The organism is Nocardia sp. NPDC052566, from assembly GCF_044547285.1.
In the GTDB taxonomy this organism is placed as follows: Bacteria; Actinomycetota; Actinomycetes; order Mycobacteriales; family Mycobacteriaceae; genus Nocardia.
In genome coordinates this window covers 399996-456591 of the sequence record NZ_JBIUAF010000003.1, presented here as the reverse complement: position 1 = coordinate 456591, position 56596 = coordinate 399996, and the positions used below count along the sequence as shown (strand labels likewise).

Genomic DNA, 56596 nt, shown 5'->3' with positions numbered 1-56596 from the left:
ACGAATACTGGGTGGCCACCACCGCGGTGTCGCCGCCGTACATCAGCTCGACCGATGCCACGCTGGTCGAGTCGACCCAGCCGGTGCCCGTCGTGGTCACCACCACCAGCGCCTTGCGTTCGAAGGCGTGCGTGCGCTCCAGTTCGGCGACCGCCAGATCGGCCTGCGCGGCAGGGTCTTTCGCCGACTCCAGCCCGGCGTACACCCGAATCGGTTCGCGGGCGGGCTTTCCCGTCACCCTGGCGATATCGGCGGCGGTGGGCACGAAGGAAACGAACCAGCGACCCTCCGAACCGAGGGTGTCCCACTTCGCCAGCGATTCGGGGCTGCCGGACCGTTCGGGCAGCATCGGCTGGGTGGCATTGGGCGAGGTGTGACCGTTGCGCACGCTGAACGCCGAATTGGCCACCGCGAAGAAGCTTTTGACCAGCACACCGTTGAACAGCAGCACGGCGAGCACGGTGACCACCAGCACGCCGCTCCACCAGGCGAGGCGCACCGGCATTCTGGTGCGCCGGATGAACTCGGCGGCGACCAGGCGGATCAGCCAGCGCACCCGCCGGAAGATGGCGATCGCGATCCAGCCGACGAGCAGGCTCAGCCCACCGGTGCGCAGATAGCCGGAGGTCGTGATGGGCGCCATCCCCATGAGCGCGGTGATCTCGCGCTGCCAGCGGGCCGACTGCACCAGCGTGAACACCGCGATGACGACACAGGCCGCCATGGTCGTCACCTTCAGCGCGCCGGGCAGCCAATCCGGTTGCCCGGTGCGCAGATCGGTGATCGCGGCGGGCAGCCGCGGCCGAATCCATTTGCGGTACGACCACTCGAGCAGCGCGCCGATGCCGTAGCCGATCGCGGCGTTGATCCCGCTGACCAACCCCTGGAACAGCCAATCACGCGGCAGCAGTGAGGGTGTCAGCGACAGGACGAAGGCGAGCGTCCCGACGATCAGGCCGGGATAGTTCGGATGGACGAAGCGTTCCACATAACGTAGCCGAGCCAGGTCCATCCGAACCTCCGTGTCGTCAGACCGCGTGTGCTCCGAACAGCTTGGGCAGGGTGCCCTCGAACGCCTCGCGCAGTTCGGTCAGCGGCACCGAGAACTGGCCCTGCACCTCGACCGAATCCGAACCCTGGTCAACCACGCCGATACGCACCCACGGCAATTCGCGCGCGCTGCACATCTTGGTGAAGCGGGTCTCCTCCGAGCGCGGCACCGCGACGAGCACGCGGCCCGCCGACTCGGAGAACAGCGCGACGAACGGGTCGGCGCCCTCGGGAAGCAGGATGCGGCAACCGGTTTCGCCGGCGAGCGCGGCCTCGACCACGGTCTGCGCCAGGCCACCCTCCGAAAGGTCGTGCGCCGCACTGATCATGCCGTCGCGCGACCCGGCGACGAGCACCTCGGCGAGCAGCTGCTCACGGGCGAAGTCGACCTTCGGCGGCACGCCGCCGAGGTGGTCGTGCGCGACCTGGGACCAGATGGAGCCGCCGAATTCGTCGGCGGTGTCGCCGAGCAGGATCAGCGTCTCGCCCGGCTCCAGGCCGAGGCCGGTCGGGATGCGGCGGTGCACATCGTCGATGACGCCGAGTACGCCGACCACCGGGGTGGGCAGGATGGCGTCCTGGCCGGTCTGGTTGTAGAAGCTGACGTTGCCGCCGGTGACCGGAATACCAAGGGCGACACAGCCGTCCGCCAGACCGCGCACGGCCTGCTGGAACTGCCACATCACGCCGGGATCCTCCGGGGAACCGAAGTTGAGGCAGTTGGTGACGGCCTTGGGCGTCGCGCCGGTGGTGGCCACGTTGCGGAAGGCCTCGGCCAGCGCGAGCTGCGCGCCGGTGTACGGGTCCAGCTTGGTGTAGCGGCCGGAGGCATCGGTGGCCAGCGCGATACCGCGGCCGGTCTCCTCGTCGATCCGGATGACGCCCGCGTCCGCGTGCTCGGCCAGCACGGTGTTGCCGCGCACGTAGCGGTCGTACTGCTCGGTGATCCACCTGCGGCTGCACAGCTGCGGGCTGGCGATCATCTGCAGCAGCGTCGCGTGCAGCTCGTCGGCGGTCTTCGGCCGCGGCAGCGTGTCCGGGGTATCGGCGATCAGCGCGTCCTGGAAATCGGGGCGCTGCACCGGGCGCTCGTACACCGGGCCCTGGTGGGCGACGGTGCGCGGCGGCACGTCGACGACGGTCTCGCCGTGCCAGCTGATGACCAGCCGGTCACCGTCGGTGACCTCGCCGATCACCGTGGCGAGCACATCCCACCTGTGGCAGACGGCCATGAACGCGTCCACGTTCTCCGGCGTGACCACCGCGCACATGCGCTCCTGCGATTCGCTGGAGAGCACCTCGGCCGGTGTCATGCCCTTGGCGCGCAGCGGCACCTTGGTCAGGTCGATGTGCATGCCGCCGTCGCCCGCGGCCGCGAGTTCGGAGGTGGCGCAGGACAGCCCGGCGCCGCCGAGGTCCTGGATGCCGACGACAAGCTTGGCGGCGTACAGCTCGAGACAGCACTCGATGAGCACCTTCTCGGTGAACGGGTCGCCGACCTGGACGCTCGGCAGTTTCTTGCGGCCGGTGCCCGACTCGTCGCCGGAGAAGGTGTCCGAGGCGAGCACGGACACGCCGCCGATGCCGTCGAGGCCGGTGCGCGCACCGAACAGGATGATCTTGTTGCCGGTGCCGGAGGCGAAGGCGAGGTGCAGGTCCTCGACCCGCATCACACCGGCGCACAGCGCGTTCACCAGCGGGTTGCCCTGGTAGGAGGCGTCGAAGACGGTCTCGCCGCCGATATTCGGCAGGCCGAGCGAGTTGCCGTAGCCGCCGACGCCGCGCACCACGCCGTCGACGACGCGGCGGGTGTCGGCCGCGTCCGCCGCACCGAAGCGCAGCTGGTCCATCACCGCGATCGGGCGCGCGCCCATCGCCATGATGTCGCGCACGATGCCGCCGACGCCGGTGGCCGCGCCCTGGTAGGGCTCGACGTAGGAGGGATGGTTGTGGCTTTCCACCTTGAAGGTGACCGCCCAGCCGTCGCCGACGTCGACGACGCCCGCGTTCTCGCCGATGCCCGCGAGCATGGAGGCGCGCATCTCGTCGGTGGTCGTCTCACCGAAGTAGCGCAGATGCACCTTCGAGGACTTGTACGAGCAGTGCTCGCTCCACATCACCGAGTACATCGCCAACTCGGCGTCGGTCGGCCTGCGGCCCAGAATTTCCTTGATGCGCGCGTATTCGTCGTCCTTCAGACCTAGCTCTTTGTAGGGCTGCGGCACATCGGGGGTTGCTGCGGCTGCGCTGACGGTGTCGACCTGCGGAGTCACGGAGTACCAGGGTCCTTTCGGGCCGGGAGCGCGAAGCTGGGGATTCGTAACGGAGTTTAGCCGTGACCGCTCGGCGCGCCGGTTCCGGGCTTTACTGGTGCGCGCGATCACATAGCAGAAGGCGCGAGCCACCGCACGTTCTTCGACAACCCACCCGATACTCTGTGCCCGTGACGGAACGAGCGGGGGTAGCTGATTCAGCTGAGCAGTCGGTCACCCCGGCGACCAAGCGGCAACTGCGCTGGCTGTTCGCCGCGCTCGCCCTGTTCGCCGTATCGGTGCTCGTCTCACTGTTCGTGCACTGGTGGGGCGGCTACATCGACCTGCAGGTCTACCGCAACGGGGCCCGGGTCTGGCTCGACGACGGCGAGCTGTACGGGCCGATGCCGCCGGTCTTCGGCATCGGCCTGCCGTTCACCTACCCGCCGCTGGCCGCGCTGTTCTTCGCACCGCTCGCGCTGATGCCGCTGGAGCTGGCCGAGGTGCTCGTGGTGATCACCTCCGTGCTGAGCCTCGGCATCACGCTGTGGCTGGTGCTGGCCAGGATCCGGCCCGGGCTGGACCGGATGACGATGCTGCCGTTGGTGATCACCGCGGTCGCGCTGACCCAGGTGTTCGAGCCGCTGCGCCAGACCTTCGGCTTCGGCCAGATCAACCTGGTGCTGATGGCCGCGATCACCATGGATTGCCTTGTCCGCAAACCGTTCTGGCCGCGCGGCATGCTGATCGGCATCGCGGTGTCGGTGAAGCTGATCCCGGCCGGGTATCTGCTCTACTTCCTGCTGCGCAAGGACTGGAAGGCCGCAGGCACGCTGGTGGTCTCCGCGATCGCCGCGGTCGGGCTCGGATTCCTGCTGTTCCCCAGCGATTCGGTCGAATACTGGTTCCACACGCTGGCCGACACCGGCCGGATCGGGCCGCCGTATTTCGCGGGCAATCAGTCGATCAAGGGCATGGCGTTCCGGCTCGGCGTCGCCGATCAGACGGCGACACTGATCTGGATCGCGCTGTCGCTCGTCGCGGTCGCGCTCGCCGCGATCTGGATGCGCAGGCTCATCGCCGCCGGCGCGACCGTCGCCGCGCTGCTGGTGAATGCCGCGGCGGTACTGCTGGTTTCGCCGGTGTCGTGGTCACACCACTGGGTGTGGATCGCGCCCGTTGCGGTGCTCGCGGCCGACGCGATCGCCCGCGGCAAACGCAGTCGGCCGTTCCTCGCGACGGTCGCCGCGTTCACCGTGCTGTTCCTGATCGGACCGCACTGGCTGCTGCCACACAGCAACGACCGCGAGCTCGACTGGGCGTGGTGGCAGCAGCTCATCGGCAGCAGCTATGTGATCGCGACCCTCGCGGTGTTCGTATTCGCCGTCACCACATACCGGCCGGTGACCGCGGGCGTCAGGAACGCGGCCAGCGCCGCCGCGTAGGCGGTGATGTCGGCGGCGCCCATGATCTCCCGGGCCGAATGCATGGCCAGCTGGGCGGCGCCGACGTCGACGGTGGTCATGCCGGTGCGCGCGGCGGTCATCGGGCCGATGGTCGAACCGCACGGCAGATCCGCCCGGTGCACGTAGCGCTGCAACGTGACATCCGCTTGCGCGCAAGCCAGCGCGAACGCGCCCGCACCGACGGCATCGGTGGCGTAGCGCAGATTCTGGTTGACCTTCAGCACCGGTCCACCGTTCACCTCGATCCGGTGCGCAGGCTCATGCCGATCCTGGTAGTTCGGGTGCGTCGCGTGCGCCATATCGCCCGAGGCGCAGACGGATCCGGCCAGCGCGGCCAGATATTCGGCGCGACCGCCGCCGCGGGCGAGCACGATCCGTTCCAGCACGGCGGGCAGCAGATCCGACATAGCGCCGCGATCGGACTGGCTGCCGACCTCCTCGTGATCGAAGATCGCCAGCACCGGAATGGCCGCACCGGGTTCGGCGACCGCCGCGAGGAAGGCGCGCATCCCCGCGTAGCAGGTGCCCTGGTTGTCCAGCCGCGGCGCGCTGACCAGATCGCGGTCGCGCCCGACCAGCCTGCTCGGCGTCAGGTCGTGTGCCATCAGCTCCCAGCCGAGCACCGCGTCCGGATCGACGCCCGCGTGCTCGGCGACGAAGTCGAGGAACGAGCGCGGCTCGGATCCGAGGCCCCACACCGCGTTGAGATGGCGCTGCGGGTCGAGCGCGACGCCGCGGCGATCGTCGGACAGGTGGATCGCCAGCTGCGGCACCCGCAGGATCGGCTCATCGATGCGGACGAGCCGCTCGGCGACCGCGTTGCCGTCGCGCACGCTGAGCCGCCCGGAGACGCCGAGGTCGCGGTCGAGCCACGAGTTCAGCCATGCGCCGCCGTACGGCTCGAGCCCGACCAGCTGCCAGCCCGCGCCCGCCAGATCGGGATGCTGTTTGACGCGCAGGTTCGGGCTGTCGCTGTGCGCGCCGATCACCCGGAACGGCGCGGAGCCGAGCGACTCGGGGCTCGACCACGCGATGAGCGAACCGCCGCGGATCACGTAATGGCGGCCGCCACCGTCGGTTTGGTGCTGACGGGTGGCGCCGCCGCCCCAGGCGTACTGCCTGGCCGCATCGCTGAGCGGCCACGGCGCCGCCTCGGGGAGGCGGGTGAAACCGTGGCCCTCGAGCTCACGCGCGACCGTCCGGCAGACATGGAACGGCGACGGCGAGGAATCGATGAAGTCGCACAGCCCAACGGCGGTGGCGGCAGTGGTGGAAACGGGCATATGGGAATCCTAGGTGCGTGAGGTGGCACAACCCGGAAAAGACCGCACAGTTTGTTTTCAGTGGCGCGCCGCCGGGCCGGGAACGGCCCTCGCGACGCAATACGTGCCGGCCCGGCGGTACCGCAAGCCCATTGTCGAATATTCGGCCAGCACAACGCGATCCACGCTATCCACGGCCCGGTTCGGCACCATCGTTTCGCAGTCCATCTTCGCTCCCGACGTCGCGTTGTTCAGTTCGCCCCAAGAGTGATCGCCAGCGGCGCCGAACTAATTCTATTTGGAAACATAACCGACGCAGTCTGATTCCACTCCGCCGCACCGGGCGAACGGGACTTACCGGGCGAGTACCGGAACTAGTCGGGCGCGGAAACGAGCTCGAGCAAGCGCATCAGCTCGGAGTAGCGGCGCGCGCCCATCCGCGACCGCAGCTCATGCTCGGCGCGCGTCTCCTCGGCGCGCACCGAGGCGACCAGGTCGACGCCGAGACGGCTCAGCCCGATCAGGATCCGGCGGCGGTCGTCCTCGGCGGCGATGCGGAAGATCAGGCCGCGCTCGGCTAGGAAGTCGGCATGCCGAGTCGCCGACGAGGGCGGGAGCTGGGACTTCGCCGCCAGCTCGCTCATGGTGACGCCGGTCTCCGCCGACAGATTCGACAGCATCGACCACTGGTCGGCGGTGAGCTGCCTGGCACAGAGAGCGGCATCGAGGTGACGCAGCCAACCGCGCTCGGCGGCACGCAGCGCACCATGCAGCGTGGAATATCCGCTTACAATGGTCGTCGTCATTATTTCCCGCCTGCCCCTGAATTTCGCTCGAACGAGAAGAAGAGTACCGAATGTCCGCGTTCGGCGAGAGCCCTGATGGCACAATCGAGATCCTCAACATAGTTCCGATGCAGGGTCCCGGTGGGATCGTGGCGCCTTCCTGCGATGCTGCGATATCGCTCGCGGTGGACGAAATCAACCGTGGCACAGGAATACTCGGTCGCGAAATTCGTACTACGAATATCGACGGCGGGCGAGATCCCCTGGAAGTCGCGCTGGAGGTCGACGCCTTCCTCGCCACCGGAATGGTGGACGCGATCACCGGATGGCACACCTCGGCGGTCCGGCTCGCGGTGGCCAAGGCCAACGACAGCCGGGTGCCCTACCTGTTCGCGACCGGGCACGAGGGGCTGACCAACGAGCTACCCGGCGTGCTGATGCTCGGCGAGCACCCGGCCGGGCAGACGCTGCCCGCGGTGCACTGGCTGCAGCGCGAGCTCGGCGTGCGGCGCTGGGCGATCATCGGCAACGACTACATCTGGCCGCGCGAATCGGCCAAGGCGGTACGCAACAGCCTCATCGATCCGTCCGCGATCGTGCTGGAGCGGTTCGTACCGCTCGGCGCACCGGACTTCGGCGGCTTCCTCGCTGAACCCGCGCTCGATCTGGCCGAGGGCGTCATCATCCTGATGGTCGGCGCCGACGTCTCCCGGTTCAACCGGCAGTTCGCCGCGACCGGCCGCGCGGCCGCACAGATCAGGATCAGCCCGGCCGCCGACGAAAACGTGCTGCTCGCCGGCGGCGCAGGCGCCAACCACAACTTCTACGTGGCATCCAGCTTCTTCATCGACGAGCGCACCAGCGACGGCCGCGACCGCATGCGGCGCTACCGCCGGCTGCACGGCAACTTCGCCCCCGCGCTCACCAGCTTCAGCAACGCCACCTACGAGGCCATCCACACCCTGCGCGCCATCGCCGAGACGACGGGCTCACTGCGCGTCCCCGAGGTCCTGTCCACCCTCGACCAGGGCGTCCTCCTCGAAACACCGGGCGGTACAAGGGGATTCCGCGGCAACCAAGCGGTCCAGCACGGCTACATAGCCCTGGCCAACGGCGTCGACTTCGACATCATCGCCCAGATCACCTAGCCGAACGCCGCCGCGTTGCGCGCGCACCAGGCGGCGAACCCGCGCGGATCACGGCCGGTCAATCCGGCGACGGTATCGGTACGCAGGCCGACGGTATCGGCGCGCATCGCGGTGAACGACTCGACGATGGCGTCCGCGAGCGGCCCCGGCGCGCCGTGCGGGAACCGAGCGCGCACCGCCTCCTCCGGCGTCGCGGTCTCACGCACGGCGATCGGGCGTCCGAGCACCCCGGCCAGCACCGCGACCTGCTCGGGAATCGTGTAGGCGGTATCGCCCGTGAGGGTGTACGCCCGCCCTTCGTGCCCGTCCTCGGTCAGTGCGAGCGCGGCGACGGCGGCGATATCGCGGGGATCGATCGGCGCGAACCGTCCACGACCGGTCGGATTGAGCACGTAGCCGCCCTCGCGAATGGTGCCAACCCATTCGAGCGCGTTGGTCATGAAGCCGCCCGGGCGCAGGAAGGTCGCTGGAATACCCGAGGCGCGCACCAGTTCCTCGCGCTCGTGATGCCAGCGGCCCATGGCGGGCATCGGATCGCCGAGCACATGCGCCGAGGACAGGTGCACGATCCGGCGCACCCCCGCCGCCACCGCCGCGTCGACCGCATGCCGCACCGGCGCGGTGGCGATACCGGGCGTCAGCAGGAACACGGCCCTGACATCGGCGAAAGCCTGTGACAGCGTTGCGGGTTCGGCCAGGTCGGCGACGACGCGCGGCACCCGCTCCGGCAGCACGCGCGCACGCGACGGATCGCGCACCAGCACCCGGAACTCCACCTCCTGCGCGTCGAGCAGCCGCACGAGTTCCCCACCGATGTTCCCGGTAGCCCCGGTCACCAAGAGCATGACTTCTCCCGATATCGTTTGCCGTCTAGCGATCTCCCGGAACGTTAGCCACGAAATGATTAGCCGTCAATCGACTTGAAGGAAGCGCGATGTCGGAGTTCCTCGATCTGCACGGCCGGACCAACAAGGCCGTACGCGCTGTCGCCGACGCGGCGGTCCGGCGGCACGGCCTGCACCTCGGCCAGGACCACCTGCTCGCGGCGCTGTGGGAGCACGACGGGCGCACCCCGGGCGAGATCGCGGCGGCACTGTCGGTCACCACGCCGACGGTGGTGAAGATGGCGACCAGAATGGCCGAGGCCGGCCTGCTCGAACGCCGTCGCGACGACAAGGACAACCGGCTCGTTCGACTCTGGCTCAGCGATACCGGCCGCCGCCTGCGCCGCCCGATCCAGTCCGAACGTCAGGCGCTGGAGCAGCGCCTGACCGCCGATCTCACCCCGACCGAGCGCAGGCACCTGCTCGCCGCGCTCACCAAAATCCATCGCGCGGCGACCGAAATACTGGCGGGCACAGCGGATTCCGATGACGACTGAAACGACCCGACACCGGAAACGACTCCGCCCTCCCGGCGCTACCGGAAGGGCGGAGTGCGATGGAGCTACAGACTCAGGCGGAGACGAGCGAGTCGAGCACCGAAAGGAATAGGCCCATGCCGTCGTCGGACGGGCCGGTGAGCGCCTCGGTGGCGTGCTCGGGATGCGGCATCAGGCCGACGACGCGGCCGTTGGCGGAGGCGATGCCCGCGATGCCGCGCTGGGAGCCGTTGGGGTTCTCGCCCGCGTAGCGGAACACCACGCGGCCTTCGCCTTCCAGCTCGTCGAGCACGGCGGCCGAGGCCTGGTAGCGGCCCTCGCCGGACTTCAGCGGGATCAGGATCTGCGCACCGGGCTCGTAGCGGGAGGTCCACGCGGTGGACACCGACTCGACCTGCAGCCACTCGTCGCGGCAGATGAAGTGCAGGCCCTCGTTGCGGGTCAGTGCGCCGGGCAGCAGGCCCGCCTCGCACAGCACCTGGAAACCGTTGCAGATACCGAGCACCGGCAGACCCTGGCCCGCGGCGCGCACGACCTCGCCCATCACCGGGGCGAATCGGGCGATGGCGCCCGCGCGCAGGTAGTCGCCATAGGAGAAGCCGCCCGGCACGACGACCGCGTCGACCTTCTTGATATCGGCGTCGGCATGCCACAGACTGACCGCCTCGGCGCCCGCCCGCCGCACCGCGCGCGCGGCGTCGACGTCATCGAGCGTGCCGGGGAAGGTGATTACACCGATGCGCGCCGTCATGGGAGCCGGACTACCTTCCACTCCTCGATCACGGTGTTGGCCAGCAGCGCCTCGGCGATCTGCTCGAGCTCCGCGTCGCCGACGCTGTCATCGACATCGAGCTCGAATCGCTTGCCCTGCCGCACATCCGCGACCCCGGCGAATCCCAGGCGCGGGAGCGCACCGACAATGGCCTGCCCCTGCGGATCCAGGATTTCGGCCTTCGGCATCACCTCGACCACGACTCGTGCCACGCGTTGCTCCTTAGCTGGTGGGGAATACGTCAGCAGCCTAGTTGTCCTGGTTGTCCGCTGAGCTGGCGGGGTAGGCTCGCGAACCCGTGCCGCGCCCCGCTCTGTGGCCCCGCTTACAGGACTCGCCAAATAGCATGGCGGGATGCGCATAGCCCACTTCGGCCACTCCTGCATCCTCGTCGAACTACAGGGCAAGAGGGTCCTGTTCGACCCGGGCACCTTCTCGCACGGCTTCGAGGGCCTCACCGGTCTCGACGCGATCGCGATCACCCACCAGCACCCCGACCACATCGATCCGAACCGCATCGAAGCGCTCATCGACGCGAATCCGGGTGCCAGGCTGCTGAGCGATCCGCAGACCGCACAGCAGCGCGGCGAGCCGTGGCAACCGGTGCACGCGGGCAACATCGTTCAACTCGGCGACCTCCAGATCACCGGTGGCGGCGGCAGGCACGCGGTGATCCACCCGGAGATTCCGGTGATCGATAACACCGTCTTCCAACTCGGCACCGCCGACGACCCGGCGCAGCTGGTGCACCCCGGCGATTCGCTGTGGGTGCCGCCGGTGCCGGTCGGCGTGCTCGCGATTCCGGCGGCGGCGCCGTGGATGCGGATCAGCGAGGCCGTCGACTATCTGCGCGCCGTCGGCCCGCGCACCGCCTTCCCGATCCACTACGGCATCATCGAGCCCGCCGGGCAGGGCATCTACTTCGGCAGGCTCGCCGAAATGGGCCCGGCCGGAACGGAATTCACCGTGATCGAGCCCGAGGACCAGCGCGAGCTGTGACTAGCGGGCGCGCTCGGCGTAGCTCGCCAGGAACAGCGCCTCGGCCAGCGCCAGGTGTTCGATCTCGCTCGGATCCACGCTCTCGTTGGGCGCGTGGATCAGGCATTTCGGTTCCTCGACGCCGATCAGCATGATCTCCGCGTCCGGGTAGGTGTCGGCGAGGACATTGCACAGCGGGATGGAGCCGCCCTGCCCCTGGGTGACCGGCGCTTTGCCGTAGGACGCGGCGAGTGCCTCCGCCATCGCGGTGCGCGCCGGGCCGTCGGATCCGGCGCGGAACGCAGCGCCGCCCTCACCCTCGAGTTCGACGGTGAGCTTGGCCTGCCACGGGACGTTCGCCTCGAGATGCGCGACAAGCGCTTTGTTCGCCTCATCCGGATCGATGCCGGGCGGGATGCGCAGGTTGAGCCGGGCCCTTGCCGAGGGCTGGATGGCCGCCGACGAACCGACCACCGGCGGCACATCGATGCCGAGGACCGTCAACGCCGGTCGCGCCCAGAGCATGTCGGCGATGGCACCGTCACCGGACAGCGCCACGCCTGGCAGCACGCCCGCGTCGGAACGGAAGCGCTGCTCCGGGTATTGCACACCGGGCCAGCTTTGATCGTTGGCCAGCCCGGTGACGGTGGTGTTGCCCTTGTCGTCGCGCAGCGTGGCGAGCAGGTGGATCAGCGCGGCGAGCGCGTCCGGCGCCGCACCGCCGTACATCCCGGAATGCAGTGGGCCCGCGAGTGTTTCGACGGTGACGACGACATTCACACCGCCGCGCAGGGTTTCGGTGAAGGTCGGCTCGCCGACCGCGAAGTTTCCGCAGTCGCCGATCACGATCGCGTCGGCGCGCAACAGATCAGGGTTGACCTCGACGAAGCGCTCCAGCCCGCCGGTGCCCTGCTCCTCGGAACCCTCGGCGACCATGATGACCCCGACCGGTAGGTCGGGCCCTAGGGCACGCAGCGCGGTCAGGTGCATGATGAGATTGCCCTTGCAGTCCGCGGCACCGCGGCCGTACCAGCGCCCATTGCGCTCGGTGAGCTCCCAGACCGGCGTGTGCCACGCGGCCTCGTTCAGCGGCGGCTGCACGTCGTAGTGGCAGTACAGCAGCACCGTCGGCGCACCGGGCGGCGCCGGGCGCGACGCGATGACGGCGCTGGTGCCATCCGGTGTCTCGTGCAGGCCCGCCTTGGTCAGCCCGGCCGCGGCGAACGCGTCGGCCACCCAGTGCGCGGCCTTCTCGCACTCCTGCGGCGGGAACAACCTGGCATCGGCCACCGACTTGAACGAAACCAGCTGGGCCAGATCAATTTTCGCCTGCGGCATCAACGCGGCCACCCGCTCGCGCAACGCGGCGGTGCGGGAATCGTCGGTCGTCATACCAGCGCCTCACTTCGTCGTGGATCGAACTTCACCCGGCGGCCGAGCCGCCGTCCGTTCCGAGGGTATCGGCTGGCCTCGGCGCCGGGCGGGTTCGACGAGTCAGTTCTGGGGTGCGGGTTGCGGATGGTCGGCCCACTTGGTGGTGCCGGGAGGTGCCTGCTGCGTCTCCATCAGTTCCATTCCCGCGACGATCAGCGTCGGGCCGCCCGCGACGATGGTGCCGATCAGGCCGCCGATGATGCCGCCCGGAATGCAGCCGACGAGCAGTCCGACCACACATCCGATGACGAAACCGATGGCCGAACCGACGAATCCGCCGATCTTCGTTGCCATTCCCAGCTTGCTGCTGAATTCGTCCTGGGCGCGCTGATCCTCGAGCGGCGAGGCGATCGGCTTGACCTCGCCGAGTCGGCTGACGCCGGACTGCTCCGGCGTGATCTCCAGAACGGTGTCGCCCTTCGTGGCCACCGCGCGCAGCGGCACGGGGGCCCCGCCTGCGCGATAGTCGAGCGGGAACGAGACCAGCGTGGCACCCGTGGTGTCCTTGACGCTCGCGTACTGCACCTTCGGCGCTTCCGGTGTCGCGCCCTCACGTTCGTCGAGCGAGAAGACCCCGCCCGCGAGCGAGACGACGACTGTCTTGTCCACCACCTTGAGCGAATACCGCAGGCCGGGATCGGCCGCGGGCTCGGCATGGACGGTGGCCGAGGCGACCGTCATCGCACCGACGGCCAGCAGGGCGGCCGCGGTTGTGCTGCGGAATCTCATACGCTTTCCCATCGACGATCGGGGTGACTGCGCACACCTTTCGCGAAAACTCCCGCAGCCCAGCCCCTCGTCAAAAACCGGGCTGCCGAGCGCGGCGAACAGCGCCACAGTCGATCGAAACGTGGTCAGCCTAGGAGAGCCCGACCGAGAAGCATAGGCAGCGAGCACGCCGGGCACGGTCTCCCGATTTCGTTTGAGCATCACTGAATTTCGTTGCTGTACAACAGAATTCGAATCGCTACGAGCCGACGGCGATGGCGGCGGGAGGGCGGCGGTTATCTGTTGATTGCACCGGCGATGACCGTTCGATGACGCATGCGCCGCCCGCAGGCCGCCTCGGCGTGGGCTCCCGCCACCCGCCGCACCCGTACCCGACACTGGGACCGTCCGTGGCACATTCAGCGCGAGCCGACCTTTCGAGAGGGCTTCCATGCCAGATCTGCCTGACCTGTTCGCCATGCCCGGCCTCAGCCGAGGTGCGCCGAAACAGGGCTTCCCGATCAAGGAGATGTCCCCGCCGGTCGCCTATCAGGTGGTGCACGACGAGTTGCTGCTCGACGGCGTCTCCAGGATCAACCTGGCCACCTTCTGCACCACCTGGATCGACGATCACGCGCGCAGGCTGATGGCCGAATCGCTGGACAAGAACATCGTCGACAAGGACGAATACCCGCAGACCGCCGAGCTGGAACGGCGCGCGGCGCGGATGGTGGCCGACCTGTGGCACGCCCCCAATCCGGCCACCGCGCCGGGCACCTCGACCATCGGCTCCAGCGAGGCCGCCATGCTCGGCGGGCTCGCCGCCAAATTCCGCTGGCGGCACAACGGCGGCACCGGGACGCCCAACTTCGTCTGCGGTCCGGTCCAGGTCTGCTGGGAGAAGTTCGCGCGGTACTTCGATGTCGAGATCCGCCAGATCCCGCTGCGCGGTGATCGGCTGACCATGCACCCCGATGACGTCGCCGCGCACTGCGACGAGCGAACCATCATGGTGGTGCCCACCTTCGGCCAGACCTTCACCGGCCTGTTCGAGGACGTCGCAGGCATCAGCAAGGCGCTCGATCAACTCCAGCACAGCAGCGGCCTCGATATCCCGATCCACGTGGACGCGGCGAGCGGGGGCTTCCTCGCCCCGTTCACCGCGCCCGAACTGGTGTGGGATTTCCGGCTGCCCCGGGTGAAGTCGATCAACGCCTCCGGCCACAAGACCGGGCTCGCGCCGCTCGGCTGCGGCTGGGCGATCTGGCGCGAGGCCGCGGACCTGCCCGCCTCGCTGATCTTCGACGTGGACTACCTCGGCGGCAGCATGGCCACCTTCAACCTGAACTTCTCCAGGCCGGGCGGACAGGCGATCACCCAGTACTACGACTTCATCCGCCTCGGCCGCACCGGATATCGCCGGGTGCAGTCCGAGATCTACCGTGTCGCACAGTATCTCGCGCGCAGGCTGGCCGATCTCGGACCGTTCGAGCTGATCAACGACGGCAACCCGCACCGCGGCATCACCGCGGTGAGCTGGCGCCTGCGCGAAGGACAGCGCTACAACCTGTACGACCTATCGGATCGGCTGCGCACCAGGGGCTGGCTGATCGCCGCCTACCCGCTGCCCGCCGATCGTGAGGACGAGACGATCATGCGCGCGGTGATCAGGCACGGGTTCACCGTCGACATGGCCGATCTGCTGCTCGCGGATATAGGCCGGTGCCTCGGCCAGCTCGACAAGCACGCGCTGACGCTCACCAAAGCCGAGGCCGGCGGCTTCACCCACGATGCGACACCGGCCGTGCCTGATTCGAAAATGCGCTAGCGCCAACGGTTTCCGCCGCGCGCCGCCGCCCGATCCACGCCATTCACGGGCGGCGGCGCCGACAGGCGGAACTAAGCGGCACGCGCGCCCGCGAACGGCTCCCAGCGATACACCTCGCTCGCCGCACCGTGGAACAGCGCGAGATCGACCGCGTCGAGCATCGCCTGCCGCGGACCCGACCGGCTCAGCTGCGCCGCCGAAATCGCAAGGCGCAGTACGCCACCGCGCCGCGCGGTGCGCGCCGCGCCCATCACCAGCGCCCGGCACCACCACGGTTCGGCGCGGAAACCCTCGCCGATGCCGTACACCCTGGCCTTGTGCGCCACATTGCGTTCCAGATCGAGGATCGAGGTGAGACCGAGCGCGACCCGGAAGCCGACCTGCGGCAGCGCCTCGATGGCGCCCGCCGAGGCATCCCAGCGCGGCGCCGCGAACAGCCGGGTGCGCAGCTCGGCCTGTTCGAGCACGCGGTCGGCGGCCATCAGGCGTAGTCGGGCCTCATGCCTCGGCAGCGTGGCGAATTCGGCCCTGCGGCGCTTGGTCGCCGCCTGGTCGTAGCCGTGCAGCACGATCGCGTCGCCGCGGGCCCTGCGCCCGCGCAGCCACGCCTGCGTCGCCGGATCGTCGGCGAGGCGGTATTTGCCCTTGAGCCTGGGCGCCACCAGCAGCGACAGCCGGACGTCGCGCCGATCCATCTCCGCGGCGAACTCGATCGCGGCATCGCGGGTGGTCTCCCGGATCCCGGATACGGAAACGATCAGCTCAGCGTTCATGAACCAACGGTGCCAGGCACAGATGTACTCGGCGTGCAGGTCACATGACCAGGCGACGAACACCCCGCCACGGGTTCCGCATCGAGGGGAGGCCGGTCACACCGGCCTCCCGATCGGGTGACTACGCGTCGGCCAGGCCGACCGTATCGAGCACCCAGGCGTATTCGAACGCCACTTCCTTCCACTTTTCGTAGCGCCCGCTGACCCCGCCGTGCCCGGCGCTCATCTCGGTCTTGAGCAGCAGCGGGCTGTCGCCGGTCTTGGTGGCGCGCAGCTCGGCGACCCACTTGGCCGGTTCGACGTAGAGCACCCTGGTGTCGTTGAGGCTGGTGATCGCCAGGATCGCCGGATAGTCCTTCGCCTCGACGTTCTCGTACGGCGAGTAGGACTTCATATAGGCGTAGACATCCTTGTCCGCCAACGGATTACCCCACTCGTCCCATTCGATGACGGTGAGCGGCAGCGACGGATCGAGGATCGAGGTGAGCGGGTCGACGAACGGCACGTTGGCCAGGATGCCCACGAACAACTCCGGCGCCAGGTTGGCCACCGCGCCCATCAGCAGGCCGCCGGCGCTGCCGCCCTCGGCGATGAGCCGATCCACCGAGGTGATCCCGGATTCGATGAGATGGGTTGCGCACGAGACGAAATCGGTGAAGGTGTTCTTCTTGGTGAGCGTCTTGCCGTGCTCGTACCAGAGCCTGCCCATCTCGCCGCCACCGCGCACGTGCGCCACCGCGAACACCATGCCGCGGTCGAGCAGCGAAAGCCGCGATACCGAAAAGGACGGGTCCATGCTCGCCTCGTAGGAGCCGTATCCGTAGAGCAGCAACGGTTTCGGCGCGGAGCCTGCGGAGCGCCCATCGGACACCAGCGGCGCCTGCGCCGCCGCGGCCTCCTTCTTCCACACCAGCGAGATGGGGATCCGGGTACCGTCCGCGGCGACCGCCCAATCGCGCTGCTGCACATAGTCGTTCGCGTCGTAGCCGCCGAGAACCGGCTGCTCCTTGCGCAACAGGAGCTCGCCGGTGGCGGGCACATAGTCGAACACCTGCATCGGCGTGATGAACGAGGTGAGCCCGATCCGCAGCGTCGGCTGCGCCCACTCCGGGTTCGCGCCCGCGCCGACCGAGAACAGCTCCAGATCGAATTCCAGCTCGCGGCGCTCGCCGTAGCCCGACTCGGTCAGCGGCCAGATGGCGACGCGGGTCAGCGCCTCGCGGCGGTAGCTGAGCACCAGGTGATCGGCGAACGCGTCCACGTCCTCCAGCCGCACGTCGTCGCGATGCCCGATCAGCAGCGTCATCCGCGACGGATCGTCGACCGGCGCCTCGGCGAGCACGAAGTTCTCCGCCTTCACCCCGTCGACCACGTCGTTGTGCAGGATCAGGAAGCGGTCCTCGCCGCCGATCACCGCGTGCTCGGCGGAGTATTCGACGCCCTCGCGCCGGGGCAGCAGGACGCGGAACTCGCCCTCGGGATCGGCCGAGTCGAGCACCCAGCCCTCGGTGGTGATCTTGGAGCCGACCCAGATCACCAGGTACTTCTCCGAGCGGGTCGCGCCGATGCTGACCCAGTAGCGCTCGTCGGGCTCGTGGAAGACCTGCACGTCGGCGTCCTTCGCGGTGCCGAGCCGGTGCCGCCACACGGTGTCGGGCCGCCAAGATTCATCGACCGTCTGATAGAAGACGTGCGTACCGTCCAGCGACCACGTCGCGCCGGGTGCGGTACCCGCGATCTCGTCGGCGAGCAGCTCACCGGTGCGCAGATCCTTGAAGCGCAGCACGTAGCGCTCATCGCCGACGGTGTCCACCGAGTAGGCGAGCAGGTTGCCGTCATGGCTGATCGAGAAGGCGCCGAGCGCGAAGAAGTCGGTGCCCTCGGCGAGCTGGTTGCTGTCGAGCAGCACCTGCTCGCCCGGGATCTCGACGCCGACCTCGAGCTTCGGCGGGGTCCACGCGTCGATGCCATCGGCGGCCGGGGCTGTATTCATGGCGGCGTCCACGGGACGCCCCGTGGTTACGCGAGCTGCCTCCTCCGCGCCCGTCGCTCCCGCCGCGACAGCACAGCGGCAGTGCACGCCGTACTGCTTGCCCTCGAAACTGCGTGAGTAGTACCAGTAGTCGCCCAGGCGGGTCGGCACCGAAAGATCGGTCTCCTGGGTGCGGGCCTTGATCTCGTCGAAGATCCGGTCCCGCAGCCCGTCCAGGTGCGCGGTCTGTGCCGCGGTGTAGGTGTTCTCCGCCGTCAAATAGGCGATGACCTCGGGATCCTCCTTGTCCCGCAGCCACTCGTACTTGTCGACGAAAACGTCGCCATGATGCACACGCTCGGTCGGCACCGTCTTGGCGATCGGGGCCGCCACCACACTCTCCACAGCCATGCGCTCCACCCTACTGTTCAGCTCCCTTACCCCCGCGGAGTCGCGTTGCGCCATGCCGCCCGGTGCCAAGCCCCCAATAGGTCGCGCCTCGGAAGTTCGGGCAGGCGAGGCGCTGCGCGACTCAATAACGCACGTGCGATCGCCGGTCAGGCGCCGATCGCCGGGGCGATGGTGGGCCACGAGGCGTGCAGGGTGTCCTGCCAATAGGACCAGGAGTGGGTTCCCACTGGGCTGTAATCGATTCGGGCCGGGATGCCGAGGCCGCGCAGGCGCTGTTCGAAGCCGAGCACGCAGGTGTTGACGCCGGTTTCGATCGGGCCGCCGAGGAAAATGTTCTCCGGCAGTTGGGGTTTGATCTCCGCCTCGTGCGGGCCAGGCACACCGCTGCCGGTGGACAGATAGATCGTCTTGCCGCGCAAGCGATCCGCCATCAGCGCCGGATCGTGTTCGGACCAAGCGGCACTGCCCGGCGCGCCCCACATGTTCAGCGGGTTGCCACCGCGGTTGGCGATGGAGAACATCACCGCGCCCTGCGCCAAACCCGTATCGGGACAAGCACTGTAGCCCGCGACCGCCCGATACAACCACGGCTTGCGTGCCGCGAGGATGAACGCGGCGTTGCCGCCCATCGAGAGTCCACCGATCGCGTTGACGCCGTTACCGTTGAAGTGCGCGTTGATGATCGGCGGCAGCTCCTCGGTCAGGAAGGTCTCCCATTTGTACCGGCCGAAGCGGGGATCGTCCTGCTGCCAATCCGTGTAGTAACTGGCCTGGCCACCTACCGGCAATACCACATTGACGTTCTCACCGGCGAAGAACTTCTCCGCGTCGGTGGCGTTGGTCCAGGTGCTCTGATTCATGCCGGGATCGAGCCCGTCCAGCAGGTAGTAGGCCGGGCGGGCGCCGCCGCCCGCCGGATGCAGCACCTGCACCTGCACGGTTCGCCCCATCGCGGGCGAGTCGATGAATACCGCCGACCTGGTCGGACTCTGCGCGTCGATCCGGACGACCTGGGCCGCATGGGCCGTCGCCGGGACGCTGAGCACCGGACCGAGCAGCGCAAACGTAAAGGCCAGCACTACAACAGCAACTCGCGTTCGCCGCATGTCCCCACCTCCATCACCGCATGCCAATGACATTCAAGGTAACTCACCCGTGAGCGATGTATCTGGGATTCAAGATCATAGCGCTTCTTCAGCAAACCGCCCAGTACGTAAAAGATTTCACGTCGGCGCCAACGGCAACAGTACCGCTCAGCGGTCGAGCGCACCCTTGATCGAAGAGGCCAAATAGTCCAGGTCAGCGCGCCGCGGACTGGTCGGACGACCACGCAGCCCGAACCCGTCACCGGCCGTCCGCGGGATCACATGCAGATGCACGTGGAACACTTCCTGCCCCGCGGTCACCCCGTCGGCCAGAAAAAAGTTCACCCCGTCACACCCCACCTCACTGGCCCGCAACGCCGCCGCCAACCGCTGCCCCACCTGAAACAACTTCCCCCCGACCGCAGGGTCCAACTCGGCAAGACTCCGCGCCGCCACCTTCGGCACCACCAGCACATGCCCCGGCGTCATCGGCCGAATATCCATGAACGCCAACACGTCCGCGTCGTCATACACCTTGCTCGCCGGCGCCCGCCCGGCCACGATATCCCCGAAAATCGAGTACGGATCCACACCGCACCCTAACCCGCGAAATTCACTGTCGCCGCCAACCCCGAGCGCTCATACTTCTCGACAGCCCCTGGCACTAGCTGAGGGAAGTGGGCCCGGGTCCTGGATGGACGTCCAGCATCCGGGTTTCGCGCAGCTCCCAGCACCACCGAGAGGACCGAGTCCGGCGGCTGGATGACCGTCCAGTAGCCGGATTTCGCGCTTCGGATACGGCACACGCGACACCCCAAAAAAACCATGCCACCCTCCGGCCGCCTCAGCTATCATCAGTATCAGCTCCTGGCACTAGCCGGGAGAAGTGGACCCGGCTCCTCTCCGGACGGTGAGCAGTCGGGTTTCGCGCTATCCGGAGCCCTTGTCGACGTGGAACACGTCACTCACAAGCGGAGCCACCGTTGTTCGCCAGGAACCGCCTGCACCATAGGCCCATGCGACCGCATCAGGCCACCACAACCCAGGCTCACAGTGCGGCGGCACATGCGCATACGGCAGGTCCACTGACGCTTTGCGGAGTACCGCCGCGATGCAGTGTCGATCCCTATGATCCAGACTTTGCCGCGACTCGATGACGAGCCGCTCAGCCTTCAGATCAATCAGATGGCTCACCAATCTGGCCATGCATTCGTCGCGAGCACGAACCTCGACCCCTGCACCGATGGCGATCGCCACACGAACATCACCGCATTGGGCCATTGCACCGAGGATGTGCCGACGCCGCTGATCTGGCTCCTTCGCGAAATGCCAGCGGCGCTGGCCCGGCAGACACAATCCACGTACGACCGCTCTCGCGCGCTGCAGGTGCGCCGCCGGAATCAGCGCGGCGCACAGCAGGTACCGATCCCGGCGGATCGACTCGTCCACGAACGCGTGAATGGCCACTCGCGGACAATACCTAGCGGCTATGACACGAACGAGTGAATTTGCGGCGAGATTGCTAGCGCGACTACAGGATTGGGGACGGGGTGTACCGCGCGGCGTCGGGGTACTGGTCGACCAGCTTCTGGACCTGGCCGACGACCGCGGTGACCTGATCCTCCGCGGCGCCGATGAAGGCGGACTTGTCGGCGAGGGCGGCGTCGAGGGCAGTGCGATCCAGGGGCATGCGGGGATCAGCGGCGAGACGGTCCAAAAGGTCTGGCTCCCTGCCCTGTTCGCGCATCGCCAGCGCGACGGCGACGGCGTGCTCCTTGATGACCTCGTGCGCGGTTTCGCGGCCGACGCCAGCGCGGACGGCGGCGATCAGCAGGCGGGTGGTGGCCAGGAACGGCAGGTAGCGGTCGAGTTCGCGGGCGATCACGGCCGGGTAGGCGCCGAATTCGGCGAGCACGGTGAGGAAGGTTTCCATCATGCCGTCGATGGCGAAGAAGGCGTCCGGCAGCGCGACGCGGCGCACCACCGAGCAGAACACGTCGCCCTCGTTCCATTGCGCGCCGGCCAATTCCGCGGCCATCGACGCGTAACCGCGCAGCACGACCTGCAGGCCGTTGACCCGCTCGCAGGAGCGGGTGTTCATCTTGTGCGGCATCGCCGAGCTGCCGACCTGTCCCGGTTGGAAGCCCTCGGTGACCAGCTCGTGCCCGGCCATCAGCCGGATGGTGTGTGCGAACGACGACGGACCGGCGCCGACCTGCACCAGCGCGGAGAGCACATCGTGGTCGAGCGAGCGCGGGTACACCTGGCCGACGCTGGTGAGCACCGTCGCGAAGCCGAGATGGCGCGCCACCTGCTGCTCCAGCGTCGCCAGCTTGGCCGCGTCGCCGTTGAGCAGGTCGAGCATGTCCTGGGCGGTACCCATCGGGCCCTTGATACCGCGCAGCGGATAGCGGTCGATGAGCTCACGCAGCCTGGTCAGCGCGATGAGCAGTTCGTCGGCGGCCGAGGCGAACCGCTTGCCCAGCGTGGTGGCCTGCGCTGCGACATTGTGCGAGCGGCCCGCCATCACCAGCGACTGGTACTCGGCGGCCCGCTCGGCCAGCCTGGCCGCGATCGCGACACCGTGCGCGTGCACATGCTCGAGCGAGAGCCGGATCTGCAGCTGCTCCACGTTCTCGGTGAGGTCGCGGCTCGTCATGCCCTTGTGCACGTGCTCGTGCCCGGCCAGCGCGTTGAACTCCTCGATGCGCGCCTTCACGTCGTGCCGGGTGACCCGCTCGCGCTCGGCGATCGAGGCCAGATCGACCTGGTCGATCACCCGTTCGTAGTCCGCGACCACACCGGCCGGGACGTCGATCCCGAGCTCGGACTGTGCCCGCAACACCTCCAGCCACAGCCGCCGCTCGAGCACGATCTTGTTCTCGGGCGACCACAGCCGCACCAACTCGGGGCTGGCATAACGGGTGGCAAGAACGTTAGGGACGAGGCTCACGACTGCGCCTCGCTGACGCTCGGCTCCGTCGTGCCCTCGGGCGCTGTGCCTATGGTTCCCTCGCTACGCTCGCTCACGTGTTGTCAGTCTAGTGCCCGGAACCGATCCACTTGCTGGGGCGTCGCGGGCGCGACGATATCGATGACCTCGAGCAACGCACCGCGCGCCATCCGCCGCGGTTCGGAGTCCATTTCGCTCAGCGCCGCGACCACCGCGCCGTCGACCACCGCGACCAGCCTGCGCAACTGTTCGGGCCGCACCATCCGGTCCGAGCGGCGCAGCACGTCGGCGAGTAGTTCGTCGAGCTGTGCCCGTAGTCGTAGCTGCACCTCGCGCAGCTCCGGGTGCCGAGCCGAGGCCACCGAACGTTCGTAGCGGGCGATGAGCTGTCCGCGCGCGCCCTCGTCGTGGCCGTCGGTTCCCACCAGCAGATCGAGCACCAGATCGACCGTGGCCTCCGCGCCTCGACGGCGGTGACTCACCTCCCCCACCCGGCGGCGCATCGCGTCCAATTCGACATTGCCGCTGAATTCGACCGCGCGCGCGATCAGATCTTCCAGGGATTCGAAGTAGTACGTGGTCGACGCCAGCGGCAAGTCGGCGCGGGTCGCCACCGACCGATGCCGCACCGCCTCGAATCCGCCTTCGAGTAGCAACTCGGCGGCAGCCGCTACCAGAGCCTGGCGACGCCGTTCGCCTTTCGGGGTCGTCGCGGTGATCACCGTGCCATCGTGCCAGTCGTCATCAGTTCATCCAGGGGAAATCAGAGAGGAAAAGCAGCCACCGTTGTTTTACCGCATCCGCGCGATCGTGTGGCCGAACTGTGCAAACTTGTTGCCGGACAGCAAGATCAATGCCCCAGATAGCGGGCTAGACGCAGCAGCGCCGCCTCGATGTCCTCGGTGGCTCCGGCAAACGAGAAGCGCACCGTGCGATGACCGTTGACGGTATCGAAGTCGAGGCCGGGCGCGAGCGCGACGCCGGTATGGGCGAGCACGTCGGCGCACCATTTGCGGGCGTCATCGGTGAGGTGGCCGATATCGGCGTAGGCGTAGAAGGCGCCGTCGGCCGGTGCGAGATCGGCGATGCCGAGCTTCGGCAAACCCTCGAGCAGCAGGCGTCGGTTCATCGCGTAGCGCCGGACATGGCCGTCGAGTTCGGTTTTCGCCTCCGCGCCGAACGCGTGCAGCGCCGCGTACTGCGAGATCGCGGGCGGGCATACGGTGAGGTTCGAGGCGAGCCGCTGCAGCGCGGAGCGCAGGCCGCTCGGCGCGAGCATCCAGCCGAGCCGCCAGCCGGTCATCGAGAAGTATTTGGAGACCGAGCCGATCACCACCGATTCGCGGGAGGTTTCCCACGCCGACGACGTGCCGCCGTCACCGGAGCCGTAGGTGATGCCGTGATAGATCTCGTCGGAGATCAGCAGCGTGCCGTGCGCGTCGCACCAGCGGGCCAGCGCGGCGAGTTCGGCGGGGGCGATCATGGTGCCGGTCGGGTTGGCCGGGCTGGCGACCACCAGGCCCGCGGGCGGCTCAGGCAGCGCCTCCAGCATGGCGACAGTGGGCTGGAACCTGGTTTCCGCACCGCAATCCAGCTCGACCACGCGGCAGCCGAGCGCGGTGAGGGTGTTGCGGTAGGCCGGATAGCCGGGGCGGGCCACCACCACGGTGTCGCCGGGGTCGAAGGCGGCCAGGAAGATGAGTGAGAACGCGCCGGACGAACCGGTGGTCACCACGACGTCATCGGGATCGACGGCGTATCCGTAGGTGTCGGTGTGGTGTTCGGCGATCGCCTCGCGGAGCGGGAGTATGCCGAAAGTTTCTGTGTAACCCAGCAATTCGGTGCCGATGGCCTCCGTGGTGGCCCGCAGCACCGGAGCGGGGGCCGGAGTCGACGGCTGGCCTGCGGCGAGTACCAGCACATCACCGTGCGTGCGGCCGCGTTCCGCTGCGGCTTTCCAGACATCCATCACGTAAAAAGGTGGAATGGTCGACCGACGAGATTCTCTGAACACCCGACCGACGGTAGAGCACGCGCTCTCGAGCGGTCGGGGTTATGGTCGGCACAATGCTTGACAAGGTTCGCCGAGCGTTCACCCCCGGCACCGGGCACACCCAGGCGCCCGGCGCCGCAGCCCCTGCCGCCCCCGACCGGAACCCCGGCGCCGACGACCTCGCGGCACCCCTCGGACGAGCCGCCGATCACGACAGCACTCCCGAATCAGCCCCCGCGCTCAACGGCGCATCGAACGGCAAAGATGTCCCCAACCCCGAAGCCTCATCCAACGGCAAGCGCGAGCGCGGCCGCGCCGACGCACCCGCCACCGAACCCGATGGCGGACCGCAACTTTCGACTGCGATAGCCTCCGCCACCCAGACCTCGGACACGGTCGGCGCCGCTACCGCATCCGACACTGAGCAGAACAGCTCATCCGTGGCCGCAGCAGCCTCCGGCACCGAGGTCACCACCGGCACTGAGGACACAGCCGCAACTGCGACGGCGGCCGCCGATTCCGCACTCGATCCGCGCGACGAACCGGACGCGGACCACGTGGCCGAATCCGATGCCGGAACGAAGGTGCGAACCGGCACAGCGTCCCGCCGCCGAGGTCTGGGTGCGTCGACCGACGACAACATCCCCGCAGCCGTACAGAACAGCTCGTCAGAGACGGTAGTGGCGCCCGGCCTCGATGCCACCGCCGAATCCGATGACGCACTGAAACTTCGGGTGGAAACGGCGCCTGCCGGCCATGGCGCGGGTGCGTCGAACGACGACAGCGCATCCGACGCTCAGCGAAACGGCTCGTCGGAGACCGGCACCGAAGCCGTTGTCGGGATCGATCCCGAGGCGACAGGTGCCGACACAGGAAGCAGTTCCGTCGGCGAGGCGGATCGCAGGATAAGCAGGGCCGGTCGGTGGGGTACTGCGATCATTAGGCCCGACTGGCGGGTCACGGGCGAGCAAGCTGTGGGGCCGCGGGCGCTGTTGGGGCGGTCGGTTTCCGGTGCGCGGGAGATATGGCAGCATCGGCCGACTCCCGAGGAGATCCGGGCCCTTCTGAAGAAGCGCCCAACGCCTGAGGAACTGCGTGAGATCGTACGGCGCAAGAGTCCGAGCCGGGATGAGGTGCAGGCGGTGCTGCGCAAGCATCGGGTGCTGATCGCGGCGTTCGTCGTCACCGCCGTTTTCGCGGGGGCGGATTCCTCGTTCAGCGGGCTGATCAGCGATCGCGAGCTCGGACCCGGTGAGGCGCAACGGATTCCGGTCGCCTATCCGTTGCAGGTGCAGGCGACGCCGCCCTCGGTGCGTCGGTATCTGAACGCGATCGCCAACGGCGAGCGGCTGCGCGAGCAGGAGGTGGTCGCGGCCGCCGCCAGAGCCACGCTGGAGCGCGCCAAGGCGGAGGCGGCCGCGGCGGTAGCCGGTGAATGGCAGCCGTGGATGGCCGGTTCGGCGCCGCTGGCGCCGGGCTCGATCCTGCCGGGCATCACCGGTTTCGTGCTGCCCGCCCGCGGCACCTTCACCTCCGGATTCGGTTCCCGCTGGGGCACTTTCCACAACGGCATCGATATCGCGGCGCCGATCGGCACCCCGATCTACGCCGTCGCCAACGGCACCGTCATCGACGCGGGCCCCGCACAGGGGTTCGGCCTCTGGGTCCGCATCCGCCACGACGACGGCAGCATCACCGTCTACGGCCACATGTACGACTTCTTCGTCTCCGTCGGCGAACGCGTCCCCGCGGGCATGCAGATCGCCCGCATGGGCAACCGCGGCGACTCCACCGGCCCCCACCTCCACTTCGAGGTCATCCAAAACGGCCAATACGTCGACCCCCAACAGTGGCTCGCCTTCCACGGCCTCGGCTTCGGCTGACCCGCCCCCTCCCCCGAGCGCGCCCGACCATATCGGCCGCCACCAGGCCGCAGGCACGACAGAGTTGCGTCGAGCGCAGTCAAATGGCCCTCCTACACGGCGTGTCGCACGGCCATTTGACTGCGCTCGACAACAGCGCGCACCACTCGGCCGCGCTCGAACACAGTGGGCGCCAGCGGAGTATACCGATACCGAGGGTTGTGGAGGCTGCGTCGAGCGCAGCCAGATGGCGGCCCGGTACGGCGTGTCACACGGCCATTTGACTGCGCGCGGCGGCGGGGGGTTAGACGGTGATGCGGTCTTCTACAGCGGCGAGGCCGATGTCGGTGCGGTAGTGGCTGCCGGGGAGTTTGATCGAGGCGATGCGGGCGTAGGCGTTGGTGCGCGCCTCGGCGAGGTCGGCGCCGACGCCGACGATGCTGAGGACGCGGCCGCCCGCGGAAAGCAGGGCGCCGTCCTCGCGCTGGGTGGTGCCTGCGTGCAGCACGACCGCGGAGTTGTCCGAGCCGTCGGTGGCGCCGGTGATCACATCGCCGATGCGCGGGCGGCCCGGGTAGTTCTCGGCGGCGACCACGACCGTGATGGCGGAGCCGTCGCGCCACCGCGGTGCCTCGGCCGCGGCCAGCGTGCCGGTGGCGGTGGCGTAGAGCAACGCGGCGAGCGGGCTTTCCAGTAGCGCGAGCACCGCCTGGGTCTCGGGATCGCCGAAGCGGCAATTGAATTCGACCACCGCGGGCCCGGCCGCACCGATCGCCAGCCCGGCGTAGAGCAGGCCGGAGAACGGACAGCCGCGCCGAACCATCTCGGCCGCAACGGGTTTCACCACATCGTCGACGATCGCGGTGACCGTCTCCGCAGGCAGCCACGGCAGCGGTGTGTAGGCGCCCATACCGCCGGTGTTCGGCCCGGTGTCGCCGTCGCCGACCCGCTTGTGGTCCTGCGCGGGCAGCAGCGGCACCACCGTCTCACCGTCGACCAGGCAGAACAGCGAAACTTCCGGCCCATCAAGGAACGATTCCAGCAGCACCGGATGTCCCTGCTCGAGCAGTTCGGCGCCGTGATCGCGCGCCGCGTGCCGGTCGGCGGTCACCACGACGCCCTTGCCCGCGGCGAGCCCGTCGTCCTTGACCACCCAGGTGGGGCCGAACCGGTCGAGCGCCGCGTCCAGTTCGGCCGGGTTGTCCACGATCTCGCTGTGCGCGGTGCGCACGTCCGCCGCGGTCATCACATCCTTGGCGAAGGCCTTCGAGCCCTCGATGCGCGCGGCCGCGGCCGACGGGCCGAAGCAGGCGATGCCCGCCGCCCGCACCGCGTCGGCGACGCCGAGCACCAGCGGCACCTCGGGTCCGATCACCACCAGGTCCGCTTCGAGATCGGTCGCCAGCGCGACCACCGCCTCGGCGGAGCACGGATCCACCGGCGCGGTCTTGGCGTGCTGAGCGATCCCCGCGTTGCCGGGGGCGGCGAAGAGCGCACTCACCGCCGGGTCCCGGCGTAGGGCCAGGACGAGGGCATGTTCACGGGCTCCGGAACCGATCACGAGTACGCGCACGGCAGACAGCTTAGGTGACCCCCCTAATCGCCTCACCACCTCCCGCAATTCCCGCCGACGAACGATTGCCAGAGGACAGCGACACCTGATTCCGCAAGGACATGCGCAACTCGGCAGGTACCGACAAACCAGACCCACCACACGCGCGCAGGCACTACAGGACAACGACAACTAATTTCGCAAGGACATGGGTAACTCGCCGGGTACCGGCGAACCTGGCCCACCACACGACCGCCGGTCGCCGACGAAATTCCCGCGGCACCCTGGTCTGGCCCGAATACACGGAGAGGCGGGCAAGCAGGCAGGCGGGCGAGCAAGCGATGATAGATGGGGAAGGTGCTTGCATCGGCCGCACGCACCACCGCGCGAAGGATGTGCTGACGATGGGTCTGATCGACGGACTGATGGGCAATGCCGGACGGATCGATTCCGGTAAGGCACAGGAGGAGTATCAGCGGCTCCTCGGGCAGGAAGAGCAGGTGTACGCCGCCTATCTGCTGGTCCGCGACGCCATCCTGTTCACCAACCGGCGGCTGATCCTCATCGATAAGCAGGGCATGACCGGACGCAAGGTGAGCTATCACAGCATTCCGTACCGGTCGATCACGCACTTCTCGGTGGAGACGGCGGGCACCTTCGACCTGGACGCGGAGCTGGCGATCTGGATCTCCGGCTCGCACGATCCGGTGCAGAAGCGGTTCAACCGGCAGGTCGATATCTACGAGGTGCAGGGCATCCTGTCGCATTTCGTCTCCATCTGAACCGCGAAAGCCCTACGCCGGGGCCGGGATTCGACCGCCGATCACCGGCAGGACGCGGGTGCGCAGCAGTTCGAGGAACTGCTCGGGCTGCCAGAACGCCGCGAAGTGGTTGGCGTCGGTGATCAGCGCGAACTCCTTGTGCGGCGCCTGCACCCGATCGAAGAAGCGGCGCGCGCGATCGACCGGCGTCAGGCTGTCGTGCTCACCTTGGAAGAGGAAGAACGGGATCTCGAATCGAGTGCCGTCGCGCTCGGCGTCGAAGCGCGCCGACTCCAGCCCGAGCGTCTCCGAGAACTTCATCCCCGCGCCCGCCGCCTTCAGATCGCGCAACCGGTGCTGCGGCGAGAACCACATGGACTTCAGCACGAGCTTCATCAGGATCTCGCGCAGCATGGGATCGGACTGCGCGGTCAGCTTCGCGTGCAGCCCCCAGTCCGCAGGGCTCCACTGGGTGACGTCGGTGCCGATCGCCGCCAAACGGTCTGCGTCCTTAGGCTTTCCACTGTCGCGCAGGCGGCGCACCGTCGCCGCGAACTTGTGCTCGTCGAGCGGGCCGGTGATGTTCTGGTCGGTGCCGACATACGCGGAGTAGCGCTCCGGGTAGGCGCGCGCCAGTTCGAGCCCGAGCACCGAACCGAACGAATTCGCGAGCAGCACCACCTTTTCCGTGCGCAGCGTGTGCCGCACGTGGTCGGTGACCTCGACGGCATCGGCGAGCACCCGATCGAATGTCAGCTCGCCCTGCTCGCCGCGGCCGAAAGTCTTTCCCGCGCCGCGCATATCCCACCGGACCACGGTGAAGTACCGCTCCCAGGCCCGAGTCCGGTTGGCGAAGAACGTATTCGACGCACCGGGACCGCCGTGCAGTTCGAGCAGCACCGGGTTGTTCCGGTCCTCGCCGCGGATCTCGATCCACTGATCGATGCCGCCGATCCGGACGAATCCCGCTTCGGCGATCCCATGGGGGGTATCGATCCGCAGTTCCCGCGCGGCGTCGCGACGGCGCAGCGCGCGGTGACCGAGCAGACCTGTGGGGGCGGCGGAAACCGCGGCGGTGGCGGCGAGAGCGATGGTGAGCATGTCGTCTTCCTAAACTGTGTCCACTGGAAACTGATATGTGTATATTAGACACAGTTTCGACCCGTGGTCAACCCGCGCACATCGACTAGCCTGCGAAACATGGCTTCCGTCTTCAGCGCGATCATCGCCGGCCAGCTCCCTGGCCGATTCGTTTGGGAGGACGACGAATTCGTCGCGTTCCTGACCATCGCCCCGGTCACGCCGGGACATACCCTCGTGGTCCCACGCAAAGAGATCGACCAGTGGCAGGACGTCGACCCCGGCCTCTTCGCCCGCCTCAACAGCGTCGCCCAGCACATCGGCCAGGCTGTGCGCACCGCCTTCGACGCCCCGCGCGCCGGCCTGCTGATCGCCGGCCTAGAGGTCCCCCACCTGCATGTCCACGTCTTCCCCGCCTACACCATGGGCGATTTCGACATCTCCGGCGCCGACACCGCCCCCACCCCCGAATCCCTCGACGAAGCCCAAGCCAAGATCAAGAAGGCCCTCCGCGACCTCGGCCACACCGCCAACGTCCCCGAGTAACAACGCAAAGAAGCCCTGTTCCTCGGATGAGGAACAGGGCTTCTTCGTTGGAGCCCCCTGTCAGGATTGAACTGACGACCTTCGCTTTACAAGAGCGGTGCTCTACCACTGAGCTAAGGAGGCGTGGAGCGGGGCAATCATAACCGGACACGCCCGCCGCGTGACACCGGGTTTCGGTGTCACACGGCGGCGGTCGATCATGGTGTCCCGGCGCAGTATCGGATACCGCGAATCAGGACTGGGCGCCCTGGCGGGCCGCATCGTCGGCAGCCATCGCGTCACGCAGGCTCTTCGGACGCATATCGGTCCAGTTCTTCTCCACGTACTCGACGCATGCGGCCCGGCTGTCCTCGCCGAACACGACGCGCCATCCGGCCGGGACCTCCGCGAAGGCAGGCCACAGGGAATGCTGCTCCTCGTCGTTGACCAGAACGAAGAAGCGGCCGTCTTCGTCATCGAAGGGGTTGGTGCTCAATTTCACCTCACTGGATACTGGCGCTAGGTCATGGGATCGGCTCTGGGCCCGATCCGACGCCGCGAGCGTCGGAAGAGCCCCCGAGCGTTATTCGACCCTAGCAAGGTAAGCGTTACGACTGTGCGGTTACCTCAGGCGGCGAAGAAATCGAGCAGGATCTTGTTGACCGCCTCGGGCCGCTCCAGGTAGCCGTAGTGCCCGGCATCGGGAACTTCCTGGTAGCGGGCGCCGGGAATGACTTCGGCAACCTCCCTGGACAGGTACGGCGGGATCATCCGGTCGTCGGCGAACCCCATCGCCAGGCACGGCACGGTGATGCCGCGGTAGGCCTGGGTGCGGTCGAAACCGTGATCCATCTTGCGCTGAGCGCGGACGCCGGGCGACACCGCGCCGCCGGTGAATTCGAACAGGTCGAGCCAGTCGCGGGCCGCGTTCGGGTTGGCCAGCGTCGCGGGCGACAGGTTCATCGCCGCGGTGACCGCCGCCTCGTACTTCGCGGGCAGCTTGATCCCGCTGGCGTCGAGTTCGTGCTCGCCGAGCGAGAGCACCTGCTGGAACTGGTCGAGCCGCGCGTGCCCGGCCATGAACACGGCCTTGCGCACCAGCTCGGGCCTGGCCAGCGACAGTTCCTGGGCGACCCGTGCGCCCATCGATGTGCCGACGACCAGCGCTGGCCCTTCGTCGAGGAACTCGATCAGCGCTGCGGTGTCGGCGGCGAGCTGATCGATGGTCATGCCGTCGGCCGCCTCGAAGGACGGCGCGATGCCGCGGTTGTCGAAGGTGCACACCCGATAACCGGCGGCGACCAGCGCGGGAACCTGGTGCAACTCCCAGACCCGGCCCGGGCTGCCGGTCCCCATGATCATGACGACGAGCGGACCGCCGCCCTTCACCTCGGTGCCCTTGGCCCGGTCACCCTTGACCTGGTAGTTGAGCGAGATTCCATTCACCGTGGCCAACGGCATGCTTCGACACCCTTCCCGTCTTCGATGTGCGGCGCTCCCGGCGCGGTCCCGCGGTCCCCACGGTATAGGGACGGCCCGAGTTGCGCAGCGGCCGCGGGTGCAGTGAGATGCGGGGGCGGCGCGTGCCTGCCGACGCCATATACCATTGACTATTCGCACGCACGAGCGTATTGAACCGGGAGGACAAGAGATGGCCGCGAAGAGCAGCGCGAACGACATCGCGGACGACGACCTGGAACCACTTGCCGACGAGACCGCCCGGCAGGCGCAGCGCGTCGTCGCGGCCTATGCCGAGGACGCCGACGAGTGCCGGATGCTGCTGTCGATGCTAGGCATCGGCCCCAGCGCACGGGTCGAATAACCCACCCCTCGGTCGAAGGCAACGGCGCCGTCGGCAAATCCGACAACTGCACACGGAACCAAGCGACGTCCATCGCGGCGAGCGCGACGGGCCCGGAGGCGGCAGCTTGCGTAGCGACGCAGGGCCCCGCGAACGCCGCAAATCAGACAGGGATGCGTGAGTGGACCACATGACCGACCAGCCGTCCGACGAATCCGAACACGCACGGTCCGACCAGGACCCCACCACAGACCATCGCCCCCGCCCCACCGAATCCGACGGTGCAGGTTCGGGTTTCGTCGTGGTGGCCAACCGTCTTCCGGTCGATCTGGAGCGGTTGCCCGACGGTACGAGTCGCTGGAAGCGCAGCCCGGGTGGCCTGGTGACGGCGCTCGAGCCGGTGTTGCGGAACAACAAGGGGGCATGGGTCGGCTGGGCGGGCGTCCCCGACGTCGACATCGACCCGATCATCGAGGACGGTCTCGAACTGCATCCGGTGCCGCTCACGGCGCAGGAGGTTTCGGACTACTACGAGGGCTTCTCCAACGGCACGCTGTGGCCGCTCTATCACGATGTCATCGTGCGCCCGGTCTACGACCGGAACTGGTGGTCGGCCTATGTGACGGTGAACCGGCGCTTCGCCGAGGCGGCCGCGAAGGTGGCCGCCGAGGGCGCGACGGTGTGGGTGCAGGACTACCAGCTGCAGCTGGTACCGAAGATGCTGCGGATGCTGCGCCCCGACCTGACCATCGGCTTCTTCCTGCACATCCCGTTCCCGCCGGTCGAGCTGTTCATGCAGATGCCGTGGCGCACCGAGATCGTGGAGGGCCTGCTCGGCGCCGACCTGATCGGCTTCCATCTGCCCGGCGGCGCACAGAACTTCCTGTATCTGGCCCGCAGGCTGGCCGGTCAGCCGACCTCGCGCGGCACCGTCGGCGTGCGCTCCAAACTCGGTGTGGTGCAGGTGGGTTTCCGCACCGTCCGGGTCGGTGCGTTCCCGATCTCCATCGCCTCCGCCGAACTCGATGAGCATTCGCGGCGCAGATCGGTACGCGAGCGTGCCGCGAAGATCCGCGCGGAACTCGGCAATCCGAAGAACATCCTGCTCGGCGTCGACCGCCTCGACTACACCAAGGGCATCGATATCCGGCTCAACGCACTCGAGGAGCTGCTGCTCGACGGCCGGATCGATCCGTCCGAGACCGTCATGGTCCAGCTCGCCACCCCGAGCCGCGAGCGCGTCGAGAGCTATATCCAGATGCGCGGCGATATCGAGCGCCAGGTCGGCCGGATCAACGGCGAGTTCGCCAGGGTCGGCTATCCGGTGGTGCACTACCTGCACCGGCCGATCCCCCGCGACGAGCTGATCGCGTTCTTCGTCGCGGCCGACGTGATGTTGGTTACCCCGCTGCGCGACGGCATGAATCTGGTTGCCAAGGAGTATGTCGCCTGCCACAGCGGCCTCAACGGCGCGCTGGTGCTGAGCGAATTCACCGGCGCCGCGGCCGAATTGCGCCAGGCCTACCTGTGCAACCCGCACGACCTGGACAGCGTGAAGGACGCCATCGTCTCCGCGGTGGAGGACGACCGCGACACCAAGCGCCGCCGCATGCGCTCGCTGCGCCGCCAGGTGCTCGCCCACGATGTCGACCGCTGGGCCCGCGCCTTCCTCGACGCACTGGCCCAGGGCCAGGTCGCGGGCAGCGCCCTGCTCACCGACGACGACGTCTACCCGGAATCCCGCCAACCCACCCGCTGACGACCCGCCGCAGCCGCAACCAACTAAGCACCACGTACCCGTCCGGAGCGAGTCTACGAGCGACCGTTGGCGGCAAGGCATAAAGAACCGCAACCACCCGCCGCAGCGGGAACCCTCGAAGCACCGCGCACCCCCGTCCAGAGCGAGTCCTACGAACGACCGTTGGCGGCGAGACATAAAGAACCGCAACCACCCGCCGCAGCGGGAACCCTCGAAGCACCGCGCACCCCCGTCCAGAGCGAGTCCTACGAACGACCGTTGATGGCGAGACATAAAGAACCGCAACCACCCGCCGCAGCGGGAACCTCGAAGCACCGCGCACCCCCCGTCCGGAGCGAGTCTTACGAACGACCGTTGGCGGCCCGTCTCGCATCCGAGCGGCCGAAGCGCATGCGCCGAAGGCGCGAGTCTCGGCCGCTCGGATGCGAGACACAGGGGGCCGCCAACACGCAGCGCCGCAGGCGCTGCAAATCAGACACAGCATTCTCCCAGGGAAGGTCCAGCGAACTCGCAGGCTCATAGCGGACGATGAGTCGATGAGTGGTGCGTCTGAGCAGACATCCGAGGCTCGGGTGCTGGTGGTCGACGATGAGCCGATGATTGTCGAGTTGCTCGCGGTCAGCCTGCGCTACCAGGGCTTCGAGGTGGAATCGGCGGCCGACGGCGCGCAGGCGCTGGATCGCGCGCGGGTGTTCCGGCCGCAGGCGCTGATCGTGGACGTGATGATGCCGGGCATGGACGGCTTCGGCCTGCTGCGCAGGCTGCGCGCCGACGGCATCGACGCACCTGTGCTGTTCCTCACCGCGCGCGACGAGGTGCAGGACAAGGTCGCCGGACTCACCCTCGGCGCGGACGACTACATCACCAAGCCCTTCAGCCTGGAGGAGGTGGTGGCCAGGCTGCGCGTGGTACTGCGCCGCGCGGGTCATACCGCGCCGGCCAAGGAGAATCCGCGAATCCGGTTCGAGGACATCGAACTCGACGACGATACGCACGAGGTATGGAAGGCGGGCGAGCCGATCGCGTTGTCCCCCACCGAATTCACGCTGCTGCGCTATTTCATGGTCAACGCGGGCACCGTGCTGAGCAAGCCACGCATCCTGGATCACGTGTGGCGCTACGACTTCGGCGGCGAGGTCGGCGTGGTGGAGACCTACGTGTCGTATCTGCGCAAGAAGGTCGACACCGGCGAGCAGCGGCTGATCCACACGCTGCGCGGCGTCGGATATGTGATGCGCGCACCGAATCACGGCCGGTCGGCCCGGCAGTGAGCCCGGCCACCACGCGAATCGGCTCGGCCCGCCGTCGCGTCACCGGCAGGCTCAGGGCGATCCCGTTGCGTGTCACGCTGGTACTCGCGCTGGTCGTGCTGGCCATGCTCGGCCTGCTCGCCTCCGGCATCGCCGTGACCACGGCGCTGAACAAGGTGCTCACCGAGCGAATCGACCGTCAACTGTTCGACGCGGCACACACCTGGGCGCGGCCCGGCATGGTACGGCCGCCGGATCGGTTGCCGGGGCGCTCCGGGATCGAGCGGCCGCCGGACCGCTTCTACGCCAGGGTTCGCAATGCGGAGGGCACGCTGTCCCTGCAGCTCGATGCCGATCGCACCAGCACACCGCAGTTGCCGGATGATCCGGGACGCGTGCCGTTCACGGTCGGCTCGGTCGACGACGCATCGGTGAAGTGGCGGGTGCTGTCCACCGTCAACAAGGACGGCAGCAGCATCGTCGCGCTGCGCCTCGACGAGAACACCGCGATCATCGAGCGGATGATCATGCAGCAGTTGCTGATCGGCGCGATCGTGCTGGCCGCCCTTGCCGTCGCGGCGTACTTCGTGATCCGCCGCAGCCTGCGTCCGCTGCTGCGGGTGGAGAATATCGCCGCCGCGATCGCCCGCGGCGATCTGCACCGGCGAGTTCCGGTGCGTGGCAACAACACCGAGATCGACCGGCTGTCCCGCTCACTGAACGGCATGCTCGCGCAGATCCAGCGCGCCTTCGCGGCCACCGAGGCATCGGAGGCGGCGGCGGTGCGCTCGGAGGCGAAGATGCGCCGCTTCGTCGCCGATGCCAGCCACGAACTGCGCACCCCGCTGACCACGATCCGCGGCTTCGCCGAGCTGTATCGCCAAGGCGCGACGACCGATCCCGCGCTGTTCATGGAACGCATCGAGCACGAGGCCGAGCGCATGGGCCTGCTCGTCGAGGATCTGCTGATGCTGGCGCGCCTCGACGCGCAGCGCCCGCTGGCACAGCACCAGGTCGATCTCCTCGCCGTCGCCAGCGACGCCGTGCACGATGCGCGCGCCGTGGTCGCCGCGGGCAACTCCTCGGGCCCGCAGCGCGCGATCGAACTGGAAATCCGTTCCGGCGAGGGCACTTTGGAGGTGGTCGGCGATGAGGCGCGGCTGCGCCAGGTACTGGCCAACCTGTTGAACAACGCGCTCATCCACACGCCGCAGGACACCGCGGTGACGGTCCGGCTGACACCGGACTTCGACGAGGTACTGCTCGAGGTCGCCGATACCGGTCCCGGCCTGCCGCCTGAGGAAGCCGAGCGCGTGTTCGAGCGCTTCTACCGCACCGACACCTCGCGCACCCGCGCCAGCGGCGGCTCCGGGCTCGGCCTCTCCATCGTGCAGGCGCTCGTCACCGCGCACGGCGGCGAGGTCGAGGTGGACAGCACGCCGGGCCGCGGCACCACCTTCACCGTGCGATTGCCGCGCGGAAAGCGCTGACGCACAACCGGATCGGCCGCCTCAGACGGGTTTGACCTCGGAGAGCACCCAGTGCCCGCCGTCCTTGTCCATCGAGACCCGCAGCCTGCTCGCGGTCATCGTGCCCTTCGGCGCGTCCTTCGGCGTCGCCTCCTGGTTGAGGAACAGCAGCACCACCGCGTGCGACGCGCTCGCCGACACCACGCCGGAGGCCTGCACCGTCGAGACGACGGTGAGCTGCTTCTCCTTGGTGCCTGGAATGATCAGCTGCTTGCTCACCTGGGTGTATTCGTCATAGACGCTGCCGCGCAGGTTCTTTGCCGCGGCATCGATCGAGGCGTCCACATTCTGATAGTTGTAGGTGAACATGGCCTCGACCGCGCGGGCCGCGACCTGGGTGACCTCGGTGCGCGCCTGCTCGTCGCGCCGGATCTGCCAGTAGCGGTAGCCCTCCACCGAACCGACCGAGATCGCCAGCGCGACCAGCACGGCGGCGATCCCGAAAACGACGGTGCGCAACGGAAGTCCGCGCAGCGCGCTCAATTTCCCTGTCCGACCGGAGTCCTGGTTCACGACACGAACTCCATTCCCGACAGCTTCATCGTGTCGCCGTCGCGAGTGACGGTGAGCCGCATGCGGAACACCCGCTGCTGCGGCTGATCGAGGCCGGCGTTCGAGACGGTCATCCTGTTGGCGACCAGCACCCTGGCCGAGCGATCGTCGAAGGACTCCAGCGCGGCCTCGGTGGCCTCGCCGCTCGACTTGACCTTCGCCTCCTGCACGAACCCGATGAAATCCTTCATCATCTGGTCGAATTCGGTCTTGAAGCTGCCCGAGGACATGGCGTACACGCGGTCCACGTCCTGCTGCACGCTGTCGGCGCGGATCGTCGTCATATTGATCGCCGCCTGCCGCCCGAACTGGAGGTAGTCCTCGCGCAGCGCGGCGCGATTGTCGGCGGTGTGCACGAGGTACACCGAGGCGCCTGCCCCGATCACCGCGCCGAGTACGACGATCGCCGCGGCCACCGCGACGGCGATCCGCTGCCAGCGCCGACCGGCGAGCTTCGCATCATCGGCCCCGGCCGGAGCATCGGCCTGAGCCGGAGCATCGGCCGCCTTCTCCTCGTCCGATGCCTTACCGATCATCACCGTCGGCGCGTCGACCTTCACCGAATCGCTGACGGCCGCCACCGGCTTGCTGACGGCCTCGACCGGCTTGTCGGCCTTGACCAGCATGTCGACGGCCTTCGCCGGTGCGGCATCGAGCTCGACCGTTTCCTGGCCTGCCGCCGCGCCTCCGTTCACGGCCCGCTTCCCGGCCGCGCTCGAATCCTGTTCTGCTGCCCGCTCTTCGCCATCGTGAAGCGGCGGTCCGGCGGTGCGTACCGCTTTGCGCCTGGTGCGTTCGGTCACGGCCGTACTCCCAATCATCGCTGCAGCTCCTCAACCATCGCCTGCCAACTGGCCGGAATAACCGCGGATCCGCCGGGGGCGACGCCTCCCTGACGATACGTGCGACCGCCGGGGCCGACGAACTGACCGGTCCCCGGATCGTAGGACGCGGGCGCGGCCGCGGCGGGCACCGGCTGCGGCGGACCGAACGGCGGATTGGTGCCGAGCGGCACGTAGCCCTCCGGCTCACGGCACAGCTCCGGTGTCGGCGCCCGCTTGCCCGGCACCTCCATGCACGGCGTATTCCTGATGCCGCGCACCACTTCCGGCGCGTTCGACGCCACCCGGCAGAACAGGCCCGGCGGTGTCGCCGGTGTGTCGAGCGCCGCGGGCGAGCGCCGCTGATCCGGCCGGAGGAACCCGGTGGTGCAGCCCGGCGGATCGTTGAGGCCGAGGTTGAAGTCGACCATCGCGCCGTACTCCGTCGGGCCGCGGAGCGAGGTCAGCAGTGCCGAGATCAGCGGCGGATACACCACGAGGATCTGCTCGATGCCCGCGTGATAGATATTGGTGACCTGCCCGACGCTGACCAGATTGTTCAGCAGCAGCGGCAGTGTGGGTTTCATGTCCTGGAACTGCCGCGATACCCGGTCCAGCGTGGCGGGTCCCCTGGTGAGGACGTTGCGCAAGGCCGGATCATGTTCGCGCAGTTGATCGGTGACCGTCGCGAGATCGGCGGTCCACGAGCGGATGGCGGCGTCGGAGCGGTTCTGCGTGTCGAGCAGCGGACCGATCTTGTCGAGCAGGTCCTTGGTCGGCTCGGTGGCGCTCTGCGCCTCCTGCACCAGCAGCGCCGCGGAGTCGAGGAACTTCTGCAGGTCGGGTCCCGCGCCCTTGAACGCCTTGAACGCCTCGTCGATCACCTGCCGCAGCTTGGTGTCCGCGACGCTGTCGAGCAGGCGGTTGACCTGATCGAGCATGGCGCCGACATCCTGGGGCAGCTTGGTGTCTTTCACCGGGATTACCGAGCCGTCGGCCAGATTCGCCCGGCCCGGGTGCGCGGCGGGCACCAGATCGACGTACTGCTCGCCGACCGCCGACACGCTCTTCACCCAGGCGACGACCTCCGAGGGGATCTTGTAGTCGCTGTTGATCGACAGCTCGGCCTCGACACCGCGCGAGGTCAGCCGGACATCCTTCACCACACCGACATTCGTGCCACGGTAGGCGACATTGGCGGTGGGATACAGCCCGCCGGTCGCGGCGAGCTCGACGGTGACACCGTAGCGCCCGATGCCGAACATGGCGGGCAGGTGCACATACGTTCCGCCCATCACGACCAGGCCGATCACCGTCATCACCGAGAAGATGACCAGCTGCGTCTTGACGAACTTGCTCAGCGTCATCGTCCTTGCCCTCCTTCCGGAGCGGGATTCGGGGCGCCGGGCAGCGGGACGGTCAGCCCGGGAATGGCGGGCAGGCCCGGAATGGGCGGCAGGCCGGGGATGGTCGGCGTCGGCTGGACCTGCGGCGGCGCGAACGGCGCGGTCGCCGGATCCGTCGCCTGCGCCGCCGTGGGCGGTACCGGCCCGCCCATGGTGCGCTGCACGCCACCGAGGCTGCCGCCGAGCGGAGTTCCGGTGAGGAAGTTCGAATCAAGCCGGGAGCCACGCAGATCCACGGTGATGAACAGATTCAGGTAGTCACCCTTGATCGCGTGATCGATGTTCTTCAGCGGGAACGGGAAGGTGAGCAGCACCTTGAGCACCTCGGTGAGGTTGTTGCCGCTGTCGGCCAGCTGCTGTAGCACCGGCCACAGGTTGCGCAGGTTCGCTTTCAGATCCGCGCCCGAGTTGTCGATGATCCGCTGCACGACATCGCTGAGATCACCGAGAGCCACAATCGTATTCGTCACGTCGGTGCGCTTGTTCGCGAGCACCGTGAGCGCCGGGTGGATCTCCTCGATCGCCGCGGCCACCCGATCCTTCTGCTGCGCGAGCACACCGGCGAACCGATCCAGGCCGCCGACCGCGTCGATGATGTCGCCGGTCTGCTTGTCCAGCGTCGTGGTGAGCTGATTCAGCTGCGGCAGCAGATCGCGGATCGCGTCCGTGCGCCCGCTCAGTGCCGTATTCAGTTCCCGGGTAATGGTTTCCAGCTGTGCGACGCCGCCGCCGGAGACCACCATCGACAGCGAGGACAGCACCTGCTCCGTGGTGGGGTAGGCGCCCGCGCGCTCCAGCGGGATCAGATCCCCGTCGCGCAACCGCCCCTGCGCCGGAGTGCCCGACGGCGGAGCCAGCTCCAGATGGTTGCTGCCGAGCAGGCTGGTCTGGCCGATCGCTGCCACCGCGTTGGCGGGCAGTTCGACGCCCGGATTCAGCGAGACGGTGACCAGCGCGTGCCAGCCCTCGACCTGGATCTTCGAGACCGTACCCACCGTGACGTCGTGCACGCGCACCGGCGAATTACGGGTCAGCGTGGTGACATTCGGCATCTGGATGCGGACCTGCCACGAGCCAGGGCCGGTGCCCTCGGCGCCCGGCATCTCGATCGAATTCAGGCCGTCCCACTGACAGCCGGTCAGCCCGAGCGCGACGGCCACGCCGATGGCCATCGCGCCGATGCGCGTGCGCATCACCGTCCACCTCCTGGAATCAGGCCCGGAATGGCCAGCCCCGCCAGGCCCTCCGGCACCGTGACCGGCGCGGGCGGCGGACCGGCCTGTGCCGCCGCGCGCTGCGCGAGCTCCGGTGTGGAGAACTCGAGCTGATGCGGGAAGGCGCGCACGCTGCCGGTCGGATTCGCCAGCAGCGGTGGGTAATTCATCATCAGCGAGTTGATGATCGGTGCGAGCTGCTGTGCACACAGGCTCGCGCTCACGTCGGAGTCGTTGGTCTGCTGCGCCTCCACCGAACCGCAGAGGAAGCTGAACGCGTCGGCGAAGTTCTGGCCGACCAGCACACCGGTGAGGCTGCCGGTGGACGGCTGGTAGATCTGGTAGAAGTTCTGCAGCGCCGTCGGGCCGGAATGCAGCGCCTGTTCCAGCTGCGGCCGCTTGTCGACCAGGATCTGGGTCACCTCGGCCAGCCGCTGCACGCCCTCGGTGAGCTCGCCGCCGTTGCCATCGAGGAAACGCTTCACATCGACGATCGCGGAATCCAGATTGTCCAGTCCCGCACCGAGTTCGGTGGACACACCGGCGAGCACCGAGGACACCGAGGCGAGCCTGCCGCCGAACTGCACGATCTGCTCGTTGCTGCTCGACAGCACGTCGACGAACTTCTGCAGGTTGCGGATGGTGCCGAACAGGTCGGTTCGCCCGTCCGAGAGCGTATTCAGCGTGGCCGACAGCTCGCGGATGGTGTCGCGGAATTTCTCGCCGTTGCCGTCGAAGTTGGCCGCGGCGGTATTGACGAAGTTGCCGAACGAACCCTGCTCGTTCTGCCCGACCGGGCCGAGTGTCTTTGCCAGCCTGGTCAATTCGGCCTTGATGTCATCCCATTCGACGGGAATCGCCGTGCGCTCCAACCCGATCTGCGCACCGTCGGCCAGCCTCGGTCCGCCCGTGTAGGCGGGCGCGACCTGGATGAACCTCGCGGAAACCAGCGAAGGCGACACGATCACGGCGCGCGCGTCGGCGGGCAGGTCGATGCCGCGGTCGACGATCATCTCGACACGCACCTTGTCCCGCCCCGGTTCGACCTCGGTGATCCGGCCGACCTTCACACCGAGCACCCGTACATCGTCACCGACGTAAAGGCCGGTGGTGGACTGGAAGTACGCGACGATCTTGGTCTTGCCGATGTTCGAAACCGGACCGTATGCCGCGGCCGCGATGAGCGCGACGACGAGCACGCCGGCCGCGATCACGGCCCAGCGCGGTAACTTGCGGAACAGATTCATCGTGGCGGCTCCTGTGATCCCGGTCCGATCGTCGGCGGCGGATCGATGTAGCGGCGCAGGTCTTCCGGCACATGCGCGGGCCAGGCGAGCGCGTCGACCAGAATCTGCAGCGCGGCCGAAGAACCGTTGATCATGTAGGAGTTGAAGTACGGTCCGCTGCCGACCTGCTCGCCGAGCGCGGCGGCGAACGGACCGAGACCGTCGAGCGCGCCGGTGATGTTGTCCCGGTTGCGCTGCAGCAGATCGAGTACCGAATTCAGTTTGTCCAGCGCCGGTTTCAGCTGCGCCTCGTTGTCCTTGACCAATCCGGTCAGCTGTTTGGCCACACCGTTGATCGCGACGATGAGCTGGGAGAGCGCGGTGCGTCGCTGATTCAACTCGTCCAGCAGCGAATTACCGTCCAGCAGTAGCGCATTGATCTGCGAACCACGGTCGGCGAGTATCTTCGTGACGCTCTGTGCCCGCTTCAGCAGATCCGACAGCGCCGCGTCGCGCTTGTTGATACTGCGCGAGAGCGCCGTCACGCCGTCGAGCGCCGAGCGCAGCGGCGCCGGTGTATCGGCGAAGGTCTGCGACAGCGTGTCGAGGGTCTGATTGATCCGCTCCATGTCCAGACCGGATGTCGTACTGGTGAGATCGCTCAGCGCCTCGTTCAGCGAGTACGGAGATCTGGTGCGTTCCAGCGGAATCGGCTGATCGCGGCGCAGCGTGCCCGAGCCCGCCGGGGTGAGCTCGAGCGACCGGCGGCCGAGCACCGTGTTGGTCTTGATCGCGGCGGAGGACTTGTCCCCCAGCGGAATCGACTCGTCGAGGGTGAATCGCACGAGCACCTTCGCGCCGTCGAGACTCACCTCCTCCACCCGCCCGGTGCGCACGCCCGCGACCTGCACCTGATCGCCGGGCAGCAGCCCGCCCGCATCGGCGAAGTGCGCGGTGTAGGTCGCGCCGGAGGCGATGAAGGGCAACCGGTCGAATTGCAGTGCCGACAGCGAGATGGTGATGGCCAGCACGATGCCGACGACGCCGAGTGAGATGAGATTGGAGCGCTGCCCGTTCATCGTGGTCTCAACTGCCCTTCTCACATCGACCGGTCGTCTGTGCGCCGGGCAGGGTCACCTTCAGCGGCTTGCCGTCCGGGCCGTCGACGATGAGAACAGCACCGCAGATGTAGAGCTGCAGGAACGAACCGTAGGAACCGATGCGGATCAGCTTCCGGTAGGTCTCCGGCAGCTTGTCGAGCACCCACTGGATGGTGTCGGAACCGTCGTCGAGCTGGGTCGCGGCACGGCCGGTCTGCTCGATGGTCGCCTGCAGATCGGGCCTGGCCTGGGCAAGCAGCGAGGTCAGATCGGTTGTCGCACCGGCGATTCGCGGCAGCGCGCCGCCGATCGGATCGCGGTCCGCGGCCAGTCCGCTGATCAGCCGCTGCAATTCGTCGACGGTGGTGGTGAACTGCTTGTCCCGATCGTCGATGGTCGCGAGCACCGTCTTCAGGTTCTCGATCACGCTGCCGATCAGGGCGTCACGGTCGGCCAGCGTCTTGGTGAAGGAGCCGCCGCTGTTGAGCAGCGACACCAGCGTGCCGCCCTGCCCCTGGAAGATCTTCAGCAGCGCGTCGGTCAGCTGATTGACCTGCTCCGGCTGCAAACCGCGCAGCAGCGGCTTGAATCCGCCGAGCAGCATGTCCAGATCGAGCGCGGGCTGCGTCTGTTCCTTGCCGATGGTGCCGTTCTCCGGCAGCACATCCGCCGAGCCCGGTCCCTCGAGCAGCTCCATGTACCGGTCACCGACCAGGTTTTCGTAGCGGATCGCGGCCTTGGTGCTGCGGTAGAGCCGATGCGTGCGGTCCACGTCGAACTCGACGTGCGCGAGGTTGTCCTTGCCGACCGTCACCTTGGTCACCGAGCCGACCGGCACACCGGCGATGCGCACCTTCGAACCCGGCAGCATCCCGGACGAATTGGTGAACACCGCGCGGTAACCGTTCTCGCTGGCGAACCGCATCTGGCTGAAAACCACTGCCAGACCGACGAAAACCAGCGTCATCACGAGCGTGAACACCGTGAGCTTGATCGTGGTTGCCGTATTCTTCACGGCGCGCTCACCCCCGGCAGCCCGCCGAAGAGCACCTGGAACACCTTGGGCCCGCCCACTTTCAGCGTGGTGGACGGCACCCAGACGTGCCCCTCGGCCGTATCGGTGACGACGAAGTCGGAGTGGCTGCCCGGCGCCCGGTTGATCAGGTTGCCGCAGCGCGGTCCGCCGGTCGCGGCGACCTTGGGCAGATCCTCCGGATACTTGTAGGGCTCGGCGCCGTAGGTGAAGCTGGCGTACATTCCCACCCCTTCCTGCTTCCCGCCGAAGACCTCGTCGGCCCGCGGCATCGCCTCCCCCATCGCGACGATCATGCAGTGCAGACCCGGCGCGTATTCCTGCAGCAGCGCGGTGGTCGGCCGCAGCAGCGCCAGCGCGCCGTCGAGCGGCTGTTCGTTCTCGCGCAGCACCGAGCCGACCGTGTCGGTGACGCCGACCAGGTTGGCGAGCAGCACGTCGAGGCTGCGCTGTTCGTCCACGATCGCGCGGCCGGTGACCCGCACATTGTCGGTGGTGCGCAACAGATCCGGGACTGTGTCGGCGTACAGGTTCGTGACGCCGGTGGTCGATACCAGGTCGCGGCGCAAGGCCTCCAGCATCGGGTTGATCTCGCGCAGGTAAGCGTCGCTGCTGGTGAGCAGCACGCCGAGCTTGTCGCCGCGGCCCTCCAGCGCGGTGCCGATGGCCTCCAGGATGGCGTTGAGCTTCTCCGGCTGCACCTTGTCGAGCACGTCGTTGAGCCGCTGGAAGAGCGTGTTGAATTCGACGGTCACCGACGAGGCGGTCAGCGTCGCACCGGCGCGCAACCGCTCCGGCGATGGCTGGTCCGGCACAATGAAATTGACGTACTTGGCGCCGAATACGGTGGTGGACTTGATATCCACGCCGACGTTGGCGGGCACCAGCTTCATCTTGTCCGGATCGAGCGCCAGCTTCAGCCTGGCGCCGTTCGCGCTGTGCTCCACCGAGGACACCCGGCCGATCTCCACGCCACGCACCTTCACCTTGGCGTCGGGATCGAGGACGAGGCCGCTGCGCGGCGCGTCGATGGTCACCGTCGCGGTCGGGGTGAACCCGCCGACGAACATCACCAGCGCGATGGCGACGATCGCGACCAGTCCGAGCACCATCCCCGCCCCGGCCAGCTTCAGGCCGAACCCACTCGCTTGTTTCGATTCCGCCATATCGCTTTACCCGGAGAGATGGAAGTTGCCGGAGGTGCCGTAGATGGCCAGCGAGATCAGCAGCGTCACCGTGACCACCGCGACCAGCGAGGTCCGCACCGCGTTGCCGACCGCGACGCCGACCCCGACGGGTCCGCCCGCGGCGTTGTAGCCGTAGTAGGTATGGATGATCATGATCGCCAGCGCCATGAAGATCGCCTGCGCGAACGACCACAGCACGTCGACCGGGTTGAGGAAGGTCTCGAAGTAGTGGTTGTACACGCCGGCCGACTGGCCGTAGATCACCACGGTGGCAAAGCGACTCGCGAAGAACGAGGCGATCACCGCGAGCGCGTACAGCGGCACGATCGCGATCATGCCCGCGAGCACCCTGGTGCCGACGAGGTAGGGCACCGGCCGGATCGCCATGGACTCCAGCGCATCGATCTCCTCGGCCACCCGCATGGCGCCGAGTTGCGCGGTCGAGCCGGCGCCGATGGTCGCGGCCAATCCGATTCCCGAAATCACCGGCGCCGCAATGCGAACGTTGATGAATGCGGCGAAAAAGCCGGTGAGCGCCTCGACTCCGATATTGCCCAGCGAACTGTAACCTTGCACGGCGATGGTTCCGCCCGCGAAAAGCGTTAAGAATCCGACAATTACGACAGTTCCGCCGATCACCGCCAATGCGCCCGAACCCATACTGATTTCGGCGATGAGCCGAATCGTCTCGGTCCGGTAATGCACGAGCGCCCGCGGGACCGACGCCACCGCCTGAGCATAGAAGACAGCTTGTCTACCAACAGAATCGAGCGAATCCGACCACCGACGCACTCGTCGGACGGTACGCGGGAACCGGGATTCGATCACGAAGGCCATCGGGTCACCGCGCCGTGAACTTGATGCCGACGGCGGTGACCACCACGTTCACCACGAACAGCGCCATGAAGGCGAAGACGACGGTCTGGTTCACCGCGTCACCGACACTCTTGGGTCCGCCCTTCACGTTCAGCCCCAGGTAACAGGCGACCAGCCCGGCGATCAGGCCGAACAGCCCGGCCTTCACTTCGGAGATGATCAGCTCGGGCAGGTGGGTGAGCAGCGTGATCCCGTTGACGAACGCGCCGGGGTTCACATCCTGCAGAAACACCGAGAACAGGAACCCGCCGACGATACCGATGGTGCAGACCAGGCTGTTCAGCATCAATGCCACGAACATCGAGGCGAGCACGCGCGGCACGACCAGCCGCTGCACCGGATTGATCCCGAGCACCCGCATCGCGTCGATCTCCTCGCGGATGGTGCGCGCACCGAGATCAGCGCAGATGGCGGTGGCGCCCGCCCCCGCGACGATCAGCACGGTGACGATCGGCCCGACCTGGGTGACCGCACCGAATGCCGCACCGGCCCCGCTGAGATCGGCCGCGCCGATCTCGCGCAACAGGATGTTCAGCGTAAAGCTCACCAGCACCGTGAACGGTATCGCCACCAACAGCGTCGGCACGATGGAAACGCTTGCGATGAACCAGGATTGGTCGATGAATTCGCGCCATTGGAACGGCCTGCGCACGCTGGCGCGGGCAACTTCGGCGGTGAGTTCGAAGAACCCGCCGACGGCCCGCAACGGCACAGCAAGGACCTCGTTCATGCGCGATCCTCCTTGCTCAATCAGCTTGTACAGCACACGGCATACCACGATCCCGTGGCTACACCGCCGCAATGATTAGAACACGTTCACCCAAGCATGGGTAGCTTTTGGCTACATTTGAGCTGCAGATTCTTATGAATAGAGCGGATGATTCTGAAACGTGTGTCACCGGGTTTGTGAAACTGCCTTTGTGAGGCGCTGCACACCATGAACACCATGTCTACCAAGTGCCGGACCCATGATCAACAGTTGGTCAGTTGCTCAATTTTCGTGTCGGCGGCGGAAGCCACCCGGCAAGTCAACCGAGGTCGAGCAAGGACGACGCGGAGAAGGTCCGCCCACTGGGACGATCGGCGAAATAGCCGCTCAGCGTGCTAGCCAGATCGTCCGCGGACCACTGGCCGCCTGCCGCGTCGAAGCGCTGCTCGACGACCGGCGCCGCCATCAGCGCGACCATCGCGCCGTAGACCACGAACAACTGCCCGTTGACCGCGTCGGCGGCGGGCGAGGCGAGATAGGCGACCAGCCGCGCGACGTGATCGGGCGAGAGCGGATCGACCTCGCCCGCCGGTGCCGCACTGAACACCGCCTCGGTCATCGCGGTCCGCGCCCGCGGCGCGATCGCGTTGGCGCGCACGCCATATCGGGACAGCGCACGCGCGGCCGACAGGGTGAGCGCGGTGATGCCCGCCTTGGCCGCACCGTAGTTGGCCTGGCCCTCCGGCCCGAGCAGACCCGCCTCCGAGGAGGTGTTGATCAACCTGCCGTAGACCGGCGCGCCCGCCTCCTTCGACTTGCCGCGCCAGTAGGCGGCGGCATTGCGGGACAACAGGAAGTGGCCGCGCAGATGCACCGCGAGCACCGCGTCGAAATCCTCGTCGGACATGTTGAACAGCATCTTGTCGCGGGTGATGCCCGCATTGTTCACCACGATGTCCACCCCGCCGAACGCCTCGTCCGCGGTGCGCATCAGCGCGTCCGCGGTGGACCGCTCGGCGATGCTGCCCGCGACGAATTCGGCCTTCGCGCCGAGCGCGCGGATCGCCGCCAGGGTGTCGGCGACCGCGTCGGACTCCGACAGATCGTTGACCACCACCGAGGCGCCCGCCCCGGCCAGCGCGAGCGCCTCGGCCCGCCCAAGACCGGCACCGCCGCCGGTTACGATCGCCACCCGGCCCGCAAGGCTCAACTCAGAATCTCCCACGGGGCCGACTTTAGAACGTGTTCCAGTCTACGGCAAGGGTCGGTCACCCCAGCCGCAGCGCGGCCTTGGGGCACTGGTTGACCGCATCCTCGACATCGGCGAGCCGGTCGGCGGGTACGTCGGTGACCAGGATGTGCAGCTGGTCCTCGTCATCGAGTTCGAACACGTCGGGGGCGAATCCGACACAGATTCCGTTCGCCTCGCACTGGTCGAGATCGACGCTGACCTTCATGAGAACTCCTTCATCGCGCCTCTGGTCGAAGCCTAACAAGCCGACGGCGTCGCGCGCGGCGCCATCGGCCGGATTCACCCCCAATACTGGAACATGTTTCAGTCGATATGCAATGATCGAACGAACCCGGACGAACGAAGGCATGAGGTTTTGCCATGCGCATTGCGTATACGCCGCAGCAGGAGGAGCTCCGCGCGGAACTGCGCGACTACTTCGCGCGACTGATCACCCCGGAACGCAGGGCGGCGCTCAGCGCGCAGACCGGTGAGTACGGGCAAGGCAACGTCTACCGCGAGGTCGTGCGGGACATGGGCCGCGACGGGTGGCTCACCCTCGCCTGGCCGAAGGAATTCGGCGGGCAGGACCGCCCGACGATGGATCAGCTGATCTTCACCGACGAGGCCGCCATCGCGGGTGCTCCGGTACCGTTCCTGACCATCAACTCGGTCGCGCCGACGATCATGCACTACGGCAGCGACGAACAGAAGCGCTTCTTCCTGCCCAAGATCGCCGCGGGCGAATTGCACTTCTCCATCGGCTATTCCGAGCCCGGCGCGGGTACCGACCTGGCCAGCCTGCGCACCAGCGCGGTGCGCGACGGCGACGACTACGTGATCAACGGCCAGAAGATGTGGACGAGCCTGATCGCCTACGCCGACTACGTCTGGCTCGCGGTGCGCACCGATCCGAATGCCAAGAAGCACAAGGGCATCAGCATGCTCATCGTGCCGACCGACGCCGAGGGGTTCTCCTGGACGCCGGTGCACACCATGGCAGGACCGGACACCAGCGCGACCTACTACCAGGACGTCCGGGTGCCCGCGACCGCGCTCGTCGGCCAGGAGAACGGCGGCTGGGCGCTGATCACCAACCAGCTCAACCACGAACGCGTCGCACTGACCTCGGCCGGGCCGCTCACCGTTGCGCTGAACCAGACCGTCGATTGGGCGCGCAACACCAAGGCGGGCAACGGGTCACGGGTGATCGACAACGAGTGGGTGCGGCTCAACCTGGCCAAGGTGCACGCCAAGCTCGAATACCTCAAGCTGCTGAACTGGGAGATCGCCAGCCGGGCCGATGCGGGCGGCGATGCCGCGCCGCGGCCGTGGGACGCGTCGACCTGCAAGGTGTACGGCACCGAACTGGCCACCGAGGCCTACCGGCTGCTCATGGAAGTCCTCGGCCCGCAAGCGTATCTGCGCCAGGACTCCCCCGGCGCGGAGCTGCGCGGCAGGCTGGAGCGGTTCCACCGGGCCGCGCTGATCCTCACCTTCGGCGGCGGCACCAACGAGGTCCAGCGCGACATCATCGCGATGACCGCGCTCAAACAACCCGCCGCGGCGCGCTGACTTCGAAAGACAGGGACCAACCATGGATTTCACTCCCACCGAGGCCGAGCTCGATCTCGCCGAGCTGACCGGCGAGGTATGCGCCAAGCTGGTGACCGCCGACCGGCTGCGCGAACTCGACAAAGCGGCCGTGCGTTTCGACGAGACGCTGTGGGCCGCCCTCGCCGAGACCGGCGTGCTGGCCGCCGCGCTGCCGGAGACCGTCGGCGGCAACGACTTCGGCGTACTGGAACAGACCGCGATCCTGCGCGAACTCGGCAAGTATGTCGCCGCGGCGCCGTACCTGTGGTCGGCCGTCCTCGGCGCGGGCGCGCTGGCACAGTTCGGTGATGACGCGCAACGAGATTGGGCCACGCAGGCGGGCGCGGGCACCGCGATCCTCACCGCCGCACTGGCCGAGGAGCACAACTGGGAACCGGCCGAGCCGACCACCGCGGCCATCGAAACCGACGGCGGCTGGCGGCTCACCGGCGCCAAGCTTGCCGTGCCCTTCGCCGCGCAGGCCGCCCGGATACTGGTGCCCGCCAACGTTTCCGGCGCACCCGCGGTCTTCCTCGTCGATCCCGCCGATCCCGCCGTCACGGTGACCGCCCAGCAGGTGGTCGACCTCAGCGCCGAATACGCGCTCGAATTGACCGACGCCCCCGCCGAATTGGTCGGCACCGTCGAGTCCGGCGCCGAGATCCTGGATTGGCTGCTCGCCCGCGCCTGGCTCGGCCTGAGCGCGCTCCAGCTCGGCACCGTCGAGCGAGCACTGGAGCTGGTCGCCGAATACGCCCGCGAGCGCGAGCAATTCGGCAAGGCGGTGGGCGCGTTCCAGGCCGTCGCCCAGCGCCTCGCCGATGCCTACATCGACGTCCAGGGCCTGCGCCTCGCGGTAACCCAGGCCGCATGGCGCCTCTCGGAAGGCCTCCCGAGCGCCGAAGCCGTGCATACGGCCAAGTTCTGGGCCGCCGACGCGGGCCACCGCGTCGCCCACACCGTGGTCCACGTGCACGGTGGCGTCGGCATCGACCGCGACCACATCGTGCACAACTACTTCACCGCGGCCAAGCACAACGAATTCGCCCTCGGCCCGGCCACCGACCACCTCCGCGCACTCGGCGCCCTCCTCGCCGACCCCGCCTGACCCGAAAGTCCTTGCCACAACGGCCCGCCGGTACACCACCGGCGGGCCGATCCATGTGCGGAGCGTGCGCCGATCGAACGCCGCGCCGGGCACCGCGGCGTGTCGCGCTGCGACCCAAAGCAATCGAAGGTCGGCCACCGGCGATACGAACGGCACAATCGTCGGCACAGACCGCACTGGCCGATGTCAACCCAGGCTTACACCGCCATGGACAGAGCGCCGGTTCATGTCCGCGCGGTGGTCAGGTAGCGCTGCAAGGTGGGGGCTATGTCGGCGACGAGTTCGTCGGGGGTGAGCGCGACTACGGGTGGCAGGCACAGGACGTAGCGGCAGAGGGCCAGGCCGAGGAGCTGGGTGACGATGAGACCGCCACGGTGGGGCGCGTCGGCGGGGTCGCCGCAGCGCAGGACGGCGGGCAGGACCTGGGCGGCGAAGACGTCGCGGAAGCGGGCGGTGACGGCGTCGTCGGTGACCGAGGAGCGCAGCAGGGTCAGCATGGCCTCGTTGCCCGGCGGTTCCCAGATCGCGAGGAAGCGGCGGATCAGCAACTCGCCCAAGGTGTTCGGGTCGGCGGCGGCCAGGTCGGGGAGGTCGAGGTCGATCTCGACGGCGGCCGCGAAGAGGCCGTCCTTGCTGCCGAAATAGCGCATCACCATGGAAGGGTCGATGGCGGCGTCGGCCGCGATGGCGCGAATGGTCGCCTTGCGGAAGCCTTCGGCGGCGAAGCGGGCGCGTGCCGCGTCGAGTATCGCGGCGCGGGTGGCGTCGGAGCGGCGCGCGAGCGGCTGATCAGGCGAAGCGGTCATGCCAACAAGTGTATGCCAACAACTGTTGACTTCAATGCCCGACCCGGTCTACATTTATGCCAACAGGCGTTGGCCTACAGATGTTGACCTAGGAGTCCCGATGACAACCACCCCGCTGCCCGACACCACCTCCGTCGTCATCGTCGGCGGCGGCCCCGCCGGGCTGACCGCGGCCATCACGCTCGCCGACGCCGGTGTCGACTTCGTGCTGCTCGATCGGCTCGGCGAGGGCGCCAACACTTCTCGCGCCGCGGTGGTGCACGCCAGGACGCTCGAGGTGCTGCGCGAACTCGGCATCGCGGGCGAACTCGTCGACCGCGGCATCGTGGTGCCGCGCTTCACCGTCCACGACGGCGCACGCACCCTTGCCGCCATCCGCTTCGACGGGCTCGACACCGAATACCCGTACACGCTGATGGTTCCGCAGGACACCACCGAGGAGGTGCTGCTCGCCCGGCTGCACAAGGCGGGCGGCCAGGTGCACCGGCCCTACCAGGTCACCCGGGTGGCCGACGAGAACAACGGCGTCACAGTCGAATACACCGACAACACCGGAGTCGCGGGAACGATCCGCGCCGACTACGTGATCGGCGCCGACGGCATGCACAGCGTCGTGCGCGAGCAGGCGGGCATCGGCTTCACCGGCGACACCTACCCTGCCTCGTTCGTGCTCGCCGACGTGCGCATGGCGTGGCCGATCGCCCGCGACGAAGTGGCACTGCACCTTTCGCCCGAGGGCGTCACCGTCGTCGCGCCACTGCCCGACGCGGCCGAGCCGAACCGCTACCGCGTCGTCGCCACCGTCGACGAGGCCCCGGAGCACCCCACCGCAGCCGACATCCAGCACATCCTGGACAGCCGAGGGCCCGGCGGTGACACGAAAGTCGAAGCGGTGCTGTGGAGCTCGCGCTTCCGTGTACACCACCGGGTCGCCGACCACTACCGCGCGGGCCGCATCCTGCTCGCAGGCGACGCCGCACACGTGCACAGCCCCGCAGGCGGCCAGGGCATGAACACCGGCATCCAGGACGCGGCCTTCCTCGGTCCGCTGCTCGCCAGGGTGATCGGCGGCGAGCCCGACGCGATCCTCGACACCTACGAAACCACCCGCCGCCCAGTGGCACTCGGCGTCGTCGCCTTCACCGACCGGATGACGAAGATGGCCACCCTGCGCCCGCTCCCGGCCCGCATCCTCCGCAACACCGCGATGTCACTGCTCACCCGTATCCCCGCGGTGCGCACCAAGCTGGCCTACCGCCTGTCGGAACTGGCGAACCGCTGACACCGGACCACTTCACCGCCGGGCGTTCCAGCGACGCCCGGCGTCGTGCCTTTCCCGGCGCTACCTGGCCTGCCCGACTGGCAAATTGACGAACCCGCCCCAATTGCTGGCCGGGCATTCCAGCCTTCCGTGCACCGTGCCGCCGCTCTCCTCCGCGGCCGGGCGGCACGCACCAAGACGGCCTACTGCCTCGCGGAATCGCGCGAACAGCTGACACCGGACACCTCACCTCGTCGGACCTTACGGCGGGCGCCCCGCATGGCCACTGGCGTGTACCGCGGGCCGCGCCGAGTTCCGACCGCCTCGCCGAACTCAGCGAAAACTACTACCGCTGTGGGGCCCTCGACAGCACGGTCGAGACATCGCTGAAATCGACCTGGCGCTCGGCGTTCGACAAGGCGGTCACCATGCAGGTGCCGAATGCGCCTTCCCGGTCGAACAGGGTCGCGGTGCCGACCGCGATACCGTCCACGCTGATGTGGTTGTCGGCCTCCAGGCCGATCTCCGGTCCCACGGCGGGACGGGCCAGTGCGAGCGTCATATCGGCATTGATGAAGCCGATTCCCTCAGTGCCCCAGTTGGTCATCATGCTCGTGCCCTCGCCGACCATCACCGCGGCGGTGAACGCCGTCGGCGGCTCGCCCTCGACCACCGAGATCGGCGACTGCCAGGTGCGTTTGCGGCCGTTGTTCTGATGCTCGCCGATCCTGGACGACCAGCCGTCGGGCGTGCCGTCGCTGTTCCACAGTGGTCTGGTCGGCCCGTCGGCCGGTGGCACCGCGGGCGGCAGTGGTGGTTCCGCGCGCGTCCACACCTCACCCGGCGGCTGCTGTGACCGTTTCAGGAAGATCGTCGTCGCCCGCGCGACCTCGACGCCGTCCTGGATGAGCGCGGCATCGGCGATGACGATGCGCCGCCCCTCCCGCACCAGCTCGGTCGCCACCGTCACCGGCTTCTTCAGCGTGGGCCGGAACAGGTCGACCGTCAGCCGAGCAGGCGTGAAACCCGCTGCGCAGTACTGCCGTTCGAGCGCCCTGGCCAGCAGCCCGCAGATCGCGGGCCCGTTGATCATCGTCGGCGACCAAGCGCTCGCCGCGAACGGCAATGGCTCGAACCCCGCTTCGGTCTCGGCGAAAAACGCGTACGGCGTTGCCAATTCGATCTCCCATCTCCCCGATCGGCCGCGCACACCACAGACGGCGAAGGCCGCCGCGGTATCGCGACAGCCTTACCGTAATTCGCTGGTGCGCGTTACTTCCCGCCGGCCTCACCGTGTTCGTCGGCGGGGCGGTCCTCGGTTTGCGCCTTCGCCCAACGGTAATCCGGCTTGCCCGCGGGCGAGCGCTTGATCTCGTCGACGAACCACAGGCTGCGCGGCAGTTTGTACGGCGCGATCTCCTGGGTGAGCACCGGGCGCAGTTCCTCGAGCGTCGGCCGACTTCCGCCGCGACACTGGACAACCGCGACCACCCGCTGCCCCCAGCGCTCGTCCTCGACGCCGACGACGAGCGCGTCGAAGATCTCCGGATGCGTCTTGAGCGCGCCCTCGACCTCCTCCGGATAGATCTTCTCGCCGCCGCTGTTGATGCTGACCGAGCCGCGGCCGAGCATGGTGACGGTGCCGTCCGCCTCGACCCTGGCGAAGTCGCCGGGGATGGCGTAGCGAATCCCGTTGAACTCCTTGAAGGTTGCCGCGCTCTTGACCTCGTCCTTGTAGTACCCGAGCGGAATGTGCCCGTGCCGCGCCAGGATGCCGACCTGGCCGGAGCCCGGCTGCACCGGGTTGCCCTCCTCGTCGAGCACCTGGGTGGAGGCGTCGATCTTCACCCGCGGTCCGCCGGTGTGGTTGGCGCCCTTGGTGACGATGGACAGGCCGCCGAACCCGGTCTCCGACGAACCGATCGAATCGGAGATCATCCGGTTCGGCAGCCGCTCGAGGAACTGGTCCTTCAGCGTCGGCGAGAAAAGCGCCGCGCTGCTCGCCATCACGTAGAACGTCGAAAGGTCGTAGGGCGCACCGGTTTCCGGATTCCCCTCGATCAGCGCGTCCAGCATCGGCCTGGCCATGGCGTCACCGGTGATGAACATGAGGTTGATCTGGTGGCGGTCCACCGCCTGCCAGACACCGTGCCCGCTGAACTCCGGCAGCATCACGGCCTTGCCGCCGCCGAACAGGCTGTGGAAGGTGGCCCACTGCGAGCCGCCGTGGATCATCGGCGGAATCGGGAACCGCACCATCTGCGGGCTCGCCGCGCCGACCTTCGCCAATTCCCACTCGTCCTCGACGTATTCGCCGGTGACGAAGTTGATGCCTGCGCCGAGCACGCGCCAGACATCCTCCTGCCGCCACATCACGCCCTTGGGCATGCCCGTGGTGCCGCCGGTGTAGAGCATGTAGATGTCGTCCGGGGAGCGGTCACCGAAATCGCGCTCCCCCGAGGACTGAGCCAGCGCCGTTTCGTATTCCACCGAATCGGCTGCGGTCGGGATGGTGCCGGTCGTATCGTCGTCGACGACGATGACGGTCTTCAACAGCGGCGAACTGGGCCGGACGCCTGCCACCTTGTCGCTGTAGCGGCGCTCGTGGATCAGCGCGACCATATCCGAATTATCGAAGATATATTGCAACTCGTTCTCGACGTAACGGAAGTTCACGTTGATCATCACGGCGCGCGCCTTGAACACCGCGACCATCGCCTCGACGGCCTCGATCGTGTTGCGCGAGTAGATACCGACCTTGTCGCCGGGTCGGACACCGTGTTCGAGCAGGTAGTGAGCCAGTTTGTTGGCGCGCTCCTCCAACTGGGCGTAGGTGACCTCGCGCCCGTCGTCGGCAAGCGCGACGCGGTCGGGCATCAGGTCGATGGCGTGTTCGACAAGGTCCGCTATGTTGTAGCTCACAGGCTAAAAATAGAACGTGTTACTGTTTCTGACAAGACTTGAAAGTCAGGAGAAACAGCTATGCCGGATTGCCTCGTCGAGAAGCGTGATCACGTCCTCATCGTCACCATGAATCGGCCAGCGGCCCGCAATGCGCTGTCCGCCGAAATGATGGCGATCATGCGTGACGCCTGGGACCAGGTGGACAGCGATCCCGGCATCCGCGTCGCGATCCTGACCGGCGCGGGCGGCGCGTTCTGCGCGGGCATGGACCTCAAGGCACTCACCGCCAGACACCCCGGCGATGCCGCCGTCGAGGGCAGCTTCGATCCGACCAAACTCGAGGCGCTGCTCAAGGGCCGCAGGCTCACCAAGCCGCTGATCGCCGCGGTGGAGGGTCCGGCCATCGCGGGCGGCACCGAGATCCTGCAGGGCACCGATATCCGGGTGGCCGGCCAGAGCGCGAAATTCGGCGTGTCCGAGGCGCGCTGGGGCCTGTTCCCGCTGGGTGGCTCGGCCGTGCGGCTGGTCCGCCAGATCCCCTACACCGTGGCCGCGGACATCCTGCTGACCGGCAGGCACGTCACCGCCGCCGAGGCCAAGGAGATCGGCCTGATCGGGCATGTGGTGCCGGATGGCACCGCGCTGGACAAGGCGCTGGAGCTCGCCGGTCAGATCGCGGCCAACGGCCCGCTCGCGGTGCAGGCGATCCTGCGCACCATCAGGGAGACCGAGGCGATGCCGGAGGAGGACGCCTTCCAGATCGAGGCCGAGCTCGGCATGGCGGTGTTCCGGTCGGCCGACGCCAAGGAGGGCCCGAAGGCCTTCGCGGAGAAGCGCAAGCCGACGTTCACCGGCGCCTGAATTCACGCGCCCGGATAGTCCATCCAGAACGGCTCCCACTGGTAGCCGTCCGGATCGATGAACGTGCGCCCGTGCAGGCCGACCAGCTGCTCCTGGGCGCGGCGCTCCTCGTTCACCTCCTCGGTGGCGCCCGCGCGCATGGCGGCCTCGGCGAGTTCGTCGACCGCCTGCGCGCTCGGCAGTGCCACGGTGTAGAGCGCGCCGATGGTCGACACCGTGTCGGCGATCGGCCGCTTGCTGAAGGTGGGGAAGAACCCTCTGGTCAGCAGCATGACGCAGATGTTGTCGTCGACGACGATGCAGGCGGCGTTGTCGTCGCTGAACTCCTGGTTGAC

General features: G+C 67.9%; 53 protein-coding genes and 1 tRNA gene (2 of these 54 only partly in view). 16 read left to right on the top strand and 38 right to left on the bottom strand.

Features of this window, described 5'->3' with window-relative positions; genetic code table 11:
• Nucleotides 1–1012: the 5' portion of an alpha/beta hydrolase gene (locus ACIG5A_RS16295; protein ID WP_397241016.1), read on the bottom strand. Its footprint begins 701 nt before the window's first position; the window shows 1012 of its 1713 coding nt (coding positions 1–1012); its start codon is at nucleotides 1010–1012; the stop codon falls past the left edge of the window.
• 16 nt (nucleotides 1013–1028) lie between these two features.
• On the bottom strand, nucleotides 1029–3323 hold the full coding sequence (gene purL / locus ACIG5A_RS16290) for a phosphoribosylformylglycinamidine synthase subunit PurL (protein WP_397241015.1): 2295 nt from the start codon (nucleotides 3321–3323) through the stop codon (nucleotides 1029–1031).
• 170 nt (nucleotides 3324–3493) lie between these two features.
• Between purL and ACIG5A_RS16285 the strand changes: the two genes are divergently transcribed.
• Nucleotides 3494–4747 (top strand): glycosyltransferase 87 family protein, encoded by a 1254-nt coding sequence (locus ACIG5A_RS16285; protein ID WP_397241014.1) that lies wholly within the window; start codon nucleotides 3494–3496, stop codon nucleotides 4745–4747.
• Here the strand turns inward: ACIG5A_RS16285 and ACIG5A_RS16280 are convergent.
• Both ACIG5A_RS16280 and ACIG5A_RS16275 read right to left on the bottom strand, forming a co-directional pair.
• A complete protein-coding gene (locus ACIG5A_RS16280; RefSeq protein WP_397241013.1) occupies nucleotides 4651–6051 on the bottom strand; it encodes a M18 family aminopeptidase in 1401 nt (466 codons plus the stop codon). The genes ACIG5A_RS16285 and ACIG5A_RS16280 overlap by 97 nt on opposite strands.
• A 353-nt stretch (nucleotides 6052–6404) precedes the next feature.
• Nucleotides 6405–6836 (bottom strand): MarR family winged helix-turn-helix transcriptional regulator, encoded by a 432-nt coding sequence (locus ACIG5A_RS16275; protein ID WP_397241012.1) that lies wholly within the window; start codon nucleotides 6834–6836, stop codon nucleotides 6405–6407.
• A 50-nt stretch (nucleotides 6837–6886) separates the two neighbouring features.
• Here ACIG5A_RS16275 and ACIG5A_RS16270 point away from each other — a divergent pair, with 50 nt between their 5' ends.
• Nucleotides 6887–7963 carry a substrate-binding domain-containing protein gene (locus ACIG5A_RS16270; RefSeq protein WP_397241011.1) on the top strand — a complete coding sequence of 359 codons (1077 nt, stop codon included), beginning with the start codon at nucleotides 6887–6889 and terminating at the stop codon, nucleotides 7961–7963.
• Here the strand turns inward: ACIG5A_RS16270 and ACIG5A_RS16265 are convergent.
• Nucleotides 7960–8808 (bottom strand): NAD(P)H-binding protein, encoded by an 849-nt coding sequence (locus ACIG5A_RS16265; protein WP_397241010.1) that lies wholly within the window; start codon nucleotides 8806–8808, stop codon nucleotides 7960–7962. The genes ACIG5A_RS16270 and ACIG5A_RS16265 overlap by 4 nt on opposite strands.
• Nucleotides 8809–8897: 89 nt before the next feature.
• Between ACIG5A_RS16265 and ACIG5A_RS16260 the strand changes: the two genes are divergently transcribed.
• Nucleotides 8898–9344 carry a MarR family winged helix-turn-helix transcriptional regulator gene (locus tag ACIG5A_RS16260; RefSeq protein ID WP_397241009.1) on the top strand — a complete coding sequence of 149 codons (447 nt, stop codon included), beginning with the start codon at nucleotides 8898–8900 and terminating at the stop codon, nucleotides 9342–9344.
• A 73-nt stretch (nucleotides 9345–9417) separates the two neighbouring features.
• Here the strand turns inward: ACIG5A_RS16260 and purQ are convergent, their stop codons facing one another.
• Nucleotides 9418–10095, bottom strand: coding sequence for a phosphoribosylformylglycinamidine synthase subunit PurQ (purQ, locus tag ACIG5A_RS16255; protein ID WP_397241008.1), 678 nt, complete (start codon nucleotides 10093–10095; stop codon nucleotides 9418–9420).
• Entirely contained in the window at nucleotides 10092–10328 is a 237-nt protein-coding gene (purS, locus tag ACIG5A_RS16250; RefSeq protein ID WP_397241007.1) for a phosphoribosylformylglycinamidine synthase subunit PurS, read from the bottom strand. Before purS ends, purQ begins: the two co-directional genes overlap by 4 nt.
• 142 nt (nucleotides 10329–10470) lie before the next feature.
• Between purS and ACIG5A_RS16245 the strand changes: the two genes are divergently transcribed.
• Complete coding sequence (locus tag ACIG5A_RS16245; RefSeq protein ID WP_397241006.1) at nucleotides 10471–11115, top strand: MBL fold metallo-hydrolase; 645 nt, start codon at nucleotides 10471–10473, stop codon at nucleotides 11113–11115.
• On the opposite strand, the gene ACIG5A_RS16240 is transcribed toward ACIG5A_RS16245, so the two are convergent.
• Together ACIG5A_RS16240 and ACIG5A_RS16235 are read right to left on the bottom strand one after the other, a co-directional pair.
• A complete protein-coding gene (locus ACIG5A_RS16240; RefSeq protein ID WP_397241004.1) occupies nucleotides 11116–12486 on the bottom strand; it encodes a dipeptidase in 1371 nt (456 codons plus the stop codon).
• 102 nt (nucleotides 12487–12588) lie between these two features.
• Nucleotides 12589–13257, bottom strand: a complete 669-nt coding sequence (locus ACIG5A_RS16235) for a hypothetical protein (protein WP_397241003.1) — start codon at nucleotides 13255–13257, stop codon at nucleotides 12589–12591.
• Between the two features lie 430 nt (nucleotides 13258–13687).
• Between ACIG5A_RS16235 and ACIG5A_RS16230 the strand changes: the two genes are divergently transcribed.
• Nucleotides 13688–15064, top strand: coding sequence for a glutamate decarboxylase (locus tag ACIG5A_RS16230; RefSeq protein ID WP_397241002.1), 1377 nt, complete (start codon nucleotides 13688–13690; stop codon nucleotides 15062–15064).
• Between the two features lie 71 nt (nucleotides 15065–15135).
• Here the strand turns inward: ACIG5A_RS16230 and ACIG5A_RS16225 are convergent, their stop codons facing one another.
• The 8 genes from ACIG5A_RS16225 to ACIG5A_RS16190 all read right to left on the bottom strand — a co-directional run bounded on the left by ACIG5A_RS16225 (nucleotide 15136) and on the right by ACIG5A_RS16190 (nucleotide 24227).
• Entirely contained in the window at nucleotides 15136–15837 is a 702-nt protein-coding gene (locus tag ACIG5A_RS16225) for a DUF2334 domain-containing protein (RefSeq protein ID WP_397241001.1), read from the bottom strand.
• Nucleotides 15838–15958: 121 nt separating this feature from the next.
• Nucleotides 15959–18220: a S9 family peptidase gene (locus tag ACIG5A_RS16220; RefSeq protein WP_397241000.1), complete on the bottom strand. Its 2262-nt coding sequence runs from the start codon at nucleotides 18218–18220 to the stop codon at nucleotides 15959–15961.
• 146 nt (nucleotides 18221–18366) lie between these two features.
• Nucleotides 18367–19326 (bottom strand): alpha/beta hydrolase, encoded by a 960-nt coding sequence (locus ACIG5A_RS16215; RefSeq protein WP_397240999.1) that lies wholly within the window; start codon nucleotides 19324–19326, stop codon nucleotides 18367–18369.
• A 147-nt stretch (nucleotides 19327–19473) separates the two neighbouring features.
• Nucleotides 19474–19896 carry an HIT family protein gene (locus ACIG5A_RS16210; protein WP_397240998.1) on the bottom strand — a complete coding sequence of 141 codons (423 nt, stop codon included), beginning with the start codon at nucleotides 19894–19896 and terminating at the stop codon, nucleotides 19474–19476.
• 339 nt (nucleotides 19897–20235) lie between these two features.
• Nucleotides 20236–20772: a hypothetical protein gene (locus ACIG5A_RS16205; protein ID WP_397240997.1), complete on the bottom strand. Its 537-nt coding sequence runs from the start codon at nucleotides 20770–20772 to the stop codon at nucleotides 20236–20238.
• Between the two features lie 64 nt (nucleotides 20773–20836).
• Entirely contained in the window at nucleotides 20837–22258 is a 1422-nt protein-coding gene (purB, locus tag ACIG5A_RS16200; RefSeq protein ID WP_397240996.1) for an adenylosuccinate lyase, read from the bottom strand.
• An 83-nt stretch (nucleotides 22259–22341) separates the two neighbouring features.
• Nucleotides 22342–22980, bottom strand: coding sequence for a TetR/AcrR family transcriptional regulator (locus ACIG5A_RS16195; RefSeq protein WP_397240995.1), 639 nt, complete (start codon nucleotides 22978–22980; stop codon nucleotides 22342–22344).
• Between the two features lie 128 nt (nucleotides 22981–23108).
• Nucleotides 23109–24227 carry a pyridoxal phosphate-dependent aminotransferase gene (locus tag ACIG5A_RS16190; RefSeq protein ID WP_397240994.1) on the bottom strand — a complete coding sequence of 373 codons (1119 nt, stop codon included), beginning with the start codon at nucleotides 24225–24227 and terminating at the stop codon, nucleotides 23109–23111.
• 929 nt (nucleotides 24228–25156) lie between these two features.
• Here ACIG5A_RS16190 and ACIG5A_RS16185 point away from each other — a divergent pair.
• Nucleotides 25157–26134 (top strand): M23 family metallopeptidase, encoded by a 978-nt coding sequence (locus ACIG5A_RS16185; RefSeq protein WP_397241810.1) that lies wholly within the window; start codon nucleotides 25157–25159, stop codon nucleotides 26132–26134.
• 283 nt (nucleotides 26135–26417) lie between these two features.
• Here the strand turns inward: ACIG5A_RS16185 and purD are convergent, their stop codons facing one another.
• The gene (purD, locus tag ACIG5A_RS16180) at nucleotides 26418–27686 is read right to left on the bottom strand and encodes a phosphoribosylamine--glycine ligase (RefSeq protein ID WP_397240993.1); all 1269 of its coding nucleotides are present in this window, start codon (nucleotides 27684–27686) and stop codon (nucleotides 26418–26420) included.
• A 383-nt stretch (nucleotides 27687–28069) separates the two neighbouring features.
• On the opposite strand from purD, the gene ACIG5A_RS16175 reads away from it, so the two are divergent.
• Nucleotides 28070–28447 (top strand): PH domain-containing protein, encoded by a 378-nt coding sequence (locus tag ACIG5A_RS16175; protein WP_397240992.1) that lies wholly within the window; start codon nucleotides 28070–28072, stop codon nucleotides 28445–28447.
• Between the two features lie 12 nt (nucleotides 28448–28459).
• Here ACIG5A_RS16175 and ACIG5A_RS16170 read toward each other — a convergent pair whose 3' ends face one another.
• Nucleotides 28460–29527, bottom strand: a complete 1068-nt coding sequence (locus tag ACIG5A_RS16170; protein ID WP_397240991.1) for an alpha/beta fold hydrolase — start codon at nucleotides 29525–29527, stop codon at nucleotides 28460–28462.
• Between the two features lie 99 nt (nucleotides 29528–29626).
• Between ACIG5A_RS16170 and ACIG5A_RS16165 the strand changes: the two genes are divergently transcribed.
• Entirely contained in the window at nucleotides 29627–30052 is a 426-nt protein-coding gene (locus ACIG5A_RS16165) for an HIT family protein (RefSeq protein WP_397240990.1), read from the top strand.
• Between the two features lie 48 nt (nucleotides 30053–30100).
• Here the strand turns inward: ACIG5A_RS16165 and ACIG5A_RS16160 are convergent.
• The 3 genes from ACIG5A_RS16160 to ACIG5A_RS16150 form a co-directional block, all read right to left on the bottom strand.
• Nucleotides 30101–30175 (bottom strand) — tRNA-Thr (locus tag ACIG5A_RS16160).
• Nucleotides 30176–30284: 109 nt separating this feature from the next.
• Entirely contained in the window at nucleotides 30285–30527 is a 243-nt protein-coding gene (locus tag ACIG5A_RS16155) for an MbtH family protein (protein WP_011207082.1), read from the bottom strand.
• Between the two features lie 131 nt (nucleotides 30528–30658).
• Entirely contained in the window at nucleotides 30659–31492 is an 834-nt protein-coding gene (locus ACIG5A_RS16150) for an alpha/beta fold hydrolase (protein WP_397240989.1), read from the bottom strand.
• 190 nt (nucleotides 31493–31682) lie between these two features.
• Between ACIG5A_RS16150 and ACIG5A_RS16145 the strand changes: the two genes are divergently transcribed.
• The 4 genes from ACIG5A_RS16145 (at nucleotide 31683) to ACIG5A_RS16130 (ending at nucleotide 36331) form a co-directional block, all read left to right on the top strand.
• Complete coding sequence (locus tag ACIG5A_RS16145; protein ID WP_397240988.1) at nucleotides 31683–31853, top strand: hypothetical protein; 171 nt, start codon at nucleotides 31683–31685, stop codon at nucleotides 31851–31853.
• Between the two features lie 169 nt (nucleotides 31854–32022).
• Nucleotides 32023–33591, top strand: coding sequence for a trehalose-6-phosphate synthase (locus tag ACIG5A_RS16140; RefSeq protein ID WP_397241808.1), 1569 nt, complete (start codon nucleotides 32023–32025; stop codon nucleotides 33589–33591).
• A gap of 536 nt (nucleotides 33592–34127) precedes the next feature.
• Nucleotides 34128–34862, top strand: coding sequence for a response regulator transcription factor (locus tag ACIG5A_RS16135; RefSeq protein ID WP_397240987.1), 735 nt, complete (start codon nucleotides 34128–34130; stop codon nucleotides 34860–34862).
• Nucleotides 34863–34921: 59 nt separating this feature from the next.
• Complete coding sequence (locus ACIG5A_RS16130) at nucleotides 34922–36331, top strand: sensor histidine kinase (protein ID WP_397241806.1); 1410 nt, start codon at nucleotides 34922–34924, stop codon at nucleotides 36329–36331.
• A 21-nt stretch (nucleotides 36332–36352) separates the two neighbouring features.
• Here the strand turns inward: ACIG5A_RS16130 and ACIG5A_RS16125 are convergent, their stop codons facing one another.
• The 12 genes from ACIG5A_RS16125 to ACIG5A_RS16070 all read right to left on the bottom strand — a co-directional run bounded on the left by ACIG5A_RS16125 (nucleotide 36353) and on the right by ACIG5A_RS16070 (nucleotide 47951).
• Nucleotides 36353–36883, bottom strand: a complete 531-nt coding sequence (locus ACIG5A_RS16125) for a h domain protein (protein ID WP_397240986.1) — start codon at nucleotides 36881–36883, stop codon at nucleotides 36353–36355.
• Entirely contained in the window at nucleotides 36880–37743 is an 864-nt protein-coding gene (locus tag ACIG5A_RS16120; RefSeq protein ID WP_397240985.1) for a hypothetical protein, read from the bottom strand. Before ACIG5A_RS16120 ends, ACIG5A_RS16125 begins: the two co-directional genes overlap by 4 nt.
• Nucleotides 37740–39110, bottom strand: coding sequence for an MCE family protein (locus tag ACIG5A_RS16115; RefSeq protein WP_397240984.1), 1371 nt, complete (start codon nucleotides 39108–39110; stop codon nucleotides 37740–37742). The genes ACIG5A_RS16120 and ACIG5A_RS16115 overlap by 4 nt, the downstream gene beginning before the upstream one ends.
• Nucleotides 39107–40342 carry an MCE family protein gene (locus ACIG5A_RS16110; RefSeq protein WP_397240983.1) on the bottom strand — a complete coding sequence of 412 codons (1236 nt, stop codon included), beginning with the start codon at nucleotides 40340–40342 and terminating at the stop codon, nucleotides 39107–39109. Before ACIG5A_RS16110 ends, ACIG5A_RS16115 begins: the two co-directional genes overlap by 4 nt.
• Complete coding sequence (locus ACIG5A_RS16105) at nucleotides 40342–41610, bottom strand: MCE family protein (RefSeq protein WP_397240982.1); 1269 nt, start codon at nucleotides 41608–41610, stop codon at nucleotides 40342–40344. The genes ACIG5A_RS16110 and ACIG5A_RS16105 overlap by 1 nt, the downstream gene beginning before the upstream one ends.
• On the bottom strand, nucleotides 41607–42668 hold the full coding sequence (locus ACIG5A_RS16100; protein ID WP_397240981.1) for an MCE family protein: 1062 nt from the start codon (nucleotides 42666–42668) through the stop codon (nucleotides 41607–41609). Before ACIG5A_RS16100 ends, ACIG5A_RS16105 begins: the two co-directional genes overlap by 4 nt.
• A gap of 7 nt (nucleotides 42669–42675) precedes the next feature.
• Entirely contained in the window at nucleotides 42676–43704 is a 1029-nt protein-coding gene (locus tag ACIG5A_RS16095) for an MCE family protein (protein WP_397240980.1), read from the bottom strand.
• Nucleotides 43701–44888 (bottom strand): MCE family protein, encoded by a 1188-nt coding sequence (locus ACIG5A_RS16090; protein WP_397240979.1) that lies wholly within the window; start codon nucleotides 44886–44888, stop codon nucleotides 43701–43703. Before ACIG5A_RS16090 ends, ACIG5A_RS16095 begins: the two co-directional genes overlap by 4 nt.
• 6 nt (nucleotides 44889–44894) lie before the next feature.
• Complete coding sequence (locus ACIG5A_RS16085; protein WP_397240978.1) at nucleotides 44895–45746, bottom strand: MlaE family ABC transporter permease; 852 nt, start codon at nucleotides 45744–45746, stop codon at nucleotides 44895–44897.
• A gap of 4 nt (nucleotides 45747–45750) precedes the next feature.
• Entirely contained in the window at nucleotides 45751–46515 is a 765-nt protein-coding gene (locus ACIG5A_RS16080) for an MlaE family ABC transporter permease (RefSeq protein WP_397240977.1), read from the bottom strand.
• Nucleotides 46516–46813: 298 nt separating this feature from the next.
• Nucleotides 46814–47719 (bottom strand): 3-oxoacyl-ACP reductase, encoded by a 906-nt coding sequence (locus ACIG5A_RS16075; protein WP_397240976.1) that lies wholly within the window; start codon nucleotides 47717–47719, stop codon nucleotides 46814–46816.
• A 43-nt stretch (nucleotides 47720–47762) separates the two neighbouring features.
• Entirely contained in the window at nucleotides 47763–47951 is a 189-nt protein-coding gene (locus ACIG5A_RS16070) for a ferredoxin (protein WP_397240975.1), read from the bottom strand.
• Between the two features lie 155 nt (nucleotides 47952–48106).
• On the opposite strand from ACIG5A_RS16070, the gene ACIG5A_RS16065 reads away from it, so the two are divergent.
• Both ACIG5A_RS16065 and ACIG5A_RS16060 read left to right on the top strand, forming a co-directional pair.
• Entirely contained in the window at nucleotides 48107–49300 is a 1194-nt protein-coding gene (locus ACIG5A_RS16065; protein ID WP_397240974.1) for an acyl-CoA dehydrogenase family protein, read from the top strand.
• 22 nt (nucleotides 49301–49322) lie between these two features.
• Nucleotides 49323–50429, top strand: a complete 1107-nt coding sequence (locus ACIG5A_RS16060; RefSeq protein ID WP_397240973.1) for an acyl-CoA dehydrogenase family protein — start codon at nucleotides 49323–49325, stop codon at nucleotides 50427–50429.
• A gap of 224 nt (nucleotides 50430–50653) precedes the next feature.
• Here ACIG5A_RS16060 and ACIG5A_RS16055 read toward each other — a convergent pair whose 3' ends face one another.
• Nucleotides 50654–51235 (bottom strand): TetR family transcriptional regulator, encoded by a 582-nt coding sequence (locus tag ACIG5A_RS16055; protein ID WP_397240972.1) that lies wholly within the window; start codon nucleotides 51233–51235, stop codon nucleotides 50654–50656.
• 100 nt (nucleotides 51236–51335) lie between these two features.
• Between ACIG5A_RS16055 and ACIG5A_RS16050 the strand changes: the two genes are divergently transcribed.
• A complete protein-coding gene (locus ACIG5A_RS16050) occupies nucleotides 51336–52517 on the top strand; it encodes an FAD-dependent oxidoreductase (protein ID WP_397240971.1) in 1182 nt (393 codons plus the stop codon).
• Nucleotides 52518–52842: 325 nt separating this feature from the next.
• Here the strand turns inward: ACIG5A_RS16050 and ACIG5A_RS16045 are convergent, their stop codons facing one another.
• Both ACIG5A_RS16045 and ACIG5A_RS16040 read right to left on the bottom strand, forming a co-directional pair.
• On the bottom strand, nucleotides 52843–53673 hold the full coding sequence (locus ACIG5A_RS16045; protein WP_397240970.1) for an acyl-CoA thioesterase domain-containing protein: 831 nt from the start codon (nucleotides 53671–53673) through the stop codon (nucleotides 52843–52845).
• Between the two features lie 95 nt (nucleotides 53674–53768).
• Nucleotides 53769–55418 (bottom strand): acyl-CoA synthetase, encoded by a 1650-nt coding sequence (locus tag ACIG5A_RS16040; RefSeq protein WP_397240969.1) that lies wholly within the window; start codon nucleotides 55416–55418, stop codon nucleotides 53769–53771.
• 60 nt (nucleotides 55419–55478) lie between these two features.
• Here ACIG5A_RS16040 and ACIG5A_RS16035 point away from each other — a divergent pair, with 60 nt between their 5' ends.
• Nucleotides 55479–56261 carry a crotonase/enoyl-CoA hydratase family protein gene (locus ACIG5A_RS16035; protein WP_397240968.1) on the top strand — a complete coding sequence of 261 codons (783 nt, stop codon included), beginning with the start codon at nucleotides 55479–55481 and terminating at the stop codon, nucleotides 56259–56261.
• A 2-nt stretch (nucleotides 56262–56263) separates the two neighbouring features.
• Here the strand turns inward: ACIG5A_RS16035 and ACIG5A_RS16030 are convergent, their stop codons facing one another.
• Nucleotides 56264–56596, bottom strand: the 3' portion of a protein-coding gene (locus ACIG5A_RS16030; protein WP_397240967.1) for a VOC family protein. 84 nt of this gene lie beyond the right edge of the window; 333 of the gene's 417 nt are visible here — the last part of the coding sequence; the start codon falls outside the window, past its right edge — the gene reads right to left on this strand; it ends in the stop codon at nucleotides 56264–56266.

What these genes read in the sequence shown, in the direction of transcription:
- ACIG5A_RS16165 (WP_397240990.1), top strand. Translation starts at nt 29,627, where the DNA reads ATGGCTTCCGTCTTCAGCGCGATCATCGCCGGCCAGCTCCCTGGCCGA.
- ACIG5A_RS16100 (WP_397240981.1), bottom strand. Translation starts at nt 42,668, where the DNA reads ATGAACGGGCAGCGCTCCAATCTCATCTCACTCGGCGTCGTCGGCATC.
- ACIG5A_RS16070 (WP_397240975.1), bottom strand. Translation starts at nt 47,951, where the DNA reads ATGAAGGTCAGCGTCGATCTCGACCAGTGCGAGGCGAACGGAATCTGT.
- ACIG5A_RS16090 (WP_397240979.1), bottom strand. Translation starts at nt 44,888, where the DNA reads ATGGCGGAATCGAAACAAGCGAGTGGGTTCGGCCTGAAGCTGGCCGGG.
- ACIG5A_RS16280 (WP_397241013.1), bottom strand. Translation starts at nt 6,051, where the DNA reads ATGCCCGTTTCCACCACTGCCGCCACCGCCGTTGGGCTGTGCGACTTC.
- ACIG5A_RS16220 (WP_397241000.1), bottom strand. Translation starts at nt 18,220, where the DNA reads ATGGCTGTGGAGAGTGTGGTGGCGGCCCCGATCGCCAAGACGGTGCCG.
- ACIG5A_RS16275 (WP_397241012.1), bottom strand. Translation starts at nt 6,836, where the DNA reads ATGACGACGACCATTGTAAGCGGATATTCCACGCTGCATGGTGCGCTG.
- ACIG5A_RS16140 (WP_397241808.1), top strand. Translation starts at nt 32,023, where the DNA reads ATGACCGACCAGCCGTCCGACGAATCCGAACACGCACGGTCCGACCAG.
- ACIG5A_RS16145 (WP_397240988.1), top strand. Translation starts at nt 31,683, where the DNA reads ATGGCCGCGAAGAGCAGCGCGAACGACATCGCGGACGACGACCTGGAA.
- ACIG5A_RS16105 (WP_397240982.1), bottom strand. Translation starts at nt 41,610, where the DNA reads ATGAATCTGTTCCGCAAGTTACCGCGCTGGGCCGTGATCGCGGCCGGC.
- purQ (WP_397241008.1), bottom strand. Translation starts at nt 10,095, where the DNA reads ATGACGGCGCGCATCGGTGTAATCACCTTCCCCGGCACGCTCGATGAC.
- ACIG5A_RS16175 (WP_397240992.1), top strand. Translation starts at nt 28,070, where the DNA reads ATGGGTCTGATCGACGGACTGATGGGCAATGCCGGACGGATCGATTCC.
- ACIG5A_RS16230 (WP_397241002.1), top strand. Translation starts at nt 13,688, where the DNA reads ATGCCAGATCTGCCTGACCTGTTCGCCATGCCCGGCCTCAGCCGAGGT.
- ACIG5A_RS16225 (WP_397241001.1), bottom strand. Translation starts at nt 15,837, where the DNA reads ATGAACGCTGAGCTGATCGTTTCCGTATCCGGGATCCGGGAGACCACC.
- ACIG5A_RS16050 (WP_397240971.1), top strand. Translation starts at nt 51,336, where the DNA reads ATGACAACCACCCCGCTGCCCGACACCACCTCCGTCGTCATCGTCGGC.
- ACIG5A_RS16035 (WP_397240968.1), top strand. Translation starts at nt 55,479, where the DNA reads ATGCCGGATTGCCTCGTCGAGAAGCGTGATCACGTCCTCATCGTCACC.
- ACIG5A_RS16215 (WP_397240999.1), bottom strand. Translation starts at nt 19,326, where the DNA reads ATGCGGCGAACGCGAGTTGCTGTTGTAGTGCTGGCCTTTACGTTTGCG.
- ACIG5A_RS16240 (WP_397241004.1), bottom strand. Translation starts at nt 12,486, where the DNA reads ATGACGACCGACGATTCCCGCACCGCCGCGTTGCGCGAGCGGGTGGCC.
- ACIG5A_RS16245 (WP_397241006.1), top strand. Translation starts at nt 10,471, where the DNA reads ATGCGCATAGCCCACTTCGGCCACTCCTGCATCCTCGTCGAACTACAG.
- ACIG5A_RS16170 (WP_397240991.1), bottom strand. Translation starts at nt 29,527, where the DNA reads ATGCTCACCATCGCTCTCGCCGCCACCGCCGCGGTTTCCGCCGCCCCC.
- ACIG5A_RS16115 (WP_397240984.1), bottom strand. Translation starts at nt 39,110, where the DNA reads ATGACGCTGAGCAAGTTCGTCAAGACGCAGCTGGTCATCTTCTCGGTG.
- ACIG5A_RS16270 (WP_397241011.1), top strand. Translation starts at nt 6,887, where the DNA reads ATGTCCGCGTTCGGCGAGAGCCCTGATGGCACAATCGAGATCCTCAAC.
- ACIG5A_RS16260 (WP_397241009.1), top strand. Translation starts at nt 8,898, where the DNA reads ATGTCGGAGTTCCTCGATCTGCACGGCCGGACCAACAAGGCCGTACGC.
- ACIG5A_RS16150 (WP_397240989.1), bottom strand. Translation starts at nt 31,492, where the DNA reads ATGCCGTTGGCCACGGTGAATGGAATCTCGCTCAACTACCAGGTCAAG.
- ACIG5A_RS16265 (WP_397241010.1), bottom strand. Translation starts at nt 8,808, where the DNA reads ATGCTCTTGGTGACCGGGGCTACCGGGAACATCGGTGGGGAACTCGTG.
- ACIG5A_RS16190 (WP_397240994.1), bottom strand. Translation starts at nt 24,227, where the DNA reads ATGGATGTCTGGAAAGCCGCAGCGGAACGCGGCCGCACGCACGGTGAT.
- ACIG5A_RS16235 (WP_397241003.1), bottom strand. Translation starts at nt 13,257, where the DNA reads ATGAGATTCCGCAGCACAACCGCGGCCGCCCTGCTGGCCGTCGGTGCG.
- ACIG5A_RS16060 (WP_397240973.1), top strand. Translation starts at nt 49,323, where the DNA reads ATGGATTTCACTCCCACCGAGGCCGAGCTCGATCTCGCCGAGCTGACC.
- ACIG5A_RS16085 (WP_397240978.1), bottom strand. Translation starts at nt 45,746, where the DNA reads ATGGCCTTCGTGATCGAATCCCGGTTCCCGCGTACCGTCCGACGAGTG.
- ACIG5A_RS16055 (WP_397240972.1), bottom strand. Translation starts at nt 51,235, where the DNA reads ATGACCGCTTCGCCTGATCAGCCGCTCGCGCGCCGCTCCGACGCCACC.
- ACIG5A_RS16110 (WP_397240983.1), bottom strand. Translation starts at nt 40,342, where the DNA reads ATGCGCACGCGCATCGGCGCGATGGCCATCGGCGTGGCCGTCGCGCTC.
- ACIG5A_RS16135 (WP_397240987.1), top strand. Translation starts at nt 34,128, where the DNA reads ATGAGTGGTGCGTCTGAGCAGACATCCGAGGCTCGGGTGCTGGTGGTC.
- ACIG5A_RS16080 (WP_397240977.1), bottom strand. Translation starts at nt 46,515, where the DNA reads ATGAACGAGGTCCTTGCTGTGCCGTTGCGGGCCGTCGGCGGGTTCTTC.
- ACIG5A_RS16120 (WP_397240985.1), bottom strand. Translation starts at nt 37,743, where the DNA reads ATGATTGGGAGTACGGCCGTGACCGAACGCACCAGGCGCAAAGCGGTA.
- ACIG5A_RS16065 (WP_397240974.1), top strand. Translation starts at nt 48,107, where the DNA reads ATGCGCATTGCGTATACGCCGCAGCAGGAGGAGCTCCGCGCGGAACTG.